Consider the following 48408-nt stretch of genomic DNA (forward strand, 5'->3'; position numbering starts at 1 on the left):
TGTGCATGATTACGAAGAACAACGGGTGGAGTTGACTCAGAAAGTTGCGTCCTTACGAAAAAAACGTGAAGTGCTGAAGGTTAAAAAAGAATCGTATGCGCAAGCTGAACTCTCTCAAGAACAACGATATACCCAGTCAAAAACATTACAGCAACTACGTAATGAAACGAATGGAGAGTTTGAAACAAAGCGAGCGCTCTATGATCATTCGATTTCAACAGTACCGAAAGAATTAAGAGAACTACCGGCCTTGCAGCAGCAAATTCGAATGAAAGAAGCGGCTACTGAACATTTGGAGAATGAGTGGAAAACGATCCAACAGCAACTGCAGGAAGCTAGTACGCTACAAACGAAACTCGATTCACGACACCAGATGGAGAAGCAAGCCGTCTTAGAAATGAAAGAAAAACTAGTGAACAGTGTACAAGCTTTTAAGCAACGCCTGAAAGAACAAGGTTTTAATTCGGAAGAAAGCTATCTACAAGTAAAGTTACCTCATAATCGCAGACAGGAAATTCAGCAACAATTACAAACATATGAACAGCAACTTCATACTGTTAAAGCAACTTTGGATGAATTGAAACGAGTGACAGAAGGTAAGCAACCTGTTGAACTTGAGGTAATAGAGCAACAAGTACAGCAACTGAAAGAACAATATGAGAAGGCATTAGAAACATATAATCAAACACGTACGTGGCAACAGGCTGCTCAGGACTTATGTGAGCAACTAGAAACAAGTAAATCTCGTGTCGTTACATTAGAGGAAACGTACGGTAAAGTGACGAATCTATACGATGTTGTTCGAGGTCAAAATCGACTCAAAATCTCTTTTGAACGATATATTCAAATCGAATACTTGGAACGAATTATTCAAGCTGCTAACATCCGATTACGTGATCTGTCAAACGGCCAATATGAATTAGTCCGTAGTGATCGTCAAGAGATGAGAGGTAAGCAAAGTGGCCTCGGAATAGATGTGAATGATGCATATACGGGACAGACAAGGGACGTTAAAACCTTATCGGGTGGAGAAAAATTCAATGCTTCACTATGCTTGGCACTTGGTATGGCTGATGTAATCCAGAGTTTTCAAGGCGCTGTGCGTATGGAGACGATGTTTATTGATGAAGGATTCGGGGCGCTAGATGAAGAGGCAATCCAAAAAGCGATTGATACATTAATTGCTCTTCAACAATCTGGTAGAATGATTGGCGTTATTTCCCACATAGAGGAGATGAAAGAGGCGATCCCTGCAACATTAGAAGTGACGAAGATGAAAGAAGGATATAGTAAGACGAAATTTGTCTTGAATTAAAAGAATATACAATAGAAGAATCTAGTTGCATACGCAACTAGATTTTTTGAATTGACTCATATTCAAATCCCCATTTAAGAGAAGGAACTTGAAAAGTACGAATGTGAATTGATATGAATGAATAGTCAGTAGGTTAGAAATAAAGCCAATAGTTAAATGATTTATAGACGTATTGATTTTCTAATTAGGTAAGCGTACTATGGGGATACGCAATATATTGCATACATAAAAACCTAGTTATTAGTAGGGGGATTTTGGGTCAAATGGAGAAGAAACTGTCATTTTCATCAAGTCTAGTTATAGGCGTTATGCTGTTCGCTTTATTTTTCGGTGCAGGTAATTTGATCTTCCCCGCAGAATTAGGGCAGCTCGGAGGAACTCATACCTGGAAGGCGATGTTAGGATTTTTGGTAACAGGTGTTGGATTACCCTTTCTAGGTATTTTAGCTATTGGATTTTCAGGAAAGAAAGATTTACAGGACTTAGCTAGTCAAATTCATCCTGTATATGCTGTTTTATTTACAGCAATCTTATATTTAACGATCGGTCCATTTTTTGCTGCACCACGAACAGGAGCAGTAGCTTTTGATATTGGAGTGGCGCCATTTTTAAATAGCTTCCCTGTCGATATAGCTAGGACTTTATTCACAGTGTTTTTCTTTGGTGTTAGCATGTGGTTATCATTGAATCCCGCGAAAATCGTTGATAGGGTCGGTAAATACTTATCACCCTTGATTATCATCCTATTAATCGGTTTAATTGCGATGACGCTTATTCATCCGATAGGGAAGATTCAAGCTCCACAAGAACCATATATAGAGACATCGTTCTTTGCAGGTTTTCTTGATGGATATAATACAATGGACGCGTTGGCTTCACTTGTATTTGGGATTATTGTGATTAACGCTTTACATGCAATGGGTATAAAGAGTAAAAAACAAATTTTGACGTCTACCGCCAAAACAGGATTTGTTGCAGCGGGGTTCTTGGCAATTATTTATTTAGGGATTGCTTATCTTGGCGCAACATCGGTAGAGTTATTTGGCTATTTAGACGGGGGAGGAGCCGTCCTTAGTCAGACCGCGTCACATTTTTTTGGCTCTATTGGACTTGTATTGCTCGGTGTAGTCATCATGCTAGCGTGTTTGACAACAGCAATCGGTTTACTTACAGCGTGTGGTGAATACTTCCATTCCATCATTCCGAGGATTAGTTACAAAGTATTCGTCGTTTTCTTTTCAATGTTTTGTTTATTTGTTGCAAATTTCGGGTTGGATAATATTATTAAGTTCTCACTTCCCGTACTCGTACTGCTTTATCCACTTGCGATGGTATTGATGTTATTGACATTCGCGGGGCCTTTATTCCTTCAATCTAGACTCGTCTATCAGACAGCGACCCTTACAGCATTTCTTGTTAGTTTTGTTGAAGCGCTTGTAAAGTTCTATTCATTGATCGAACAACAGATGCCGAATTGGTTGGCTTTCATTCAAGAATTGTATATAGACTTAATACCGTACTATGAGCAAGGAATTGGTTGGTTAATACCTGTACTACTCGTTACATTCATCACTGCACTTCCATCAGTACTATTCAATAAAAAAACAGGAAACGAATCGATTTGATTCGTTTCCTGTTTTCATGTATTTATTTTTTCTTGTGAATGAAATTCATCAATCGCCCGTAACCAATTCTCACGCATGACTTTCGTTACTTGCTCGCCATCACGTGCACTCATTAAATCGATAATTTGCTCATGTTCTACAATCGATTTTTCCGTCAAAATAATAGAGTTGTGGAAAAAGAGTCTACGTACATGTGCTTGCAGGGAGACGAGCAAAGAAGATATATACGAATTGTTAGCGGTATCCACGATAATTTGATGGAACTGCTCATCAATTTTCAACGCTTGGAAATAGTCTTCTTTTTCAACGGCTTGTGCAAAACGTTTATTTGTATCGCGGAGTTTCTTAAGTATATTATCAGTCAAATTAGGAATAGAAAGTTCTGCTGATAACGCTTGTAATGCAGCTAGCGGAGGCAATAGATCCGAAATGGATTCACGATCCACTTCCGTTACTTGCGTAGCTTTTCCCGGAAACATCTGAACAAAACCTTGAACTTCTAATAACTGAAGAGATTCACGAATTGGTGTTCGGCTAACACCAAGTGCTTCCGCAAGTTCTACATCATTCAATTTCTCGCCAGGCCGAAGTGTTCCATCAATAATCCACTTTTGCAATTGACTAAATGCATTTTCCTTCGCAGTCTTGCGGACAGGTTGTGCATGGTTAGTAGGTATAGGCAAAATATCACACCATCTTTCTCTAGTATAAGTCTATTTTACAAAGCATTTTAACATTAGCCGATATACAATATACTACATCTTTTTACTGTTATTGAACAGTAGTAATAAAAATAACCGAAAAACGAATTGTGATTATTCAGGTTTTTTAAAAATAAATTTATTGAATTTTAAATTGCTCTTGTAACTTTGGCTAGCATTTGTTAGATTTATGTTTGTACCAAGCGAGCTTTACTGCAGTATATAAAATTTTACAAATCTTCAAAAAGAATATTGCAATTATAGTGAACCTTTGGTATTGTTTACTTGTGTACTATAACAAAAGATTATCTCACTCCGCTGTGACATATTATCTATTTAACTCGACGTTGAAAGCGGTTGCAGAAGAAATGGAGGGATTTAGTAGCGGTTACACTAGTTATTTCAAATGGAAAGGGGATAAGTAAATGAGTAATCAAAAAACACGTGGAAAATCCACATTAGACTATGAAAGAATTGTGCAGACTGAAGACTTTAAAGCGCTAGTAAAGAGAAAGCAGACTTTTTCAAGACCTTATGTAGTATTTTTCTTTGCAGCATACTTTGCACTACCACTTTTAACAGGTTATACGAAAGTTCTTGAAGGACCTGCGATTGGTGCAATAAACTGGACTTGGATTTATGCATTTTCTATGTTCGTCATGGTATGGGTATTTACTTCCATTTATATGAATAAAGCAAAGCATTTTGATAAGGACGTAGATAAAATTATAGAGAAAAATGTTCTAAAGTAAAAAGGGGGTTTGGTTAATGAGTGCAATTTCTTACGTAATATTCTTCTCGGTAATCGCGTTAACGCTGTACATTACATACTGGGCAGCAAAGCAGACGACAACAGCAAGTGATTTCTATACAGCTGGTGGATCTTTGACTGGTTGGCAAAACGGTATGGCCATCGCTGGTGACTACTTATCAGCAGCGTCATTCCTAGGGATCGCAGGAGCGATTTCACTAAATGGATTTGATGGTTTCTACTATAGTGTTGGTTGGTTAACAGCCTATCTAGTTGTACTATTCTTAATCGCTGAACCACTACGTAACTTAGGTAAGTTTACGATGGCAGATATGATTGGTGCTCGTTTCGGCGCAAAGAAAGTGCGTGGAGCGGCAGCTTTGAACACAATTACCATCGTTATGTTCTACATGCTTGCACAATTAGTAGGTGCGGGTGCTCTTATTAAATTATTATTCGGTATTGAATATTGGATCGCGGTTCTAATCGTTGGAACGATGATGTTAATCTACGTTCTATTCGGTGGAATGACTGCAACGAGTTGGGTACAAATTATTAAAGCTGTTCTATTGATGGCTGGTACAATCATTATCTCTTTCTTAGTTCTACTAAAATTCAACTTCAACTTCATCGGTATGTTTGATGCAATGAAGACTGCGACTCCACATGGTGAAGCATTCCTTCAATCTGGAGTTGTTTATAAGGACACAGTCGGACTTATTTCAGTTTTGATCGCACTTGTTTTAGGTACTGCTGGTCTTCCACACATCTTAATGCGTTTCTTCACAGTTAAAGATGCGAAAACAGCACGTTCATCAGTAATTTATTCAGTATGGATTATCGGTATCTTCTACGTATTGACTATCTTCCTTGGATTTGGTGCAGCTAAATTCGTTGGTGTAGACGCAATCGTCGCAGAAAACGCGGCTGGAAACATGGCGGCACCTATGCTTGCCGGAGTTCTTGGTGGAGATGCACTTGAATCATTCGTAGCAGCTGTTGCTTTCGCTACAATCCTGGCAGTTGTTGCAGGTCTAGTACTTTCTGGTGCTTCTGCAATCGCTCACGATATTTACGGACAAATCTTCAAAAACGGTAAAGTAACAGAGAAGCAACAAGTAAATGCAGCACGTTGGGCATCTATTTCAATTGGTGTATTCTCTATCCTTCTAGCTTTAGGTTCTGAGAAACTAAACGTAGCGTTCCTAGTATCACTTGCATTCTGTGTTGCTGCATCCGCTAACGTTCCGACAATTCTTTTAACAATCTATTGGAAGAAATTTAACACAACAGGCGCTGTAGCTTCGATGCTTACAGGTTTGATCGTTGCACTAGTACTAGTAGCAATCAGCCCAAGTGTTATGAATCCAGTTGAAGGTGCTACTCTAATCACTGGTAACCCAATTTTCCCTTATGCTAACCCAGCCATAGTTTCCGTACCAGCAGGTTTCCTTGCTGCTTGGATCGGTACACTTGTTGGGGCGAAGCGTCCGGAAAAAGACGAGATTGCGTATGCAGAAGTTCGCTTCAAAGCAGAAACTGGATACAAAGAGCTTGAAAACTAATCTTTTCTAATATTCAACTAACGCTCCCCCTTCTACTAGTTAATTAGAAGAGGGAGTTGTTTTTGTTGAATGAGCCTTTGCGATAATAAAGTATGAAGTACGAGAATGTATCCGTGATTGCGAATATGATTTGCTGAATGTAAAAAAGGAGGTTTTGGAATGCCGCAGACGATAAAAGAACGTGAGTTGTATGAAAGAATCCATAAAAACCCTTTATTCGTTAATACGACAGAAGAAGAGTTCAATACATTATTAACATCCTGTAAATTAAAGTTTTATGACAAGGCTGAGAAGTCTAATTACTTTAAAAAGCCTGAAGAAGGTTTAGTGCTTGTTTTGCAAGGATCAGCAGAAGTGTTAATAGAAGGGCAGGATGGAAGTTCCGTCATGCTTGAAGTGATACAAGAAAATGAATTTATTGGGTTCTCTAACTTTGCTTATTATTTAGGTGAAATGTCTAGACCGCTTGATAAGCATCATATTGATATGGAAGTCGCGGAAAACTCAATCTGTCTCCAAATTCCTTATGAAGTGATTAAAAAGCGAATGGAATATCAAAGTGTACGTGACTTCGTATTGCGCAAAATGTCCTCACGTTTATCAAATGTTTATACATCTTTAGGCGAACAAGTTCGCTTAGCGGATGAATATGGAGAGAGCGAGCCGTATGTTCGACGTGTACAAGACTTTATGAACAGTCCGGTAATCACGATTCACGCAGAGGCGAAGACAAAAGAAATTGCAGAGTTGATGATTGATAGTTCCGTCAGTTCTATCGTTGTGACAGATCAGTCGGGAAAACTAGTTGGTATTGTTACAGAAAAAGATTTAGTGGAACGAGTAATTGCCGGTGGAGGTTCACCTACAACACTACTTGCAAAGGATATAATGACAAAAAATCCGCATACCGCAAAAGTAACAGATTACTATTATGAAGCGTTAACAAAGTTTTATAAGCATGGAATCAAGCATTTACCTGTAGTCAAAGCAGGAAAGCCCGTAGGTATCGTAACGTTTGCTACGTTAATGACGAAACGTGATCGGAATTCCATGAGTATTTTAAAGACGATCGAAGAAGCTTCATTTGAAAAATTGCCTGTTGTTAAAGCAGCAATTTACGATGTGTTGTCTAACTTGATTCAAGATGAAATTTCAACAATTCATACATTAGAAATCATAACGAAGTTCTATGACCGTCTAGCTAAACATTGTGTCATGCTTGCTGTGCAGTCTATGGAAGAAAAGGGGCTAGTGGCACCTGTGCCGTTTGCTTGGTATCAAATGGGAAGTGGCGCTAGAGGTGAGCAGTTTATGCTTACCGATCAAGATCATTTCCTCGTCTATGAAGATGTGCCGGTAGCTCAGGCGAAGGAAGTGGAACGATATTTCAAACTTCTTGGCAATGAGATTGTTGTACATTTGGAGAAAGCAGGGTATACGAGATGTTTAGGTTTTATGATGGCTAGCGAATCTCAGTGGCGAGGCACGATGGTTGAGTGGCAAGAGCGACTTCGTCAATGGGCATTGCAGTCCACGCCTGAACAAATTTTACTTGGCTATAACTTCTTATCCTTCCGTTTCTTATACGGTGAATCGTCGGTTAATGATCAATTTGTTGAAATGGTAAATAGTCAATTACAAAAATCAGCGACATTCATCTATTATATGGCGCAGCAGGAGAAAGAGAAGCCGATTCCACAACTACAGCAAAACTTCTTAACCATCTTTAGAGGCCGCAGTAAAGCAGATGTCATTGATATTAAAAAGCATGCCTTATTCCCGTTGCATCATTGTTTGCAAATATTAGGGGTGAACAGTGGGATCATCAATGCGACTCCTCTAGAAATTATTTCTGCATTACAGAAAAAGAAGAAAATCACAAAAGACTTCGCTGATGAAATACGTCATGCCTATGAAGTTTCATTGAGTATCCGTATTTCTATGTCATGGGAAAAACATTTACGAAATGAATCGATTTCTACAGAAATTGATTTGCGAAAGCTTAGACGTTGGGAATTGAATGAGTTACGTACTACGCTAGATACAGTCCGAGCGCTTCAATCCCATTTGCTATCTAAATTATAAGATAGTATATTCGTAGGTCCCAGTACAAATTTTATGTGTATTCACAGTAGAAAGAGAGGGAGCAATAGCATGTTCTGGAAAAAGAAAAAATTAACTTATGAGCTTCAGCAATCACTTCAGTTGAATACGCCACTGCAAGATATAAGCTTTACTGTTTTTGATACAGAAACTACTGGGTTTGCTATTGGGGCGAATGATCGAATGATTGAAATTGGTGCCGTACAAGTGGAAGGATTCGATGTGACAGATCGTGTATTTCAAACCTTTGTCAATCCTTCAAGAGAGATTCCGCCTGTCATTAGCAAACTGACTACTATAAAGCAATCACAAGTCGATACAGCACCTATGCCTTTGCATGCGATCGAGGAGTATTTTGCATTCATTGAAAAAAACAAAAGCGGGGGCTGGGTAGGGCATCACGTAAGCTTTGATGAAATGGTCATCAAAAAGGAATTAGCGAGGCAGAAATGTACGTTTGAAATGCCGACATCATTTGATACGATGCATTTGATTCGCTATCTAGATCCGACGGGTGAACAGCAAGATTTAGAAGACTATGCAAAGTTGTTTGGTACAGAGGTTTTTGAGCGCCATCGTGCGTTAGGGGATGCTTTAACAACTGCTCATGTGTTTACTGCATTATTAAAGAAGCTCGATCGTCAAGGTGTGAAAACACTGGCAGATTTATTGCGAATTAAAAATGGTGGCGCACATAAATTCGCACCTCTAACCTAATCCATACGAAGCGGCTCGTTATTCAGATGGTCTGAAATAGCGGGCTGTTTTTCTATTATGCTATAGTAGGTGTTGTAGCCGAAGTAACTTGTAAGGGACGTGAATGAATGAATAAACGTCAGACGATTTTGTTGATCATCATTTGTATTGCCATCGCTATTTATTGTTGGATCTTGTTTTTTGAACTACCTGATAAGATAGTGCAAGGTCGATTAGTAGAATACATAGAGGGAGGTAAAATATAGTGGAAGTAGTCATCATCACAGGTGCGTCAAAAGGGATTGGTCAACAACTGTATAAGCAATTCATTGAAGCGGGCGCGGTTGTGTATGGTTTTGCAAGAACCAATCCTGACGAGTTAGAACGCATGGAGAAAGTAGATATTACAGACTATAAACATGCAGCACATACGTTGCAAGAGATTTTAGATCACTATAAAGAAGAAGCGACATCTTTTACATTAATTAATAATGCGGGTGTTATCGATCCAATCAGTTTAGTAGGTGCACTGGATTCGTTAGAAGTTGAACAAGCGATGAAAGTGAATTTGACTGCACCTATTCATCTAATCAATACGTTCATCGAGGCATTAGGATCCTATCGAGGGACGAAGAAGATTTTGAATATCTCGTCAGGTGCAGGTCGTCATCCGTATGAAGGGTGGAGCATTTATTGCACAACAAAAGCAGGGCTCGATCACTTCTCTAGAGTCGTTGCAGAAGAACAAAAAAATGCACAACACCCGGTAGGTATTGTCTCTATTGCACCTGGTATCATTGATACGGGTATGCAAGAGACGATTCGATCAGCTTCAAACAAACAATTCCCACACTTGCAGAAGTTTATCTCCTATAAGAAAGAGGGGCTACTTAGCACGCCCGAAGATACTGCTAGTAACATCCTGCGATTTGTTCGAGAGACGGATTTTATGAAGACAGAGACTATTGCGGATATTCGTCATATAGAGTAAAAGGGAATGCCGCTGAAACTTGTATTGTCAAGTTTCAGCGGCATGTTATGATTCTTCATCGACTTTACGAACTTCTGTAAAATCTTTCATTTTCTCTAGCCCAATCAAAAATGGAGGATTGCGACGCTGATTTAATAATTCATAGCGAATGGCATGTACATCACCTTGATGAAGTGTTCGTACATAGGCGAGCAAGGCATCACGTTCTTCGCTTCCGCCTTCATGTCCATCATAGACGGTTATAGTAATAATGCCGGATTTCTTTAAAAGCCCTAATAACGCATCGAGTGCCGCAATAGTTGAAGAGGGTCTTGTAATGATGCTTTGATCATCACTATATGGCAAATACCCTAGGTTGAACATTGCGCCACCAATTTCTTCCGTTACATATTGCCGGACATTTGCATGACTATCTAAAACTAACGAAGCGCGGTCCGCTAAACTTCCAAGATGTGCATGCGTTGTTTCAAGTGCTTTTTGCTGTATATCGAATGCTACGACACGGCCATTTTCACCAACTAATTCTGCAAGAAAAAGCGTGTCATTTCCATTGCCTGCTGTCGCGTCTACTACTGTTTCGCCAGGCAGCACTCGTTCTGAAATGAGTCGCTTCGCAATCGGTAGAACACGATGCAAGATAATGTTTGTCAATTCATCGTCACCTCTTGTAAATACTTTTTTCCTTGCCAACTATTGCGTCGTTCAAGTTCCATGTCAATGCCGTTTAATACTTCCCATTTCGTTACACTCCACATCGGTCCGATCAATAAATCAATCGGGCCATCTCCTGTAATGCGGTGCACAATCATTTCTGGTGGCATTATTTCTAATTGATCCACGACGAGATGAATATACGCATCTTTCGTTAGGAATTCTAGTTTTCCTTTTTCGTATTGCTTCACCATTGGTGTGCCTTTAAGTAAATGAAGTAAATGAATTTTAATCCCTTGCACATCTAACTTCGCTACAGCTTGTGCGGTTTCCATCATCATCTCTTCTGTTTCACCAGGTAAACCATTGATGATGTGACTGCAAATGCGAATCCCGTGTTTACGTAGTTTGTCGACACCTTCTTTATAACAATCAAAATCATGTGCACGATTGACTAGTTTTGCTGTGGATTCGTGGACAGTTTGTAAACCAAGTTCCACCCATAAATAGGTACGTTCATTAAGCTCAGCTAAATATTCAACAACATCGTCTGGTAAACAATCAGGTCGTGTAGCAATTGATAACGCAACGACACCTTCTTGGGCTAAGGCTGCTTCAAACTTTTCCTTAAGTACAGGAAGAGGGGCATGCGTATTCGTATACGCTTGGAAATAAGCCATGTATTTTGCGTCTTTCCATTTTCTCTGGGAACGTTCTTTGATTTCAGCGAATTGTACTTCGATGGCATCGACTCGGTCACCAGCAAAATCACCAGAACCCGCTACGCTACAAAACGTGCAGCCACCATGTGCAACTGTGCCGTCACGATTCGGACAGTCAAAACCTGCGTCCAGTGCGACTTTCGCTATTTTACAACCGAATGTATCTTTTAAATGACGTGACCATGTATGGTACCGTTTCCCTTCACTCGGAAACGGAAAAATTATTTGTTCCATTATGTACAGCTCCTTTACAACAGACATTGTACCACGGATTATGACAATACATCACCTACCAATCAAGAGTACTTCAGGATTCCGACAAAATGCCACATAAGAAGACTTGTATTCGCTCCGTGTTTCGGGTAAACTGAAGAAAATATTGAAGGCTTTGAATAGGAATAGTACTTCTATCGCTACTTTTAGAGAGCAGACGGTTAGTGCAAGTCTGTAGTAGTGAAGAACGAACTCGCCTAGGAGCCTGTATTAGTGAATGTTTGTAACTAATACCGTGATCCGCGTTAAGGAATCAAGTTGGACGGCGCAATCCGTCAATTTGGGTGGTACCGCGGGAAACTATATTGACTCTCGTCCCTTACAAAGGGACGAGAGTCTTTTTATTTGAATTGGAGGAATTTTCAGATGAGTTATCAACACACGGAAATTGAGAAAAAATGGCAACAGTATTGGGAAAAAAACAACACGTATAAAATGATTGACGATCCATCCAAACCGAAGTTCTATGCACTAGATATGTTCCCGTATCCGTCAGGCGCAGGTTTGCACGTTGGACATCCACTTGGTTATATCGCCACGGATATTTTGAGTGCATTTAAACGTAAACAAGGCTATAACGTTCTTCACCCAATGGGATGGGATGCGTTCGGACTGCCTGCTGAGCAGTATGCAATCGACACAGGTAACGACCCGGCTGAATTCACAGCGAAAAACATCGCTACATTCAAGCGTCAAATGAAAGATCTTGGATTTTCTTATGACTGGGATCGTGAAGTGAATACGACAGATCCGAGCTATTATAAGTGGACACAATGGATATTCATTCAGTTGTATAACAAAGGGCTTGCGTATATTGATGAGGTAGCGGTTAACTGGTGTCCTGCTTTAGGAACTGTACTGGCCAATGAAGAAGTAATCGATGGTTTGTCTGAGCGTGGAAATCACCCTGTAGAACGTCGTCCGATGCGTCAGTGGGTCTTGCGAATTACGGAATATGCGGATCGCTTACTCGAAGACTTAGATGATTTGGATTGGCCAGAAAGTTTAAAAGATATGCAACGTAACTGGATTGGTCGCTCTGAAGGAGCACAATTGAAGTTTGAAATCGCAGATACTGAGTATTCATTTGAAGCGTTCACGACGCGTCCAGACACAATATTTGGTGCAACTTATGCAGTATTGGCACCTGAGCTTAAATTGGTCGACAAGATTACGACAGAAGCGCAGCGTGAAGCCGTAAATGCTTATATCGATGCTGTGAAATCTAAGAGTGATTTAGAGCGTACCGATTTGGCAAAAGATAAAACAGGTGTATTCACTGGTGCGTATGCAATCAACCCTGCCAGTGGCGAGAAAATGCCAATTTGGATTGCGGACTATGTTTTAGCGACTTACGGTACTGGTGCGATCATGGCGGTTCCTGCGCATGATGAGCGTGACTATGAATTCGCGAAGACGTTTGATTTGCCAATTATTGAAGTGGTAGCAGGTGGCAATATTGAAGAAGAAGCTTATGCAGGTGAAGGAGAGCATGTGAACTCCGACTTCTTAAATGGTTTAGGTAAAGAAGAAGCGATTGAAGAACAAGGTTTGGGTGAACGTAAAATTACGTATCGTTTACGTGACTGGTTATTCTCCCGTCAGCGTTATTGGGGTGAGCCGATTCCTGTTATTCATTGGGAAGATGGAACGATGACAACTGTCGATGAATCCGAATTGCCATTGATGCTTCCTGTAACGGATAATATTAAGCCTAGTGGAACAGGTGAGTCACCACTTGCGAATATTACAGAATGGATCAATGTAGTAGATCCAAAAACAGGTATGAAAGGTCGTCGTGAAACGAACACGATGCCACAATGGGCGGGAAGCTGTTGGTATTATATACGCTATATCGATCCAAAAAATGATGAGCAGTTGATAGATCCGGAACTAGCGAAGCGCTGGTTGCCTGTTGATATATATGTTGGAGGAGCGGAACACGCGGTTCTACATTTATTGTATGCACGATTCTGGCATAAAGTATTGTACGATATTGGTGTCGTACAAACGAAAGAGCCATTCCAGAAGTTATTCAACCAAGGAATGATTCTAGGGGAAGGACATGTTAAAATGTCTAAGTCTCTAGGTAATGTTATCAATCCGGACGATATTGTTCATTCGCATGGTGCGGATACATTGCGTATTTATGAAATGTTCATGGGGCCACTTGATGCTTCTAAAGAATGGTCAACAAACGGCTTGGATGGTTCCCGTCGATTCCTAGACCGTGTATGGCGTTTACTAGTCAATGAAGATGATACATTGACAGATAAATTGACGGATGAAACTGGCGGTCCATTGGAGAAAGTTTATAACCAGACAGTGAAGAAGGTTACCGAAGATTTCGAAGCTATGCGTAATAATACAGCGATTTCTCAACTAATGGTGTTCATCAATGAATGCTATAAAGCGGAGAAGTTACCGAAAGCGTATATCGAAGGATTCGTATTATTAATTTCACCAATCACACCTCACTTGTCTGAAGAACTTTGGGAGAAGCTTGGACATAAAGAGACGATTGCTTACGAGCAGTGGCCGACATATGATGAAACGAAATTATTCGATGATACAGTAGAAGTGGCTGTTCAGATCAATGGTAAGATTCGCGCGAAAATCACGGTGGCGAAAGATTGTTCGAAAGAAGAGTTGGAACAAACGGCTCTTGCGAACGAAGATGTGAAGCAGTGGACGGAAGGTAAGGAATTGAAGAAAATTATTGCGATTCCCGGCCGTTTAGTAAACATTGTTGCAGGCTAAATAAAATGAAAGCCGACTAGAGAAAATACATTCTCTGGCCGGCTTCTTTTATGATGTGATGGTTATTCAACTAAACCTGCATTCATTCCAGCTAATCTTCCAGTTACCAATGCTGACGTTATATTATACCCACCTGTATAGCCATGAATGTCAAGGATTTCTCCGCAGAAGAACAAACCATTCTTTTTACGTGATGCCATCGTTTTTGGCTCGATTTCTTTTACGGATACACCGCCACCTGTCACAAAGGCTTTTTCTATAGGTTGCGTACCCGTGACGTGAACAGGGAATGTCTTAAGTAACTGCGCGAGTCTGCGTATCGCTTCACGTGAAATTTCCGCACCGATATCAGTTTCGTTAATCTCTGCTTTCTTCAATAAGAACAATAACCAACGTTCGGGAACGAGACCTTTCAAGGAAGTCTTCACTTGTTTTTTAGACTCATCTTTAAGAATCTTCGCTATCGTTTGTGTTAGCTGTTCCTCGTGCTGATTAGGTATGGAATCGATTTGCATGAGCACAGGTTGTTTACCGTTTTTCATTTGCTCTTTAACGACAAATTGACTGCATCGTAAAATGGCAGGGCCACTCAGACCAAAGTGAGTAAACAACATGTCCATTTGGTGCGTAACAAGTGTTTTCCCTTTTTTATTGAGTACGGAAACTTTTACATCGCGTAAGGCGAGACCTTGTAATTCTTTTGAGACGATAAATGGTTCGCGCGATAACAACGGAACTTCTGTTGGATAGAGTGTTGTCACGGTATGGCCTGCACGTTCTGCCCAAGGGTAACCGTCTCCTGTACTACCCGTCTGAGGGACTGCTTTGCCACCTACCGCTACGACAACGGCATGTGCACGAAATTCTTCACCATCATCCATTCGCACACCTAGAATTTTTTCGTCATCCATTAGTAATTTTTGTACGCGGCTATCTAAACGAATGTCTACACCGAGCATGTCCAGTTGGTGGAGTAGTGCATTGACAACATCTTTCGCGTTGTTTGAAACCGGGAACATTCGTCCATGATCTTCTTCTTTTAATGGAACACCTAAGCCTTCGAAATAGTCGATAATATCTTGATTATTGAAGACGGAAAACGGTCCGTATAGAAATTTACCGTTTCCGGGGATATGCTTAATAATTTCTTCTTGAGAGAGTCTGTTAGTCACATTACAACGACCTCCACCAGAAATTGCTAGTTTATTACCAAGTTTACGTCCTTTTTCAAGCAATAACACGCGCTTGTTTTGTTCGGCTGCGGCAATGGAAGCCATTAAACCAGAAGGTCCTCCACCGATCACGATTACATCATACATGCTAGAACCACGCTTTCATTCGTTTTGATTTTCATTATACCACCAAGTGGCTGGTGGATTCAGTTAAAGATTGTGAAAAGCTGCGTCGAGAGGTAAACTATACAAGTATCTCTATAGAAATGGAAGGAATCAATTATGGCATCGAATCTAATTAAAGGAACAGCCATTTTAACGATTGGTCTGTTTTTATCAAAAGCACTTGGTTTACTTTATGTTATTCCTTTTTATGCGATTGTAGGAGAGAAGAGTGTAGGTCTCTATCAATATGCATACATACCTTATAATTTAGCATTGGCAGTGGCTGTTTCGGGTGCACCGCTAGCAATTTCGAAATTTGTTTCGAAATATAACGCACTCGGAGATTATGCGACCGGTCGGAAATTGATGAAGTCCGGAATGCTTGTCATGTCGTTGACTGGTTTCCTATCATTTCTAGCCTTATTTTTCCTAGCAGACCCGATTGCGGGACTAGTTATTAAAGATGATGAGCAAATCTTTACTGTACAAGATATCGCTACAGTTATACGTTGGGTCAGTTTCGCCTTGTTAGCTGTTCCTTTACTAAGTATCGGACGTGGCTTTTTACAAGGATATCAAAAATTTGAACCGACATCTGTTTCTCAATTAATTGAACAAATTGTACGGATTATCGTTGTATTAGTTGGAGCATATGTCGTAGTTAATGTACTAGATTTATCTCCACGAATTGCCGTTCAATTTGCGGTGTTTGCTGCGTTTATTGGAGCGCTTGCGGGACTTTGGAGTTTGTATTACTACTGGAAGAAGTATCAAGATGAATTTGATTATTTATTATCGAATAGCCCACCTGCAAGTTCGGTGTCACTACGTCAAATGTATACCGAAGTATTTGCTTATGTATTACCGTTTGTTTTAGTCGGTACGATTAATCCGCTTTATCAATTTGTAGATATGGTGACGTTCAATGGTGCGATGAAATCTATCGGCTTGGCTAGTGTGTCAGATTTATATTTGACGAAGTTGAACTTTTTGACACATAAAGTCGTAATGATTCCCGTGATGGTGGCAACTGGTTTTTCAATGGCACTTATTTCGATTATTACGAAAGACTATACGACGAATAACCAAAAGGGTGTTACGCGTTCACTTGATCAGACGTATCAAATTATGCTGTTCTTGACTATACCTATGGTTAGTGGCTTGATCGTTCTAAACACGGAAGTCTATCAATTTTTATATGAATACGATGTAGCGGGAGCTAGTGTCCTGGCATCCTATGCACCGGTTGCTATTTTGTTTGCAATGTTTACGGTAACGGCTGCAATTTTACAAGGCATCGATCATCATAAATGGATCGTCTTCACGTCATTGCTTGGCTTATTAGTTAAAATGGTTATTAACATTCCGCTTATCACAATGTTTGAGACGAATGGTGCCATCTTAGCAACAGCGATTGGTTATTCCGTAGCTGTGTCGATAAACTTACTCGTAATTAAGAAGGCGCTAAACTATAAGTCCGAAATGGTGATCAGACGTTTGTTCATGATTTTGGCTTTCAATGCAGTCATGTTTGCTGGGGTTTGGTTGACGAATAAAGGGCTGAATATGCTGCATATACCAGTCGGTCGTTGGCAGGCATTGCTATATGTTATGCTTGGCGCATTTGTAGGTACGGTTATTTACGGTTTATTAGCTTTCAAATCAGGATTGGCACAACAATTATTCGGAGATCGTCTAACTAGAATTGCACGACGCTTCGGCTTGGGAGGGTAACAAATGAGACTTGATAAATTATTATCCAATACAGGCTACGGTTCACGAAAAGAAGTACGTCAGTTATTGAAAAAAGGAATGATCCGCGTGAATGGTGCAGTGGCGAAAGACCCTGCGCTACACGTCGATCCTGAATCAGATGCAATATCCTTATTGGGCGAAGAAGTCATCTATAGACAATTCATCTATTTAATGATGCATAAACCGCCTGGCGTATTATCCGCAACGGAAGATAATCGGGATCGGACGGTAGTGGATTTGCTTGGAAGTGAAGAGAGACATTTCGAGCCATTTCCAGTCGGTCGATTGGATAAGGATACGGAAGGGTTATTGCTTTTGACGAATGACGGAAAACTAGCACATAATTTATTGTCACCTAAAAAAGAAGTACCAAAAACGTATTTCGCAAAAGTGGCGGGGCGTGTAACGGAAGAAGATGCAGAGGCGTTTTCTCGGGGTGTGATTTTGGATGATGCTTATGAAACGAAGCCTGGTATTTTGAATATTTTACAGTCTGGTGAGATTTCGGAAATCGAATTGACGATTACGGAAGGAAAGTTCCATCAAGTGAAGCGGATGTTTGAAGCGGTAGGCAAGAAAGTGATTTATCTGAAGCGCTTGACGATGGGCCCGCTCGTGTTGGACGAGGATTTGCGTTTAGGAGAGTATCGGGAGCTGACAGAAGAGGAATTGCAAGCGTTATTGAAGCTTGACAGTTCCAAGCAAAAAGGCTGATGCAAAAGCGTCAGCCTTTTTGCTTTAAAAATTTTTCTATAAGAAGCATGATCAGGAAGGTAATTTCACTTTCTTGGAAGTCGTTATCCATTCGCCACGGACTGAGTTCTTAATCAATTCATTGTACTCTAAGACGTTAAGATCACGCTGAGCCGTTCGTGAAGAAATGTTAAATTCCTCCGCCACGTCCTCTGTCGTCACTTTGCCGTTATCTCGAATGAATAGATAGACATCTTTGATACGAATTAACATGCGATCGGTAGCTGGGTTCATCGAAGAAACCACTCCTTCATCTTCATATTTTGACACCAACATTGCAAAAGAAGACTGCTGGGGTATTCTCTGAAATTACCTTTCCTAATCCGCTCCTTTTAAATAAGTTATGCCAGAATAGTGAGTTAATTGTTCTGACAATAGTAGTATAACTTATTTTTTGATAAAGAGCACATATTTTCGCTTTATTCTTCACTATCTGCTAAAAAAATAGTTTTGCTTTATTTTATTGTATAAACATGTGAAAATAGAAATAGAGGAAACTAGCAGTACAAATTGCTAGATGTTTCGTATCAGAAGAGGTGACAGATATATGATCTATTTTAAAAATGGAGAATTTCTAGAAGAACAACAGATGAATCTATCTGTGAACGACCGCGGCTATGCATTTGGCGATGGTGTTTATGAAGTGATAAAAGTGTATGATGGTGTACTTTATACGGCGCAAGAACATTTAGAGCGTTTAATTGAAAGTGCAGAGAAGATTCGTATGCCTTTACCTTATACGATTGAGCAGCTGACAAACATTGCGCAAAAATTATTGACAGAAAACCAGTTGTCAGTCGGTCATATATATCTACAAGTGACACGTGGTGTAGCACCGCGCGCCCATCAATTTCCTGAGAGTGATATACCACCGGTGATAATTGGCTATACAGTAGTTAACCCACGTCCTGTTGAACATCTAAAAATGGGTACAGCGATGAAGTCTGTAGAGGATATGCGTTGGCTTCGCTGTGATATTAAAAGCTTGAATTTATTAGGTAATGTATTAGCGAAACAAGAAGCGATAGAACATTCTTGTCAAGAAGCCTTATTTGTACGTGATGGGTTGGTTCGTGAAGGCTCCGCTTCCAATGTATTTGGCATTAAGGACGGTATACTACATACACATCCCGCGAATAATTTTATTTTAAATGGCATTACGCGTCGTGTCGTTTTGCAAATAGCTAAAGATTTAGCTATTCCAGTAGTGGAAAAAGAATTTACGTTGGCTGAAGCACTAGCTATGGATGAGTTTTTCTTCACCTCTACTAATGCCGAAATTACTCCTGTCATAACAATTGATGGAAAACAGATAGGAGAAGGTGTGCCAGGTCCGCTAACTCGAAAGTTGCAAAGTGCATTTGATGGGCAGATTCCTATGTTGGTTTCGGCTGGTAATGCTAAGGAAAGAGAATCAAATGGCACAGCTAGTTAAGTTAGTCGATTACATCTCTCGTTATGAGAACGACTTAACACGATACCCTACACAATTCATCCGTTTGAAACGTTATCAATGGAAGCGTGTAAAAAACCAGTGGGAGCATGGTTTTGACCTGTATGCGGAGCAAACGACAATGGAGCCAGAGAATCCAAAAGGAAATAGTAAGTGGTTTTCCATGTTATTTACTAAATGGCGTAAATCTAGGCAACAAGACGATGAGGAATTATCAATTGATGATGGGGAAGAACTAGAAGATGATTTAGGTTTTGAGGCGTCACTTACTGGAAGACATGCAAGTGTAGAACAACTGAAAAAAGCGTATACCGATCAATTATTTCAGTTTCAATTAAAGTGGGCGAGTTCAACGTTATATGACCGATCACGCGTCGATGCAAAGTTCTTCACTGACACGCTATTAAAACAGTTCACACTTCGTTTACCAGATAGTTTTTTGCTGTTTTATTATCCAATTGTCAAAGTGAATAAAGCGCCTGTTGAATTAGATATTGTTCTTCTTGCTCCAACTATGTGCTACTGCATTACGGTTCTTGAAGATGAACGGATGGCGGCTTATATCGGAAGTGGCGATAGAATCCGAAGTGAAGGTACTAAATCCAACGATTGCACTGAGTCGGATGGAGAAAGTCGTTAATTCCTTTTTCAAAGCGGCAAAAGTAGATATGCCAATTAAGAAATTAATCATTTCGAGAAATGGCTATATTGATTATCCGGGTACACCATATGAGATTACAACGATTGACAAAAAAAATTATAATGACTGGTTGGAAAAACTTAGCGGTAATCCAAGTCCGATGAAACATACGCAATTTAAGGCAGCACAAGCTATTTTAGACCATACACAAACAACCGCAATGAGTCGATTATTTGATGCGGAAGAGTCTGTAGACGAATAAAATAATTTAAAGATAAAGAGAGAGTGTACTAATATGCGTTTACGAAACAAACCATGGGCAAAGGATTTCATGGCAGAACATCCTGACATGTTAATAGTGAATCCAGAAGATAAAAAAGGTCTATGGGCAAAAGAATTTGGAAATGATGCACCGATCCATATTGAAGTAGGAACAGGTAAAGGTCAATTTGTCATTGGGATGGCGCTTGCTAACCCGTCCGTTAACTACATTGGTATCGAACATTTCGATAATGTTATAGTCTCTGCTTTAGAGAAAGCAATTGAATCGGAAAAGCCAGCTAATCTTCGACTGTTACGTTTTAACGGTGAAAATTTGGAGTCGGTTTTTGCGGAAGAAGAGATTGAACGAGTCTATTTGAACTTCTCTGATCCATGGCCCAAATCGCGTCATGAAAAACGTCGGCTGACACATGCAAGATTTTTAAAAAAGTATGAAGGTATTTTGAAGCCGGGCGGAGAAATTCATTTTAAGACAGATAATCGATCACTTTTCGAATATTCACTTATATCATTGACTAATTATGGCATGAAATTATTGTCGGTTTCGTTAGACTTACATGCGAATATGCCAGAAGATAATGTGTTAACAGAGTATGAAGAAAAGTTCTCAAGCAAAGGACAACCAATTTATCGACTTGAGGCGCAGTATCAAGCGAAGTAAGTATTTTCCTACCAATGAGAATTTTAGTAGACGTGTCTTTAGGTAAAACTCAGGACACGTCTACAAGTCAAATGATTGTAAGCGTTAACAGTTTATGTGTATACTTACTTTTTGTAACATGACTACTATTCGTTTATGTGCTTAATTTATCTAAAACTATTATTTATGATGTGTAGGAACATGAGAAACTAGGAATATAGGGAGGAATTACTTTGGACCAATTAACTTTTCATGGAATGAAATTAACATGGCTTGACGGTGGCGTGAACTATTTGGATGGAGGCGCGATGTTCGGTGTTGTTCCGAAAGCTTTATGGTCAAGACGATATGAAGCAGATGAAAACAACTTGATTGAGCTCCGAACTGACCCGATTCTTATTCAATATCAAGACAAGAATTTATTGATTGATTCAGGAATTGGTAAAGGTAAATTGGATGAGAAAAAGAAACGTAACTTGGGTGTTCGTGCAGAAACACGTGTAGAAGAGAGTTTGGAAGAACTAGGCTTAACTCCAAAAGATATAGATATCGTTTTAATGACCCATTTACATAACGATCATGCGGCAGGCTTGACGCAGTGGGAAGATGATCAACTAGTTTCTGTATTCCCTAATGCTACGATTTACACATCCAAAGTAGAATGGGATGAAATGAGAGAGCCGAATATCCGCTCACGCAACACATACTGGGCAGAGAACTGGGAGCCTATTCAAGAGCAGGTCAAAACGTTCGAAGATGAACTTGAAATCATGCCTGGCGTGAAAATGATCCATACAGGCGGTCATAGTGACGGTCATTGCATCATTACATTAGATCAAGAAGGCGAGACATTGATTCATATGGCGGATATTATGCCAACACATGCCCACACGAATCCGCTTTGGGTACTTGCATACGACGACTACCCAATGGACTCTATTTTTGCAAAAGAGCGCATTATGAAAGAAGCGTTACCAAACAACTACGGCTTTATCTTCTATCATGATGCAGTGTACCGCATGGCGAAGTTTAGTGAAGATGGCAAGGAAATCGTAGACAGCTTAGAGCGAACAAGATAAAAAAACGTTGGACACTTCTTAGCTGGGGTGTCCTTTTAATTATGCGGTTGGAGCGCATCTTTGCTGTGAATCAGAGACCGCTCACTATGGCTACCTTTGTTTCTTTTCTCGTGTGAATAATCAAAAAAGCCACGTCTTTAGCTGACGTGGCTTACTGGATATTTATACTATTGGCGAATTAACTCTACGACCGTACCTGTTTTTGAATCAGCAGCAAATTCGTATTGCTCTAACTTGCCATCTTTCATACGAGATACGCCTCCGCGGTAGACGTCCATAGAAATTACATGGTTTGTGTAAGGTTCTGGCTTCATCACAATCCATGAACCATCAATTGGACCTTCTTCTTTAAAAGCGTCCTTTACTTTTTTCAATACGTGATCCGCAGGTACTTCTTCATTTAATCTGTTAAATACTTCATTCACTACTACTCCTGCAGCAACCCCGGTTAAAATTCCAGCTAAAAATTCTTTTAATCTCATAGTTAATTGCAGCTCCTTCGCAAATCATTTCTTATAGTGTACCATAGATTAAAAGAGCATGGCGATTCATATGTATTCCTAAATGTCTGTAACTCGAAGTTCTGAGGTACACTGGGATTGCAGCTATGTAGTTCGGGGGTAATTAGTTTTCATCTGTTTGGCATCTCGATATAATATAAGAAGACAGTATAAAAAGTGAGGGATTTCTATGAAGAAAGAAACATTGGAATTATTTCGCACGTTGACTGAACTACCGGGAGCACCTGGAAATGAATATCGCGTCCGGGCTTTTATGCGTGAACAACTAGCGCAGAACTCTGATGAAATCATACAAGACGGACTGGGTGGGGTGTTCGGTGTACGACACGGTGAGGAAGATCAACCGAAAATCATGGTTGCCGGTCATATGGATGAAGTTGGATTTATGGTGACGGCTATTACGGATAACGGCATGCTACGCTTTCAACCTTTAGGTGGTTGGTGGAATCAAGTGTTGCTAGCCCAGCGCGTACAGATCATTACAGAAAAAGAAACGATACCGGGTGTAATTGGTTCTATCCCTCCTCATTTATTAAGTGATGCGGAACGCGCGAAACCAATGGACATTAAAAACATGCTTATCGATGTAGGGGCGGATGATAAAGCAGATGCCGAAAGCTTTGGAATCTGTCCTGGACAGCAGATTTTACCGATCTGTCCATTTACCCCAATGGCGAATCCAAAAAAGATAATGGCGAAGGCGTGGGATAATCGCTATGGTTGCGGCTTAGCAATCGAACTATTACAAGAAGTGAAAAACGACACGCTTCCGAATACATTGTATTCAGGTGCAACGGTTATGGAAGAAGTTGGCCTGCGTGGTGCACAAACGGCCGCAAGAATGATTGATCCAGATCTGTTCTTCGCTTTGGATGCTAGCCCTGCAAATGATGCTAGTGGCAATAAACAAGAGTTTGGTCAGTTAGGGCAAGGCACATTGCTTCGCATCATGGACCGTTCGATGGTCACTCATCGCGGCATGCGAGAATTCATTCTCGATATGGCAGAGACGCATAAAGTGCCGTACCAATACTTTGTCTCTCAAGGAGGCACGGATGCTGGCCAAGTGCATGTAGCGAATGAAGGTGTACCGAGTGCAGTCATTGGGATTTGTTCTCGTTATATCCATACAGCAGCATCGATTATTCATACGGATGATTATGCAGCAGCGAAAGAACTAATTGTTCATTTAGTAAAAGCATGCGATAAAACAACAGTTGAAACGATAAAACAAACGAGTTAACTAACATGGAAGAAAAGAGGATGCTGAATGGAATTTGTACTTGGCTCAGAAAATCAGGCAAAACTTCGTGCAGTTGTTCGAACGATTGACCGCTATATGGGAAATAGTACAGTTTCTTCAGCAGCTGTTGCCTCGGGTGTCAATGCTCAGCCGTTAAATGATGAAGAAACGAGACAGGGTGCGATCAACCGTGCAGTTGCAGCTAGCGCCTTGCAACATACATATGGTATCGGACTTGAAGGTGGCGTCCGGATGATTGAAGGAACGATGTATTTATGTAATTGGGGCGCACTTGCTACACCGGAAGGTCAGGTTTTTACAGCAGCAGGAGCACAAATTCCGCTACCAGAACAGTTAGCAGATGAGATTCGTAGCGGTAAGGAACTAGGCGATGCTGTCGATCAATATTTCAAGAAACAAAACATTCGTCTCTCTGAAGGGGCGATAGGTATGCTAACGGCTCAATTAGTTCCTAGAGACGTGTTATTTGAGCATATTATGCAACTATTGATTGGACAATTGCGCTATCATGCGATGTACCGCAGTTGACGATTGCAATAGCGGCGTTGTGCGATTAGAATAGGACTGATAGAAAATTGTACGGAGTAGAGAAGGGGGAACCTATATGTACCGAAAAGGAAAGGTTTTCTTGCTAATGTTGCTAGCTGTCGTGCTTGTTGGCTGTAATACAAAAGTCGAATTTCGCACAGACGATGCTTTCGTAGCGGCGAAAAAAGTATTTGAATCGAATGCCAAAAGCACAAACAATACAGTAGGTGACATCTCTTTTTATAAGCCGCCTACGATGAGAGTGGACAAGGAATCGACTTCACAAACGATTGTATTAACGAAGAAAAGTGATTCGTTTTATTTAACAATCAATCCGAACGAGAAGAAGAATAGTCGTGTTTATTATGATGAACTACTGTCCGATGAACCTGAACAGCTAATCGGCTCACAAACGTTCACAAAAGATGACGCGTTCGGCTTTGTCGTAGTTATTCAAAAAAGTGAGAACATAGTAGAATTAATCGCTGGCGTTGGCGGTGCAAAGATTGCAACAGTGACTGATGAAAAAAACATCACTCCATATTTGGAGAAGATGATGGAAATCGCTCGTTCCGTTCAGCAAGACAATAAGTAATGGTGACAGTTAGCAAGAATGGAAGGGGAGAGATAAATGGAAGCAAAAGATGTAGTAGAAGAACTGAAGAAGCGATTACCTGCTGAGAAGTTTGAATGGCAATTTGATCGTAAAGCGGACAAGCTACGAATAGTCCATCATACGCTCCATAAAGGCATGGAAATTTCATTGCCGGAAATCGTCTCGAAATTTATGCAGAAAAAAGAGTTGGCCATAGACGAAGTAGTGTATACGATTCAAGAGACGTTTCGTGCAATGGAGCAAGAACAAACACAAGGCTTTACTGGTGAAAAGACGATTTATCCTGTCATTCGCTCGACGTCTTTTCCTACTGAAAGCGCGGCAGGTCAACCGTTTTTAACGAAAGATCATACTGCGGAGACACGGATTTTCTATGCGCTAGATCTTGGAACGACTTATCGTTTGATCGATATGGCTATGCTTGCGGAGCTAGGGATGACCGCAACAGAAATACAGGAAATGGCGATGTTCAAAGTGAAGTCACTTCCGGTTTCTTATAAACAAGATGTTGTGTCCGATAATATATTTTATTTTATCAATAATAACGATGGTTACGATGCAAGTAGGTTATTGAATCAGCCATTTATGAAAGAAATGGAACAACAGATTGAAGGACATATGGTCGTATCAGTTCCGCACCAAGACGTTTTGATTATTGGAGATATTCGCAATGATACGGGGTATGATGTGATTGCGCAAATCGCAATGCAGTTTTTCACGACGGGTGCAGTACCAGTTACGTCACTGTCATTTATTTATGAAGATGGCAAGCTAGAACCTATATTTATTATGGCAAAAAATCGATTAGCTAGAAGGGAAAAGAAAAAATGAATCTATTTTATAACGTACAAGGTGTGGGCGACGTATTACTCGCTCAATTAACTACTGAAAGACCTACAGAAATTGTTTGTGAAAGAAAAAATGATGTAGCAGTGCTGAAAGATGAGAAGACTGGAAATGTAGTAGCATTCAATTTATTTAACGCATCAAGCTATTTCGCAATTGAGGCGGAAGGGCAAGTCGAGTTAACGGAAGAACTTGGAGAGCAAGTGAAAAAAGTGCTTGCGGAAAATGAAGTAGAAATCGCGCTTGATTTAGACTTCAGTCCGAAATTCGTTGTTGGCTTTGTAGTAGAAAAAGAAAAGCATCCAAATGCTGATAAATTGAACATTTGTCAAGTAGATGTAGGCAGTGAGACATTGCAAATTGTTTGTGGCGCAGCGAATGTAGAAGCGGGACAAAAAGTTGTGGTAGCAAAAGTTGGTGCTGTTATGCCTTCTGGTATGGTCATTCGTGATGCAGAATTACGTGGCGTAGCTTCATCAGGTATGATCTGTTCAGCAACAGAACTGAATTTGGAAAATGCATCTGACGCAAAAGGTATTCTTGTTCTAGAAGAACAACGTATAGCTGGAGAGCCTTTCGAAGGATAAAAATTAGTAGCTTTTGTGCGAGGCTTCGTCTAGCTCGTAACAAAAGCTTTTTATATTATACATACTATTGGTGAGTAACTATCTTTTTATTCCCTAACGACATAGATCTGTTTGATTTCCACATAGCAAACCTGTTAAAATAGAATGATTGACATGAAAAGAGTGATTTATTTGAGTTGGCTACGAGATATGAAAAGACGTCTTCAGCAATTGGAAGAAGGCAATAAACTATTACATGAACTATTTGACAAACCTAACACTAACAGTAAAGAAGAAAATAACCCACCAAACTTTCAATTTCCGATTGTTTCTGACCATGAGATTTACGGCTGGGAACCACAAAATAATCAGGATGAACTTATAAACGATGAACAACCAACTTCAATGGAAGAAACAAACAGTATAGAAGATGACTATGAAATAGTTCCGCTTCAGCAAAACGAGCGCTGGCCAGGTAGATATGTAAAAGCAGCTAATATTTATCGAGCGGACTCTAGACATGAGACTTCATTACCCTTGCCATCTTTTTCGGATAGCAGAGTGAAGCCGCAAAGAGAGTTAAAGACAACAAGTGAACTAAAGCCAAAAAGAGAACTTAAGTCCATTATGGAATTACAGTCACAACGGGAATTACACTCTCGTAAGGAAGTAGAACCACAGATGGAGACTGTAAAACAAGAACGACCGATAAAAATGAGAAGACCATTTTCACCAACGCATGTACCTTCACCTGTGTATGGCTATAAGAAGAATTCACCAATCGCTGAGGCTCTTGAGGAGATACAGTTAAAGAAAGAACTAAATGAAGAGCAAGAGCAAGCTAACAACGAAGATGCAAGTAAGAAAGTAGAAGAGGCGCCGTTCTTTGCTAGTTCCACAGAGAAGCGTGAATCTGCAGAGAAAGCAGATCGTGTCTATGAAAGCCTAGCGGTTGCTTTTGAAGAACCGACAGAAGAAGCGCAAGTGGAGCAAACTACTTTCGAACAACTAGGGGAAGAAGATCTCCCAGTGGATGAAGTTGAAGGTATAGTTGAAGATGTTGTGGAAGAAGTAGAGCTAGAATCAGAACTGGAGATACACGATGAAACAGATGAAGTAATTGCTCAAGAACCACAAGTAGAAGATATGGAAGTGGTTGACAATGAACAAATAGAACCAGAGCTAGAATCAACGACAGCACAAGTAACTGAAGAGCAGACTGAACAGAAAAGGAAAGAGAAAATTGTTCCTTTCAACGTTATGATGCTTTCATCAGATAAAGAGAAACTAGCTTTGAAAAATAAGCCAGTAGTTGAAGAAACAGTTATTAAATCAGAAATTATACAGGAAAAACCATCAGTAGTTGAAGCTTCTACTATTCAATCGGCCATTGTAGAAGACATGCAGAATGAGGTTGCAGAAGAAGAACCACCTCCACACTATGGCTTTCCATTAATGAGTTATCTAGCACCTCCAGAAGAAGAAGTGATAGATACCGAATGGCTAGAAGCGCAGTCTGCAAAATTAGAAGAAACATTATCTCACTTTGCTATTCAAGCAACTGTTGAAAACGCTGTACAAGGACCTGCAGTTACGATGTTCGAACTGACTGTTGAACAAGGCGTGAAAGTAAGTAAAATCCGTAATTTGACAGACGATTTGAAACTTGCTTTGGCGGCGCGAGACATTCGAATTCAAGCACCGATTCCAGGAACGAGTATGATTGGTATTGAAATTCCAAATCGCCAAACAAGAGCGGTACGAATTTCTGAAGTGATTAATAGTCCATCGTTCAAAAATTCGGAATCACCACTTGAAGCAGTTTTAGGCTTAAGTTTAACTGGTGAGCCACAAACGATTGATTTGCGAAAAATGCCCCACGGAATGATCGCGGGAGCCACCGGTTCTGGTAAATCTGTATGTATCAATTCGATATTGATCAGTTTGTTATATAAAGCTTCTTACCATGATTTAAAATTATTGTTAATCGATCCGAAGATGGTGGAACTTGCTCCTTACAATGGCATTCCACATTTATTAAGCCCAGTGATTACAGACGTCAAAGCTGCGACTGCTGCATTGAAATGGGCGGTTCAAGAAATGGAACGTCGATATGAATTATTTGCACATTCTGGTGTACGTAATATCGAACGTTACAATGAAATGGTCATGGAATCTCGTCGATTCTCTTTAAAGATGCCTTATATACTAGTAGTTATTGATGAATTGGCTGATTTGATGATGATGGCGCCAGCGGACGTAGAGGTTTCAATTAGCCGAATTACACAGAAAGCGAGAGCTTGTGGAATTCACCTAATCATTGCGACGCAAAGACCTTCTGTTGATGTCATTACAGGAACGATTAAAGCGAACATCCCTACACGTATTGCATTCGCGGTATCTTCCCAAGTGGACTCAAGAACAATTTTGGATTCCGTCGGTGCTGATCGTTTACTTGGTAAAGGTGACATGCTGTATTTAGGTAATGGTCAATCTGCGCCGGTACGTCTACAAGGGACATTTGTCACGGATGATGAAATCGAGCGTATAATAGAACATGCTCGTAATGAAGCGGATCCGGATTACTTGTTTGGTCAAGACGATTTACTGGCAGCAGCTGTGCAAGAAGAGGAAACTGATCCATTATTCGAGCAAGCTTGTAGCTTTATCATCGAGCAGGGGAGTGCGTCGACCTCCGCATTGCAGCGACAATTTAGCATAGGCTATAATCGTGCAGCCAAATTAATTGACCGTATGGAAGCAAACCAGTTTATTTCTGAACAACGAGGAAGTCGACCAAGAGATGTCTTTTTAACTGAGCAAACTTTTGAGAACTTTATGAAATAACTAATCATTCGTTTGCGCTTAATATATTCCTTGCAGACATGTTATACTATGACAAGATATCATTTTCTGACGTAGTCTTCGTCGACTGAAGAGAAAAAGAGGGATGAAAGAATTCCCAGGAGGTTTCAATATGACATTGTTTCACTTTACAGGCATAAAAGGATCAGGAATGAGTTCTCTTGCCCAGCTGCTACACGATTCTTCCTATACAATTCAAGGTTCTGATGTGGAGAAGTACTTTTTTACAGAAGATCCTTTACATGAAAGAAATATAAAAGTTCTTCCATTTAACGAAGAGAATATCCAGCCAGACATGAAGATTATTGCAGGAAATGCTTTCAAAGACGATCATCCTGAATTGAAAAGAGCGGAAGAATTAGGTTTAGAAGTTACGCGCTATCATGATTTTCTAGGATCTTACATGGAGAAATTCATATCTATCGGCGTAACAGGTACACATGGTAAGACTTCTACAACAGGCTTGCTTTCGCATGTGCTAAGTGGCTTTGCACCGACCTCTTATTTAATTGGTGATGGTACAGGTAAAGGTGTAGAGGACACGGAATATTTTGTTTTTGAAGCATGTGAATACAAGCGTCACTTTTTGGCATACCATCCAGACTATGCAATCATGACGAATATTGATTTTGACCATCCAGATTATTTTACAAGTCTAGACGATATTTTAGATGCCTTTGGACAAATGGCTAACCAAGTAAAGAAGGCATTGATTGCTTGCGGTGATGATGAAAACCTTCAGCGCCTACAAAGTAAAGTACCTATCGTCTATTATGGACTGGATCCGTCCAATGATTTCTACGCAACAAATATTGAAAAAAATCGAGTAGGTTGTTCGTTTGATGTGTTTATCCGCAATGAATTCTATCATCGCTTCACTATTCCGTTGACAGGCGATCACGCGATAAAAAATGCGCTAGGTGTTATTGCGCTATGTCATTATGAAGGTGTTCCAGCAACAAGTGTGAATGAACGCTTTGCTACTTTTACAGGCGTGAAGAGACGTTTCTCTGTATCGGAATTTGAAGGCAGAGTGATTGTTGATGATTATGCACATCACCCAACTGAAATCCGCGCGACATTGGATTCAGCGCGTCAAAAATACCCAGATCGTGATGTCATTGCTATATTCCAGCCACACACATTCACGCGTACGGCAGCTCTCTTAGATCAATTTGCAGAAAGTCTTGCTGGTGCTGATCAAGTCTACCTTTGTGATATCTTTGGCTCCGCTAGAGAACAAGCGGGGAATTTAACTATAGTCGATTTAATCGACAAAGTACCCAATTCTCACTATTTGAAAATGGATGATATGTCTGATTTAGCGAGTCATCAAAACGCAGTATTATTATTTATGGGCGCGGGAGATATCCAACAATATTTAAAACAATTTAAATCAACTATCACGAACGAAGAAACAGCCTAACCCTTATGAGGGAAGGCTGTTTTTTCCTTATAGACAAAAGAGCAGGTGTGGAAAAGTTGCCGTTCTGCTGCGCTTCAGGTGGATGTGTTCTGGAGACCCCATGGTGAGACGACTTTAACGATCGATGTTCTAGTCGAAACTTCAGGAATGTGTCTACCTCTGAAGCCTTAATTCCGGATCATTAACTAACTATTAACCTTACATAATCACTTTCTACATATTCTTTTATCTTTTTAAAAAAGAAACAATTGGAATTTTAAAAGGAAATCGCCTAGTTATGTCGAACAGGAGTAGTAGAACGAAAAGTTTAGCCACTCCAAAAGAGGGGTAAAGTTTTCGTAAGAATATGCTCTAGGAGGACAACGTCAGTGGTCAATTTACTTTACATCGCAGCAGTCGTAGCTGCGATAGCATTTCTTATCCTTTGTATTAGTCTTGCCATGACGCTCGGGTCGTTAAAGTCCAGTTTACAAAGCGTCACACATACGGTAGATGACTTAACAAAGCAATTGGAAGGAGTTACTACAGAAAGTACACAACTTCTTCACAAAACAAATCAACTAGCAGAAGACTTGCAAAACAAGGCTGAAAAGTTGAACACTGTAGTGGATGCGGTAAAAGGAGTAGGCGATTCAGTGAATAACTTAAATCAGTCAGTTCATCGAATCTCTAACTCTGTTACTACACAAGCTGAACAAAACAGTGATAAAATTGCGCAAGTATTACAATGGGGGACTGTAGCACTTGGTCTTTACGACCAAGTGAAAGAACGTCAACCTGAAAAGTCCAGTGGCTGGACAGTGTATAAAGCGCGCTCCTAGTACTAGCATTTCCTAAGTATCATACAAAACATTCAATTTACAGGAGGAAGAAAACATGACAGAAAACAAACCGAACTATAATGAAAACCAAGGGAACTACGCAAATACTTACGGGCAGCCTCAATACCCGGCTAATTACAACTATCGTTCAACTAACGATCTTTATGAAGAGGATCATAGTGGAGCAAGTAGTTTCATTGCAGGTGCAATTGTAGGTGGAATTATCGGAGCGGCTACAGCATTGTTCCTAGCGCCGAAAACGGGTCGTGAAATGCGTGAAGATTTTACATTACAAGCATCGCAGTTAAAAGATAAGAGTATCGAACTTAGCTCAACAGCTAAAGACAAGGCAGTAGAATTATCTAGTACTGCAAAAGAAAAAGCTGTAGAACTATCAAGTGCTGCAAAAGATAAAACGGCAGATTTTACAGATTCTGCAAAGGAAAAGACAGCTGCATTCACAGCTGCTGCGAAAGATAAAACGTCTGAGTTTACTCAAACAATCCAAGAGCAATCAGGACAATTAGTCGATAAAGTGAAATCAGCTACATCAAAAACAAATATCCCGATGGATGATGGTACGGTATCGTCTGAAGGGGAAGAGGCTACTGATTATAAGAGTACAAAAGAAAATAATGAACAATCAGGAGAGCTTTCTAAAGAAAAAGAAACAACAGCAAAGGAAGAAGATCATCCTGCTAAAGTAGTAGAGGCGGCTAGCAAGAAAGATGCTAAAGCAACTTCAAAATAATGAAAAGGCCTTCCGAAATGGAAGGTCTTTTTCATTGTTCTATTTATTCAAAACGGATTTCTAGTCTATCTCCGCCGAATATTGGTTCGTTAAAACGAATGGATTCTCCGTTACGCACTAAACGATAAGCTGAAGCGGAATTACTAGGCAAAGAGAAGTTTGTAAATGCAAAGATATCACTAAAGATGATAGGTGCATTTGAAACGGATGTAAATTCTATTTGATCAGTTGGATGAACTTGATGAGCGGGATTTTCTAGTTGTCCATTTACAAAAACTGCGGTACGTTGTTTCTTAATAGTGACGGGTTTATTATTGAATGTGATATCTGCACGTACTTCTAAGATGATGTCTAGTTCATCAGCAATCTCTTGTAGAGTAGTTGCAGGAGGCTGTTGTGTCACTATATGATCTCCATCTTGTATCATGTAGTCTTCCTGTACTTCTTTGTCCCCAACAAAATAGGCAATAGAACGGGGATTCAGTAGACGTTGCAATCCATTATGTGTTACAGAAAGTGGTTCTGGCGCATGCATTTGCGATTGTTTAATAGCTGTCGCCAATGTGTTGGAAGTTCCTACTGTCAATTCATCGCGGTCAGCTAAAAAGGTATCTAAAGAGGCTCTGTGGCCGTTTACTAGGATTTCATTGGTAATGGTCATAGGTACTCCATCCAATTGGAAATGGATAGTGTCTGGGGCTTGTATTACATCCTCGACCGTAGCCACTGCATCTTTCCCGTCTTTACCAAATTGTAGTTCAATCACATCTTTGTCGCGGATTAAATCTTTTGTACTTGCTTCTTGTCCATTCAATAAAATGGTCGTGGATGAGCCATGTTCACCAAGTAGTGTAATCCATTCACCATTCACTTTCACTGTCAATGCAAGTCCAGGCTTACCATATAATTTTCGAGCGGATACGTTTGCAGCAAGTAGCGCATCTCCGACTGTCATTTCTTTTAATTCAAATAATCGTATCGTCTGCTCATCCACTGTGAGTGACATATAGTGAATAGGAGCTCTATGAGCAGCAATCGCAATTCCGATCGGTGTAACTAGCGCAGGTGACGCTTCGATGCTATCGGCAAGCGTAACGCCAGTCAATGCATCTAAACTACGAATCGCTACTCTGTTCTCAGGTAATTCTAATTCAGTGCTCAATTCCTTAGATAAAGTCGGAGTCAAACTACCGCCACCTACAATCATCACAGCTTGAGGAGAGCTGTTACTATTCAATCGTTTAATCTCTTGTGCAATGGAGGCTGCTAATCGTTTAACCGCTGGACTAATCACATCTACTGCTTCTTCAGCGGGAACTTGCTGCTCAAATCCTAAAATATCTTGAATCGTTAATAGTTCTTGTGAAGAAATTTGTCGTTTCATTTGTTCGGCTAAAGGGAAATCGAGCAGATAATGATTGCTTACTGTCTCGGTAATTTCGTCGCCTGCAACAGGTACCATGCCATATGCAATTACGGTATTGTCTTTGACGATGGCAATATCAGATGTACCTGCTCCAATATCGACTAAGGCGATATTCAATCTTCTCATGGAAGGAGGGACGAGTACATTAATTGCAGCAATTGGTTCAAGTGTTAAAGCTTCCATTTCTAAATCTGCCCGTTTTAGTGCAGCTAATAATGATTCTACGACTACACGTGGCAAGAATGTTGCAATGACTTCAATCGTCGCTTGATTTCCCGTTTGATCAATCAAATTACCAATCTTTTCACCATTTAATTTGTAATGTAATACGGAATAACCAACACAGTAATAGTGATCATCCTCTTTCAACTCATTCGATGATAGCAAAGTTTGCTGAGCATTCTGAACAGCTGATAGTTCCAAGCGATTAATATCTTCGGTAGAAATTAATGTTTGTTCTGAAATATCAACAGTGACAGTACCTTCCGAAGTCTTCAATGAACGACCTGCTGCAGCGACACTGACACGCTTTAGCTTCCCATGATGCTGTTCTAGTTGGTGTTTAATATCTTGAATAATAGATGCGACGCTTAAAACATTATGTATTTGTCCATCAATCATAGAACGTTCTTTATGTTCTTTAGAAATTAGATCCACAATATGAAATAAATCGTCTTGTTGTTCGAGCACAATTCCAACAACGGAGCGTGTTCCTATGTCTAATGCAAATAAATTTTCCCCCAGAATGTCCAACCTCTTTTCAAACTGTATTCTATGTGAAAATAGTGAAAATGTATTAATTCGGTGAAATTGCGTGACTTTTCAAAGATAAGTCATTATACTTGTTCTAGTATATAAAAATGTACCATAGATTCCAGCGTTAGAAAAGGATGATATGTGCGGGGAGGAGACAGAATGATGAGACAGCAAGACTTAGGTGAGTTAAGAGGACGCATTGATGAATTGAATATTGATATTCTAAAATTGATCAATGAGCGTACAAGTATTGTTCAAGAAATTGGTAACGTAAAAGAAAAGCAAGGTGTAAATAGATATGATCCAATCCGCGAACGGGAGATGTTGAATGTCTTAAAGAACGCTAACAACGGTCCTTTACCAGACGGTATCTTGGAACAAGTTTTCAAATCTATTTTTATGTCTGCACTTGAAATACAACAGGACAAGCAAAAGAATGCATTGCTCGTATCCCGTACAAAAAAAGCAGAGGATACGATCGTAGACGTAAACGGTCAGAAAATTGGGGGCGGAGAACCAACTTTCATTTTCGGACCTTGTGCAGTAGAATCTTACGAGCAAGTATTGGCAGTTGCGCAATCAATCAAAGCAAAAGGTTTGACGATGATCCGCGGAGGGGCTTACAAGCCGCGTACATCTCCATATGACTTCCAAGGCTTAGGTCTTGAAGGACTAAAAATTCTAAAACGTGTTGCGGATGAAACTGGCCTTTCTATTGTCACAGAAATCATTACACCTACGCACTTGGAAGAAGCGCTCGAGTATATCGACGTAATCCAAATCGGTGCTCGTAATATGCAGAACTTTGAATTGCTGAAAGAGGCAGGAATGGTTGATAAACCAGTACTTCTAAAGCGTGGAATGTCTGCTACGATTTCTGAGTTCGTTAACGCAGCTGAATATATTATTTCTAAAGGAAATACGCAAATTATGTTATGTGAGCGCGGTATTCGAACGTACGAACCAGCTACACGAAATACGTTAGACATCTCTGCTGTTCCAATCTTGAAGCAAGAAACGCACTTACCGGTATTTGTAGACGTAACTCACTCTACTGGTCGTAAGGACTTGTTGCTTCCAACAGCGAAAGCTGCGATTGCAGTAGGAGCGGACGGCGTTATGGCAGAAGTTCATCCGGATCCAGCAGTAGCATTATCGGATTCAGCACAACAAATGGACATACCGCAGTTTGATACATTCTACGAAGAGATGAAACACTTCATGAAAACGCACCAAACGATCTAACATTCTAGCACCGATCCTTTAAATTAGAGGATCGGTGCTTTCTACATAAAGAGAAATATTTTCAATACAGAAAAAATCCTATATGTCGTGAAAACACGGTATACTAGTAATGAAGAAGGATAGGAGGAACAAATATGGCCATCACCATTTACGATGTAGCAAGAGAAGCGAACGTATCTATGGCAACGGTTTCAAGGGTAGTGAATGGCAATCAGAATGTTAAGCCTGCTACTCGCAAAAAGGTATTGGACTGTATCGAACGTTTAGGATATAGACCGAACGCCGTTGCTCGAGGGTTAGCTAGTAAACGGACAACGACTATTGGTGTCATCGTTCCGGATATGTCAAAGAGCTATTATGCAGAACTTTCCAGAGGGATCGCAGACGTTGCGACAATGTACGAGTACAATATCATCATCTCTAACTCAGACAAGAGTACTTCACGAGAAGTAGAGTTATTCGAAGATCATTTAGGCAAACAAGTGGATGGTTTAATTTTCATGAGTGACTCTATTTCGCCAGAAGTACGAACAGAAATGAAAACAGCGAATGTTCCAATCGTCTTGGCAGGGACTTTGGATTTTGAAACAAACTTACCGTCTGTCAATATTGACCATGAACAAGCGGCTTACGACGTAGTAAAAAAGCTGATAGACAATGGTCATAAGCGAATCGCATTTGTTTCAGGTCCTTTCACACGCGATATAAACCGTGTGTGTAAACGAGTAGGGTATATTCGTGCGTTAGAAGAGGCTGGACTTGCGGTTGATGAAGAGTTAATCGTGGAGACGGATAATACCTATGATGAAGCTTACGAGAGTTGGGGCATTTTAGGTAAACTGTCGGATCGACCGACAGCAGTTATGGCGAGCAGTGATGAAATTGCTGTAGGAATTATGAATGGTGTACGGGATGTTGATCTTCGTATTCCGGAAGACTTAGAAATCATCTGTTTCCAGCACTCTATTCTCGCGCGTATTGTCCGCCCGCAACTATCTGCAATTGTTGTCCCGTTATACGATCTAGGGGCTGTGTCGATGAGATTATTAACTAAGCTTATGAGTGAAGAAGAGGTAGAAGAAACAGAAGTTGTCTTACCGTATCATTTAGAAGAGCGCCAATCTGTAAGATGAAAAAAGCAACTTATCATTTGATAAGTTGCTTTTTTATATATGGATTATCCCTTACGAATTACGTGTAGTGCCCTTGACAACATTTGTTCATTCTTTTCCTCGATGTCTTTTTTTCGTGGCACGGGCTCGTACAAGTTAGGTGGATCTTGCCATGTTTCGATGAGGGAGACGGGAGATTCAGGTTGCCATTTCTTCAGCCAGGCTTCTGGTAAGCGGCCGGTTGGTGTTGGGATAGATTTCATTGTCAACCATAGATGAGACCATGCACGCGGTACGACGCGCCAAATATCATAACCCCCACCGCCAATGGCGATCCAACGACCATCGCAGAATTCCTCTGCAATTTCCTTTGCAAGTTTTGGAATCTCCTCATAAATTTTCATCGTGCTATATAGATGTGTTAGTGGATCCAAGTAATGTGCATCGGCACCGTTTTGTGTCAAAATGACATCAGGCTTGAAGTATTCCGCTACTTCTCGTAAAGCGTTGCGATAGATGTGCAAGAATGATTCATCTTCTGTAAATGCATCGACAGGGAAGTTGAATGACGTACCATAACCTTTGCCATTCCCGCGTTCAGTCACGTTGCCGGTGCCGGGGAATAAGTAGCGCCCGGTTTCGTGGATTGAAAATGTACAAACGTCTGGATCATCGTAAAACGTCCATTGCACACCGTCACCATGGTGCGCATCCGTATCTACATAAAGTACACGTGCGCCATACTTCTGTTGTAAGTATTTAATCGCAACAGAACTATCATTATAAATACAAAAACCTGAAGCTTTTCCTTGGAAACCGTGATGCAGGCCACCACCTAGATTCAATGCGTAGCGCGAGCGGCCTTCCATTACTTCTTCAATGGCGGAAAGTGTACCGCCAACGAGCAACGCGCTTGCATCGTGCATGCCGGTGAAGAAGGGAGTATCTTCTGTACCGATTCCATAAATGCTACCGATACTTTCGCTTATTACACCTGTACTTGCCTTTTTTACAATTTCAATATATTTTTCATCATGCGCTAGGAGCAATTCTTCATCTGTTGCGGTTCTAGGCACAACGATTTCATCGGGATCAATGGAATGTATCTCATTCAACAAATCCATCGTTAACATAATTCGCTTTTGATTGAAAGGGTGCGTATCCGAAAACTCATAATTTAACTGCTCAGGTGAAAAGATAAAACTCGCTGTTTTTTTCATAAGCCCATCTCCGGTTCACTAGGCCAAAGAACGTCAAAACCTTCCGCTTTCAAATCTGCAATGATTGATAGGGGATTCATTCGTTTGATTCGGACGGCTAGAACTTTACTATCTTCATCATCCAGATAAGGATGCACTAAGACACTTAGTACATTGGTATTATGTTTATTAAATACTTTTGATACTTCATAAAGAATACCTGCACGATTCGGAACGCGGATTTGAATATGCGAGCTCGGCTGGTTCGCGCCAGTTAACTCAATATAATTATAAAGTAAATCTGTTTTCGTTAAAATACCAACGAGCTGATAATTAGAAACGATAGGTAAACAGCCGATCTCATAGGTATAAAATAGCAAAGCTGCTTCTTCAACGAAATCTCTCGGGTGACCAATCAACAAATCTGTTTTCATGATTTTATCAAGCGTTGTTTCGTATAGTGAAGGTTCTAATGTCTCGGAAATACTAGAAGGGGAAGCCTCTTTCACATCACGATCGGTTACTAATCCTATTAAACGTTCATTTTCAATAATTGGTATATGTCTAATTTTTTTCTGCTTCATCAATTGAACAGCGTCCGCAATTGTGTGCGTGGAATTCAATGTAATCACATCTGATTTCATAATGTCCTGTACGAGCATGATCATTCCTCACTTTCAGTGGTTAACACGATTTTTGAATCGGACGCGATCAAACTGCTTAACGGAAGCCTGATCTACACGTTTTCCGATTCGTGCCATTAAACAATTTGCAGGATGGGAGCATACTTCGGGGTCGTCTGTTGAGAAAAACTCCATGCCACCTGCGCGCATCATTTTCTCCATCACTTTACGGTAATCCCAAACGGTTAAGCCGGTTCCTTTTAAGTCCCAATGCCAGTAATACTCTGTCGTAATAATGATATAATCTTCCATCGCATCATCCAACATCGATAATTTCAGTAAGGATTTACCTATCTGGGAACCGCGGTAAGGAGCAGCTACTTCAATTGCTCCTAATTCTATTAAATTAGGCAATTCAGCTTCATACCAACGCTCCAATGGATCTGGATAAAGGTATGTTACGTATCCTACAATTAAATTTCCGATTCTGGCGATATTAATTCGCCCTTCTGGAAATGAAGCGATTTTCACTAATGCCTCTTGTTGTTGTTTAGGTGGACGAAATGCTTTTAGTCCTTCGTGGAAATCAAACGCAGCTAGCTGTTCAGATGAAACAGGTCCTTCAATGACTAATTCACCTTCATCATGCGGATAGGTCCTTGAAAAATACGTTTTTATATGGTCCACGCAGCTCACTCCTTCCATTTATCTGTACCCTTAAAAAAGGTAAGTAATCGTTGTCAGTACTGTTTGTGCTTCTCTAATTTAAGTATACATTTTATCCTACAGAAATGTATATTGTTTTCAGAAGATCGTGGAATTATTAGAATTTTTCTATAAAAAAGCCAGATTACAATAGGTATATTGTAATCTGGTTCACTATTTAGTCTTTCTTTGGAGCATCAGCCTCAGGTGTAGTTTCAGGCTTAGCTTCAGGCTTAGCTTCAGGCTTAGCTTCAGGTTTGGTTTCTGGTGTAGTCTCAGGTTGTTTATCAGTTGCAGCTCCCGTTTCTTTATCCGCTTTTGTTTCCGATTCCGGTTTTTCTTCTGGCTTTGGTTTTGGAGGTGCAACATTCGATACGGTATTGGATGCTTCTGATTGTAAACCTGTAATATCAACCGCACGTACATAATATGAGCCATAGCCGATATTGTATGAACGGGATGCGCCATCTCTAACTGTCCCAATACGAACACCATTTTGATAAATATAATAACCAATAACATCATTGGATGGTGAGGCAGTCCACGTCAGAGTAGATCCGTTTTTAGCTGTTTGCACTGGAGCCGGTGGCATATTGTTTGCTGGGAATCTAGCACTTGATACAACATTGCTTGAATATCCGCCTCGACCTGCTAATAATTTAGAACCATCTCCGCCCAATCTACCCATCATCCGTTTAACGAATTGAGAGTTCACACCTACACCACCTGAAGAAACGAATTCACGAGGTGTAGAAGGGAGTGCTTGGTAAAGTCTCCCGTTTACTCGAACCGAAGCAGTATTAATAATGCTGTCATCCACTTTCGAAGGAACCATTACTTTGGAGTTAAATAAATCTGACCTGACAAGTCCAGCAGCCGAACATGCTGCTGAAGGAGCCATGCCTGAAACTCCACAGAACGAGCGAGTCACTACGCCGTTTGGACGTTTAAATCTTTCTGCTGCTTTAATAACGTCCGGACGTACGCTGTTTGCCGTATTCATCAACTGTCCGAATAATCTAGCCGTTCGTTCAGAAGGGTGCATTTGACTGCTACGATATCCGCTGTACAAAGGTGTATCTTGGTTCTTATATCCTATCCAGACACCGAGTGAAACATTTGGATTATAGCCCATAAGCCAAGCATTTCCGTAATGTTGGGAAGTACCTGTTTTTACCGCCAAGTCTGGGCGGAAGTTCATGAAACCTGGTAAACGCGCTGCTGTACCAGGTGGTCTAAGCACGTCACGCATCATATCCGTAATGATATAGGCTGTTTCAGGACTGAATACATCGACTGGTTCGATTTTATATTCATAAATTACATTGCCTTTCATATCTTCAATGCGATCAATCATATGGGATTTGATGAATTGACCTCCATTAGCAAATGTTGCATACGCATTGGTGTTTTCTTCAACAGAAACTCCTACATCCATACTACCGAGTGCAGTCGTTAGGTATCCTCCATCGGCTTCTGTTAATTTAGAGAAGTTCATTTTCTTTAGGAATTCGATAGGTTTTCTATCAATAATTTGATCGTATAGTCGTAGTGTTGATAAGTTTTGCGAACGGGCTAATGATTCACGAGCGGATAAAATCCCAAGCTCCCGATCAAAATAGTTCCCCGGTGCGTAACTTCCTCGTCTAAATTTCACGTCAACTACCGGGCTACCCGCGCCAATTACGCCATACTCTATGGCTGGTGCGTAGACTAGTAAAGGTTTCATAGACGATCCGTTATGTCTAAAGGCTTGAGTTGAATGATTTAACGCTTCGAGTTCATGATCGCGTCCACCGACAAAGGAAAGAATTTTACCTGTATGGTTTTCAATCATCATAGCCCCGACTTGAACAGGATCTTCAACAATGGTCTTTTTACCGGATTCTTTGTCAACTTTTTCAGAAGTATAAGTAAAGCCGTAATATTTAAAGTTCTTAGCTACCTCATTCATTTGGTCGTATAGTTCTTTATCAATCGTAGAGAAAATTCGGTAACCGTCTGTACGCATAGAACGGTCTGCCATAATTTTATATTTTTCCTTCACTTTTGAATCTTCATCAAATCGACTAGCGTCCAGTCCGTCTTTTTCAGCTAGTACTTTTGCTAAGATCTCTACTGTTTCATTTTGAATTTCTTGCGTAACGTAAGGATAACGTTCAGTTGCACGTCTAGAAGGTTGTCTAAAATCCTTAACGATATCATAAGCAATTGCTTCCTGATACTCTTCTTCTGTTATATATCCAGTATCTCTCATACGGAATAAAACAGTCTTCATACGATTAATACCAGCCTGAAGTTTTTCAGGCTCTTTTAGTCCTTGGTTTTTACTATAGAAAGGGGTATACGTGTAAGGCGCTTGAGGAATACCAGCTATATAAGCAGACTGAGGTAAGTTCAATTCAATCGCTTTAATACCGAAAAGACCTCTAGCTGCTGTTTCTATACCGGCAATATTTTGCCCTACAACATCACGACCGTATGGAATGATATTCAAGTACGCTTCTAGAATTTCATCTTTTGTCATGAAATGTTCTAAACGCATTGCTAACAAAATTTCCTTTGCTTTCCTTTCGTAAGACACTTCGTTTGTCAAAATTTGGTTTTTGACTAATTGCTGAGTCAATGTAGAACCACCTGTTTGACTATCTGAGTTTGTCACGTCTTGGAACACACCACGGAAAATGGCTTTTGGTACAATTCCTTTGTGCTCTTTAAAGTATTCATCTTCTGTAGCTAACACTGCATCTAGTGCATATTGAGAAACTTTGTCTAGCGTGATTTGTCGCCGCTCAATATCAGAGTTGACCTTACCTAAGTAGATACGATCTGCGAAGAACATTTCTGATGTTTCCTCGTAAGTAAACACCGCATTACGGAGTTCTTCTTTAGTGCGTAAAGGCTCTTTCGCAACGAGTGAAGCAAAGTATCCTGCACCAACAGACGTGGCGAATACAGCGGCAATCACACCGAAGATGAGCATCAATATGAATAAGTTCCATAGTACGCCAGAGCTAATTCGAATCTTTTTCGCCCAAGGCTCTTTTTTCGCCTCCTCGAATTTGTTTTCTAATTGTTGGATCTTATTATTTTTCAATTTACTCAAAGTTTTCTCCCCCTAAAATCTTAATTATTATAGCATAGATTACGGATTAATTAAGCAATTATTGTTGACTTTCATTGGAACTTGGTTAAAATTAAAGATATATGAAATTACATGTCGAAAAAACCGAAGTAATGATAGCGAGTTCCGTCATAGAGAGACAGCGGTTGGTGCAAGCTGTTCGGTACGCTAATCATGAATTACAGTTTTGGAATGTACGTTTTGCGCAACGTTATCAGCGCCTTAAAGCCGGAGAGTTTATTCTCTCAAGCCGGGTGGTACCGCGTTAATTATTAATCAACTAACGTCCCTGCATGATCATTTACTGATCGTGTAGGGACTTTTTGGGTTGGTTTTAGGAGGAAAGGGAAAATGTCAAACGAATTAATGGATGATTTACGCTGGAGAGGACTGCTATACCAGCAGACGAATGAAGAAGGATTAGAAAAATTACTTACAGACGAAAAGATTTCTTTATACTGTGGTGTCGATCCAACTGCAGACAGTATGCATATTGGACATATCGTACCGTTGCTAACGCTACGCCGCTTTCAAATGCATGGTCATCAGCCGATCTTATTAATCGGTGGAGCAACAGGCATGATAGGGGATCCGTCGGGCCGCTCTGAAGAACGTCAATTACAAACGACAGAACAAGTGGAGGATAATGTACGTGGCATCAAAAAACAATTAGAAATGATCTTCGACTTCCAATCAGACAATGGTGCAAAATTAGTGAACAACAATGACTGGATCGGTTCTATGTCATTGATTGAATTTTTGCGTGACTACGGAAAACTATTGAGTGTAAACTATATGCTAGCAAAAGACAATGTAGCATCTCGTTTAGATCAAGGGATTTCATACACGGAATTTTCTTATATGTTGATGCAAGGTGCAGACTTCAATCATTTATTCGACCATCATAACTGCCGTGTGCAAATTGGTGGATCAGATCAGTGGGGGAATATCACAACAGGTCTAGAAGTCATCCGTAAAATGCATGACGAAGAAGTAAAAGCATACGGCTTCACGATTCCGCTCGTCACAAAAGCAGACGGAACAAAATTCGGAAAATCTGCTGGCGGGGCAGTATGGCTTGATGCGAAGAAGACTTCCCCATACGAGTTCTACCAATTCTGGATCAATGCAGCAGACGCTGACGTAGTGAAATACTTGAAAATCTTCACATTCCTTAGTCGAGAAGAAATCGAAGCACTTGAAACAGCGGTACAAGAAGAACCGCATTTGCGCAAAGCACAAAAAACATTAGCAGAAGAAATGACACGCCTAATCCACGGGGAAGCTGCTCTTGAGCAAGCAATCCGCATCTCAGCAGCCTTATTTAGCGGAGACTTGAAGACATTAACAGCTTCTGAAATGAAAGATGCATTCAAAGACGTACCAACTGTAGAGATGGAAAAAGCGGATCAGAACATCGTAGACTTCATCGTTCAGGCAGGTGTGTCTCCATCGAAACGTCAAGCACGTGAAGATGTGACGAATGGTGCAATTTCGTTTAATGGTGAACGTATTACGGATACTGCGTTTACAGTAGGGGCGGATCAGCGTTTGGAGGATGCGTTTACAATTGTTAGACGTGGCAAGAAGAAGTATAGCATGGTGAAGTTTGTGTAATTGTATGAAGAGAACCCCTGGAATTCTTGGCGAATTTCAGGGGCTTTTTGTTTATTGGATTAGCATTTTTTTAATCATGCGGATGTCGATGTCGTGATCGTTTACTTGATGGTGGATCGTGCGCATACTGGCTAGTTGGTCTGTGTTGTGTGAGACTGTTTCCGTTAGTAAGTCGATTTTTCCTTCAGTAGTAATAGTACGATCACCGATTTCAAACATAGCTTGTTTTATAAATTTTTGTTCTTCTTTAAGTGAAGAAACATCGGTTTTAAGTGTAGAAACATCAGTTTTAAGTGTAGAAACATCGGTTTTAAGTGAAGAAACATCGGTTTTAAGTGAAGAAACATCAGTTTTAAGTGAAGAAACATCGGTTTTAAGTGAAGAAACATCGGTTTTAAGAGTAAGAATATCACCTTCCATATTTATTACTTTGTCAGCGATGAGTTGGAGAAGTTCTCGATCCGTCATAATATGCCTCCTTGTCTATTCTTTTTGTATATTTTGCGTTGGATGTATTGAAAATGCTTATTTGCTGTATATGTGAATCTAATTGTATCATCTTTTTAATTATATGTACAGAACATACCTTCGTACGAGGAGGGTTATTTAATTCAAATTAGATATCAAAAAACCCCGCTAGCTGAGATAATCTCATCCATCGGGGTTTTACTGTCATTAACGTGAGTAGAATTCTACGATCAATGCTTCGTTGATCTCAGCAGCTAATTCGCTACGCTCTGGAAGGCGAACGAAAGTACCTTTTTTAGATTCTTTATCGAATGTTACGTAGTCAGGAACAAAGCTGTTCACTTCTAACGCTTCTTCGATAGCAGTCAAGTTTTGAGATTTCTCACGAAGAGAGATTTCAGAACCTGGCTTCACTGCGAATGAAGGGATATCAACGCGCTTGCCGTCAACTAGTACGTGACCGTGGTTGACTAACTGGCGAGCTGCACGACGAGTACGTGCAAGACCCATACGGTAAACAACGTTATCAAGGCGAGCTTCAAGTAAGATCATGAAGTTTTCACCGTGAATACCTTGCATTTTACCTGCTTTGTTGAAAAGCGTGCGGAATTGACGTTCGTTTACGCCGTACATAAAGCGTAGTTTTTGTTTTTCTTGCAATTGCATTCCGTATTCGGAAAGTTTTTTACGTTGGTTTGGACCGTGTTGTCCTGGTGCGTATGGACGCTTTTCAATTTCTTTACCAGTGCCTGTTAGTGAGATACCTAAACGGCGTGACAATTTCCAAGATGGACCTGTATATCGAGCCATGAGAGACTCCTCCTCTGTTGGTTTTATTTTGTTGTAAAATAAGACCAGATATGTTCAATCCATCTGCCATTCTATAATCTTGCAACTTCGCCCCTGCAGCCTCGAGGTTACGTGGTGCACCTTTTAAAAAAAAGGAATAGACTGGACAAAACAGAACACATAACTGCTGCAACTATTTTACACAAAGAATAGCATACCAATTTATCATCTTCTGGTCAAGCATATTCATTCGGCTGAAAGAATAAAGCTACAACACTTTTGTTTTGGATAAAATCACGGTACACTAAAACTAAGGATAATAAAGCGCTTTCATATACTGTTTTGAATAATATGATAGAAGGAGGAATTAAAATGCACAAGAATAACAACTGGCATAAAGAAACAGCAATGATTCATGAAGGATACGACAGCAAAGAACATCAAGGGAGTCTTGCTGTGCCACTGTATCAAACCGCAACATATGTATTTGATTCAGCTGAACAAGGAGAAAAACGATTCGCTGGAGAAGAAGCGGGGAATATTTATTCTCGTTTAGGAAATCCAACTGTTAGCGTATTAGAAGAACGTATTGCACGAATGGAAGAAGGGCAAGCGGGTCTGGCATTTGCGTCAGGAATGGCTGCGGTTAGTGCCGTATTAGTTCATGTTACAAAAGCGAATGACCATATAGTATGTTCACGGGGAATTTACGGTTGTACATTTGGGTTTTTGAAAATATTAGAAGAAAAATATGCGATTACACATGATTTAATCTCTATGGGAACAGAAGAAGAAATTGAAAAAGCGGTAAAACCTGAAACGACATGTATATATGTAGAAACACCAATCAATCCGACGATGGAATTGGTCGATTTGCAAGCGGTTGTGAATGTAGCCAAGCGACACAATTTAAAAGTCATTGTGGATAATACATTCTGTTCACCGTATATTCAAACACCATTGACATTTGGTGTTGATTTCGTTTTGCATAGTGCGACGAAATACTTGAATGGCCACGGTGACGTTATCGCAGGATTACTAGTAGGGAACGATAAGGAAGAAATGGCGAAGTTGCGTGGAACTGTCCAAAAAGATTTCGGTGGAGTGATTTCACCTTTTGACGCATGGTTATTGCTACGTGGTATCAAAACGTTGCCTGTGCGAATGGATCGACATGCAGCGAACGCGAAAATCCTTTTTGATTATTTGAAAAATCACTCTCGAATAGAAGAAGTATTTTATCCATTTGATGATCAGCACCCGCAATACGAAATTGCAAAGAAGCAAATGAAAACGGGTGGCGGCTTAATTTCATTTACAATTAAAGGGGGAAAAGAAGAGGCTCAGAAGCTGATGAACCACTTATCGCTTGTAAAATTAGCAGTTAGTCTTGGAGATGCGGAAACATTAATTCAACATCCAGCGACAATGACGCATTCTGCAGTACCTAAAGAAGAACGTGAAAAAATGGGCGTGATGGATTCCTTGTTGCGACTGTCTGTAGGGCTAGAACACATGGATGATATCATCGCTGACTTAGAGCAAGCGTTTCAATTTATCTGAAAAAACGAGCGATCCTTTGTCAAGGATCGCTCGTTTTATTCTATAGAATTGTGGAAGGACTGCCGCATTGGGCAGTCCTTACTTTTGATAACTTACTATAATAATGTTGGTTTTATATATCGTGTAGAATCTGAATGTACCGTATTTGCCGCGGTCGTGTTCTACTGGTTGTTTTACTTAAGCAACGCAAACCCTACCTACTTTTGCGTCCTTGCGACCCTATAGTCGCGCCAGTGATGAATAAGTGTTCCGAAAAACATCTGCAGAACGCCATTTCTTTGTGTCAGACTAGTTATCAATCCCAATCACATACTATACATTATAACTTTTCGTTTGTCAATATATATTTATTTATGATGTCTTATAAGAAGAGTATATGCCAGTCGAAACTAGTGTTATAGTTATTTTTCGGATGATAAAAAGGCTAGGACAAAACATAATAAAAATTAAAAGTCGTATGAAGTCAGGTTATAACCATCGTTTCATGCGACTTTAATATTTTTTTGGCACATACACAAGATTTTTTCTTGTATGCCTACATCTTATCTGTTAATTTTCTTCTAACAAAAGATCTTTCGCAGCTGTTAATGCATTTTGTACACGCGGGAAACCAACGTATGGAATTAGTTGCATAATACATTCTACAACTTCTGTTTTTGTCAGACCGACTGTGAGTGCGCGTTTTACATGTGTTTGAATTTGAGTCGTTGCGCCCTGTGTTACAAGTGAAGCGAGTGTTACCAATTGACGTTGCTTACTGTCTAGTCCAGGTCTTGAATAGATCTCGCCATATGCAAATTCTACTATGTACTTACGTAGGTCAGGCGCTAATTCTTTCAGTGCGTCTGCTGTCATCATACGATTTGCTTCCTCTTCGCTGACATACTCTTTGATTTTCGTTAAACCTGCTTCGATTCGTTCTGTGGACATATGTAGTGCCTCCTTAATATTTTTATTATTCTGTAGATTGAGTATAACATAACTTGTCTATCTACACGTCTAGTGACAAAAAATGCTTTTACGGGGATTGGGCAATGACAATAGTATAAAGGGTTCTACTTTAGATAAAAACGTTTAAGAAGTAGTGTAGCTAGGTATAGTTGAATAGAGCAAGAAAACAACAACTTTGGAGGTAATACAAATGGAGAAGTTTTTCTTGGAAAATGCAGTACAAGCTAAAAAGAAGATTGAAGAATTGGTAGCACAAGGCTATACGCATGAAGAGATTTATGTTTTCGCACATAGTGAGGATCGTGAGGATAGGATTGCGGATGCTCTAGATTCTGAAAAAGTCGGTATGAGTGAAATGGGCTTCCTAGATAAGATGAAGAATATGTTTACATCTCGAGGCGATACATTGAGAGCGGAGATGCAAGCGGTTGGGCTTACTGAGGCAGAAGCTGAAGAAGGGGAAAGCGAGTTAGATAAAGGGCGATTGGTACTCGTTGCAAAACGATAATATGATGAATGATCGATAAAGGGGCT

The 48408-nt window shown here is 40.2% G+C and carries 44 protein-coding genes and 1 other annotated feature (1 of these 45 cut by a window edge); of the genes, 30 read left to right on the forward strand and 14 right to left on the reverse strand.

Annotated elements, in window-relative coordinates; all coding sequences use genetic code 11:
• Together ORD22_RS04330 and brnQ are read left to right on the forward strand one after the other, a co-directional pair.
• Window positions 1-1315: the 3' end of an SMC family ATPase gene (locus ORD22_RS04330; RefSeq protein ID WP_317644660.1), read on the forward strand. The gene continues 1745 nt to the left of window position 1, outside the view; only the last 1315 of its 3060 coding nucleotides appear in the window; its start codon lies beyond the left edge, outside the window; it ends in the stop codon at window positions 1313-1315.
• A 263-nt stretch (window positions 1316-1578) separates the two neighbouring features.
• Entirely contained in the window at window positions 1579-2940 is a 1362-nt protein-coding gene (brnQ, locus tag ORD22_RS04335; protein WP_317644661.1) for a branched-chain amino acid transport system II carrier protein, read from the forward strand.
• 14 nt (window positions 2941-2954) lie between these two features.
• On the opposite strand, the gene ORD22_RS04340 is transcribed toward brnQ, so the two are convergent.
• Window positions 2955-3623, reverse strand: coding sequence for a GntR family transcriptional regulator (locus ORD22_RS04340; protein WP_317644662.1), 669 nt, complete (start codon window positions 3621-3623; stop codon window positions 2955-2957).
• A 443-nt stretch (window positions 3624-4066) separates the two neighbouring features.
• On the opposite strand from ORD22_RS04340, the gene ORD22_RS04345 reads away from it, so the two are divergent.
• The 6 genes from ORD22_RS04345 (at window position 4067) to ORD22_RS04370 (ending at window position 9747) form a co-directional block, all read left to right on the forward strand.
• Window positions 4067-4393, forward strand: coding sequence for a DUF485 domain-containing protein (locus ORD22_RS04345; protein WP_317644663.1), 327 nt, complete (start codon window positions 4067-4069; stop codon window positions 4391-4393).
• Window positions 4394-4409: 16 nt separating this feature from the next.
• On the forward strand, window positions 4410-5957 hold the full coding sequence (locus tag ORD22_RS04350; protein WP_317644664.1) for a solute symporter family protein: 1548 nt from the start codon (window positions 4410-4412) through the stop codon (window positions 5955-5957).
• 159 nt (window positions 5958-6116) lie between these two features.
• On the forward strand, window positions 6117-8042 hold the full coding sequence (locus tag ORD22_RS04355; protein WP_317644665.1) for a DUF294 nucleotidyltransferase-like domain-containing protein: 1926 nt from the start codon (window positions 6117-6119) through the stop codon (window positions 8040-8042).
• A 69-nt stretch (window positions 8043-8111) separates the two neighbouring features.
• Complete coding sequence (locus ORD22_RS04360; protein ID WP_317644666.1) at window positions 8112-8777, forward strand: 3'-5' exonuclease; 666 nt, start codon at window positions 8112-8114, stop codon at window positions 8775-8777.
• A gap of 107 nt (window positions 8778-8884) precedes the next feature.
• Window positions 8885-9022 (forward strand): hypothetical protein, encoded by a 138-nt coding sequence (locus ORD22_RS04365; RefSeq protein ID WP_317644667.1) that lies wholly within the window; start codon window positions 8885-8887, stop codon window positions 9020-9022.
• Window positions 9022-9747 carry an SDR family NAD(P)-dependent oxidoreductase gene (locus ORD22_RS04370; protein WP_317644668.1) on the forward strand — a complete coding sequence of 242 codons (726 nt, stop codon included), beginning with the start codon at window positions 9022-9024 and terminating at the stop codon, window positions 9745-9747. Before ORD22_RS04365 ends, ORD22_RS04370 begins: the two co-directional genes overlap by 1 nt.
• Before the next feature lie 45 nt (window positions 9748-9792).
• Here the strand turns inward: ORD22_RS04370 and mnmM are convergent, their stop codons facing one another.
• Window positions 9793-10398 carry a tRNA 5-(aminomethyl)-2-thiouridylate-methyltransferase MnmM gene (gene mnmM, locus ORD22_RS04375; RefSeq protein WP_317644669.1) on the reverse strand — a complete coding sequence of 202 codons (606 nt, stop codon included), beginning with the start codon at window positions 10396-10398 and terminating at the stop codon, window positions 9793-9795.
• A complete protein-coding gene (gene mnmL, locus ORD22_RS04380) occupies window positions 10395-11354 on the reverse strand; it encodes a tRNA modification radical SAM protein MnmL/YtqA (RefSeq protein ID WP_317644670.1) in 960 nt (319 codons plus the stop codon). The genes mnmM and mnmL overlap by 4 nt, the downstream gene beginning before the upstream one ends.
• A gap of 145 nt (window positions 11355-11499) precedes the next feature.
• Window positions 11500-11716 (forward strand) — a binding site (T-box leader).
• Between the two features lie 43 nt (window positions 11717-11759).
• On the opposite strand from mnmL, the gene leuS reads away from it, so the two are divergent.
• Complete coding sequence (gene leuS, locus ORD22_RS04385) at window positions 11760-14153, forward strand: leucine--tRNA ligase (protein WP_317644672.1); 2394 nt, start codon at window positions 11760-11762, stop codon at window positions 14151-14153.
• A 62-nt stretch (window positions 14154-14215) separates the two neighbouring features.
• On the opposite strand, the gene ORD22_RS04390 is transcribed toward leuS, so the two are convergent.
• Window positions 14216-15472, reverse strand: a complete 1257-nt coding sequence (locus tag ORD22_RS04390; protein ID WP_317644673.1) for a BaiN/RdsA family NAD(P)/FAD-dependent oxidoreductase — start codon at window positions 15470-15472, stop codon at window positions 14216-14218.
• 135 nt (window positions 15473-15607) lie between these two features.
• On the opposite strand from ORD22_RS04390, the gene ORD22_RS04395 reads away from it, so the two are divergent.
• Both ORD22_RS04395 and ORD22_RS04400 read left to right on the forward strand, forming a co-directional pair.
• Complete coding sequence (locus ORD22_RS04395) at window positions 15608-17224, forward strand: putative polysaccharide biosynthesis protein (RefSeq protein WP_317644674.1); 1617 nt, start codon at window positions 15608-15610, stop codon at window positions 17222-17224.
• 3 nt (window positions 17225-17227) lie between these two features.
• Complete coding sequence (locus ORD22_RS04400) at window positions 17228-17959, forward strand: pseudouridine synthase (RefSeq protein ID WP_317644675.1); 732 nt, start codon at window positions 17228-17230, stop codon at window positions 17957-17959.
• Window positions 17960-18010: 51 nt separating this feature from the next.
• On the opposite strand, the gene ORD22_RS04405 is transcribed toward ORD22_RS04400, so the two are convergent.
• Window positions 18011-18232 (reverse strand): DeoR family transcriptional regulator, encoded by a 222-nt coding sequence (locus ORD22_RS04405; protein WP_317644755.1) that lies wholly within the window; start codon window positions 18230-18232, stop codon window positions 18011-18013.
• Between the two features lie 313 nt (window positions 18233-18545).
• On the opposite strand from ORD22_RS04405, the gene dat reads away from it, so the two are divergent.
• From dat to ORD22_RS04430, 5 genes are all read left to right on the forward strand, one after another.
• Window positions 18546-19433 carry a D-amino-acid transaminase gene (dat, locus tag ORD22_RS04410; protein WP_317644676.1) on the forward strand — a complete coding sequence of 296 codons (888 nt, stop codon included), beginning with the start codon at window positions 18546-18548 and terminating at the stop codon, window positions 19431-19433.
• Window positions 19417-20091: a hypothetical protein gene (locus ORD22_RS04415; RefSeq protein ID WP_317644677.1), complete on the forward strand. Its 675-nt coding sequence runs from the start codon at window positions 19417-19419 to the stop codon at window positions 20089-20091. Before dat ends, ORD22_RS04415 begins: the two co-directional genes overlap by 17 nt.
• Entirely contained in the window at window positions 20075-20353 is a 279-nt protein-coding gene (locus ORD22_RS04420; RefSeq protein WP_317644678.1) for a hypothetical protein, read from the forward strand. Before ORD22_RS04415 ends, ORD22_RS04420 begins: the two co-directional genes overlap by 17 nt.
• A 33-nt stretch (window positions 20354-20386) precedes the next feature.
• A complete protein-coding gene (trmB, locus tag ORD22_RS04425) occupies window positions 20387-21034 on the forward strand; it encodes a tRNA (guanosine(46)-N7)-methyltransferase TrmB (RefSeq protein WP_317644679.1) in 648 nt (215 codons plus the stop codon).
• Window positions 21035-21246: 212 nt separating this feature from the next.
• Window positions 21247-22092: a YtnP family quorum-quenching lactonase gene (locus tag ORD22_RS04430; protein WP_317644680.1), complete on the forward strand. Its 846-nt coding sequence runs from the start codon at window positions 21247-21249 to the stop codon at window positions 22090-22092.
• A 167-nt stretch (window positions 22093-22259) separates the two neighbouring features.
• On the opposite strand, the gene ORD22_RS04435 is transcribed toward ORD22_RS04430, so the two are convergent.
• On the reverse strand, window positions 22260-22574 hold the full coding sequence (locus ORD22_RS04435; protein WP_317644681.1) for a hypothetical protein: 315 nt from the start codon (window positions 22572-22574) through the stop codon (window positions 22260-22262).
• Between the two features lie 208 nt (window positions 22575-22782).
• On the opposite strand from ORD22_RS04435, the gene ORD22_RS04440 reads away from it, so the two are divergent.
• The 9 genes from ORD22_RS04440 to ORD22_RS04480 all read left to right on the forward strand — a co-directional run bounded on the left by ORD22_RS04440 (window position 22783) and on the right by ORD22_RS04480 (window position 32296).
• Window positions 22783-23856: a M42 family metallopeptidase gene (locus ORD22_RS04440; RefSeq protein WP_317644682.1), complete on the forward strand. Its 1074-nt coding sequence runs from the start codon at window positions 22783-22785 to the stop codon at window positions 23854-23856.
• 27 nt (window positions 23857-23883) lie between these two features.
• Window positions 23884-24405 carry a DUF84 family protein gene (locus ORD22_RS04445; protein ID WP_317644683.1) on the forward strand — a complete coding sequence of 174 codons (522 nt, stop codon included), beginning with the start codon at window positions 23884-23886 and terminating at the stop codon, window positions 24403-24405.
• A 76-nt stretch (window positions 24406-24481) separates the two neighbouring features.
• A complete protein-coding gene (locus tag ORD22_RS04450; RefSeq protein WP_317644684.1) occupies window positions 24482-25000 on the forward strand; it encodes a hypothetical protein in 519 nt (172 codons plus the stop codon).
• A gap of 36 nt (window positions 25001-25036) precedes the next feature.
• Window positions 25037-25852: a DUF1444 family protein gene (locus tag ORD22_RS04455; RefSeq protein WP_317644685.1), complete on the forward strand. Its 816-nt coding sequence runs from the start codon at window positions 25037-25039 to the stop codon at window positions 25850-25852.
• Window positions 25849-26454, forward strand: a complete 606-nt coding sequence (gene ytpR / locus ORD22_RS04460) for a YtpR family tRNA-binding protein (protein ID WP_317644686.1) — start codon at window positions 25849-25851, stop codon at window positions 26452-26454. Before ORD22_RS04455 ends, ytpR begins: the two co-directional genes overlap by 4 nt.
• Window positions 26455-26625: 171 nt before the next feature.
• A complete protein-coding gene (locus ORD22_RS04465; protein WP_317644687.1) occupies window positions 26626-29280 on the forward strand; it encodes a DNA translocase FtsK in 2655 nt (884 codons plus the stop codon).
• A gap of 130 nt (window positions 29281-29410) precedes the next feature.
• A complete protein-coding gene (murC, locus tag ORD22_RS04470) occupies window positions 29411-30724 on the forward strand; it encodes a UDP-N-acetylmuramate--L-alanine ligase (protein ID WP_317644688.1) in 1314 nt (437 codons plus the stop codon).
• Between the two features lie 368 nt (window positions 30725-31092).
• Window positions 31093-31545 carry a DUF948 domain-containing protein gene (locus ORD22_RS04475; protein WP_317644689.1) on the forward strand — a complete coding sequence of 151 codons (453 nt, stop codon included), beginning with the start codon at window positions 31093-31095 and terminating at the stop codon, window positions 31543-31545.
• 55 nt (window positions 31546-31600) lie between these two features.
• Complete coding sequence (locus tag ORD22_RS04480; RefSeq protein WP_317644690.1) at window positions 31601-32296, forward strand: YtxH domain-containing protein; 696 nt, start codon at window positions 31601-31603, stop codon at window positions 32294-32296.
• A gap of 43 nt (window positions 32297-32339) precedes the next feature.
• Here the strand turns inward: ORD22_RS04480 and ORD22_RS04485 are convergent, their stop codons facing one another.
• The gene (locus ORD22_RS04485) at window positions 32340-34466 is read right to left on the reverse strand and encodes a cell division protein FtsA (RefSeq protein ID WP_411567616.1); all 2127 of its coding nucleotides are present in this window, start codon (window positions 34464-34466) and stop codon (window positions 32340-32342) included.
• A 174-nt stretch (window positions 34467-34640) separates the two neighbouring features.
• Here ORD22_RS04485 and ORD22_RS04490 point away from each other — a divergent pair, with 174 nt between their 5' ends.
• Window positions 34641-35723 (forward strand): bifunctional 3-deoxy-7-phosphoheptulonate synthase/chorismate mutase, encoded by a 1083-nt coding sequence (locus tag ORD22_RS04490; protein ID WP_317644692.1) that lies wholly within the window; start codon window positions 34641-34643, stop codon window positions 35721-35723.
• 134 nt (window positions 35724-35857) lie between these two features.
• Complete coding sequence (gene ccpA, locus ORD22_RS04495; RefSeq protein ID WP_317644693.1) at window positions 35858-36856, forward strand: catabolite control protein A; 999 nt, start codon at window positions 35858-35860, stop codon at window positions 36854-36856.
• A gap of 44 nt (window positions 36857-36900) precedes the next feature.
• On the opposite strand, the gene ORD22_RS04500 is transcribed toward ccpA, so the two are convergent.
• The 4 genes from ORD22_RS04500 to ORD22_RS04515 all read right to left on the reverse strand — a co-directional run bounded on the left by ORD22_RS04500 (window position 36901) and on the right by ORD22_RS04515 (window position 42468).
• Window positions 36901-38055 (reverse strand): acetoin utilization protein AcuC, encoded by a 1155-nt coding sequence (locus tag ORD22_RS04500; protein ID WP_317644694.1) that lies wholly within the window; start codon window positions 38053-38055, stop codon window positions 36901-36903.
• The gene (locus ORD22_RS04505) at window positions 38052-38696 is read right to left on the reverse strand and encodes an acetoin utilization AcuB family protein (RefSeq protein WP_317644757.1); all 645 of its coding nucleotides are present in this window, start codon (window positions 38694-38696) and stop codon (window positions 38052-38054) included. The genes ORD22_RS04500 and ORD22_RS04505 overlap by 4 nt, the downstream gene beginning before the upstream one ends.
• A gap of 15 nt (window positions 38697-38711) precedes the next feature.
• Entirely contained in the window at window positions 38712-39344 is a 633-nt protein-coding gene (locus ORD22_RS04510) for a GNAT family N-acetyltransferase (RefSeq protein ID WP_317644695.1), read from the reverse strand.
• A gap of 196 nt (window positions 39345-39540) precedes the next feature.
• Window positions 39541-42468 carry a transglycosylase domain-containing protein gene (locus ORD22_RS04515; protein ID WP_317644696.1) on the reverse strand — a complete coding sequence of 976 codons (2928 nt, stop codon included), beginning with the start codon at window positions 42466-42468 and terminating at the stop codon, window positions 39541-39543.
• A gap of 369 nt (window positions 42469-42837) precedes the next feature.
• Between ORD22_RS04515 and tyrS the strand changes: the two genes are divergently transcribed.
• Window positions 42838-44103 (forward strand): tyrosine--tRNA ligase, encoded by a 1266-nt coding sequence (gene tyrS / locus ORD22_RS04520; protein ID WP_317644698.1) that lies wholly within the window; start codon window positions 42838-42840, stop codon window positions 44101-44103.
• 51 nt (window positions 44104-44154) lie between these two features.
• Here the strand turns inward: tyrS and ORD22_RS04525 are convergent, their stop codons facing one another.
• Together ORD22_RS04525 and rpsD are read right to left on the reverse strand one after the other, a co-directional pair.
• Window positions 44155-44571, reverse strand: a complete 417-nt coding sequence (locus tag ORD22_RS04525) for a hypothetical protein (protein WP_317644700.1) — start codon at window positions 44569-44571, stop codon at window positions 44155-44157.
• A gap of 207 nt (window positions 44572-44778) precedes the next feature.
• Window positions 44779-45381 (reverse strand): 30S ribosomal protein S4, encoded by a 603-nt coding sequence (rpsD, locus tag ORD22_RS04530; protein WP_317644701.1) that lies wholly within the window; start codon window positions 45379-45381, stop codon window positions 44779-44781.
• Window positions 45382-45732: 351 nt separating this feature from the next.
• Between rpsD and megL the strand changes: the two genes are divergently transcribed.
• A complete protein-coding gene (gene megL / locus ORD22_RS04535; protein ID WP_317644702.1) occupies window positions 45733-46923 on the forward strand; it encodes a methionine gamma-lyase in 1191 nt (396 codons plus the stop codon).
• Between the two features lie 549 nt (window positions 46924-47472).
• On the opposite strand, the gene ORD22_RS04540 is transcribed toward megL, so the two are convergent.
• Window positions 47473-47853, reverse strand: coding sequence for a carboxymuconolactone decarboxylase family protein (locus tag ORD22_RS04540; RefSeq protein ID WP_317644703.1), 381 nt, complete (start codon window positions 47851-47853; stop codon window positions 47473-47475).
• 211 nt (window positions 47854-48064) lie between these two features.
• On the opposite strand from ORD22_RS04540, the gene ORD22_RS04545 reads away from it, so the two are divergent.
• On the forward strand, window positions 48065-48382 hold the full coding sequence (locus ORD22_RS04545) for a YflT domain-containing protein (RefSeq protein WP_317644704.1): 318 nt from the start codon (window positions 48065-48067) through the stop codon (window positions 48380-48382).
• Window positions 48383-48408 lie beyond the last annotated feature (26 nt).

This window comes from Sporosarcina sp. GW1-11, from assembly GCF_033088395.1.
Lineage (GTDB): Bacteria > Bacillota > Bacilli > Bacillales_A > Planococcaceae > Sporosarcina.

What these genes read in the sequence shown, in the direction of transcription:
- ORD22_RS04480 (WP_317644690.1), top strand. Translation starts at nt 31,601, where the DNA reads ATGACAGAAAACAAACCGAACTATAATGAAAACCAAGGGAACTACGCA.
- ORD22_RS04445 (WP_317644683.1), top strand. Translation starts at nt 23,884, where the DNA reads ATGGAATTTGTACTTGGCTCAGAAAATCAGGCAAAACTTCGTGCAGTT.
- ORD22_RS04345 (WP_317644663.1), top strand. Translation starts at nt 4,067, where the DNA reads ATGAGTAATCAAAAAACACGTGGAAAATCCACATTAGACTATGAAAGA.
- dat (WP_317644676.1), top strand. Translation starts at nt 18,546, where the DNA reads ATGATCTATTTTAAAAATGGAGAATTTCTAGAAGAACAACAGATGAAT.
- ORD22_RS04390 (WP_317644673.1), bottom strand. Translation starts at nt 15,472, where the DNA reads ATGTATGATGTAATCGTGATCGGTGGAGGACCTTCTGGTTTAATGGCT.
- ORD22_RS04450 (WP_317644684.1), top strand. Translation starts at nt 24,482, where the DNA reads ATGTACCGAAAAGGAAAGGTTTTCTTGCTAATGTTGCTAGCTGTCGTG.
- ORD22_RS04440 (WP_317644682.1), top strand. Translation starts at nt 22,783, where the DNA reads ATGAAGAAAGAAACATTGGAATTATTTCGCACGTTGACTGAACTACCG.
- megL (WP_317644702.1), top strand. Translation starts at nt 45,733, where the DNA reads ATGCACAAGAATAACAACTGGCATAAAGAAACAGCAATGATTCATGAA.
- ORD22_RS04365 (WP_317644667.1), top strand. Translation starts at nt 8,885, where the DNA reads ATGAATAAACGTCAGACGATTTTGTTGATCATCATTTGTATTGCCATC.
- ORD22_RS04525 (WP_317644700.1), bottom strand. Translation starts at nt 44,571, where the DNA reads ATGACGGATCGAGAACTTCTCCAACTCATCGCTGACAAAGTAATAAAT.
- ORD22_RS04435 (WP_317644681.1), bottom strand. Translation starts at nt 22,574, where the DNA reads ATGAGATTAAAAGAATTTTTAGCTGGAATTTTAACCGGGGTTGCTGCA.
- ORD22_RS04405 (WP_317644755.1), bottom strand. Translation starts at nt 18,232, where the DNA reads ATGAACCCAGCTACCGATCGCATGTTAATTCGTATCAAAGATGTCTAT.
- ORD22_RS04455 (WP_317644685.1), top strand. Translation starts at nt 25,037, where the DNA reads ATGGAAGCAAAAGATGTAGTAGAAGAACTGAAGAAGCGATTACCTGCT.
- brnQ (WP_317644661.1), top strand. Translation starts at nt 1,579, where the DNA reads ATGGAGAAGAAACTGTCATTTTCATCAAGTCTAGTTATAGGCGTTATG.
- rpsD (WP_317644701.1), bottom strand. Translation starts at nt 45,381, where the DNA reads ATGGCTCGATATACAGGTCCATCTTGGAAATTGTCACGCCGTTTAGGT.
- mnmL (WP_317644670.1), bottom strand. Translation starts at nt 11,354, where the DNA reads ATGGAACAAATAATTTTTCCGTTTCCGAGTGAAGGGAAACGGTACCAT.
- trmB (WP_317644679.1), top strand. Translation starts at nt 20,387, where the DNA reads ATGCGTTTACGAAACAAACCATGGGCAAAGGATTTCATGGCAGAACAT.
- ORD22_RS04540 (WP_317644703.1), bottom strand. Translation starts at nt 47,853, where the DNA reads ATGTCCACAGAACGAATCGAAGCAGGTTTAACGAAAATCAAAGAGTAT.
- ORD22_RS04420 (WP_317644678.1), top strand. Translation starts at nt 20,075, where the DNA reads ATGGAGAAAGTCGTTAATTCCTTTTTCAAAGCGGCAAAAGTAGATATG.
- ORD22_RS04395 (WP_317644674.1), top strand. Translation starts at nt 15,608, where the DNA reads ATGGCATCGAATCTAATTAAAGGAACAGCCATTTTAACGATTGGTCTG.
- leuS (WP_317644672.1), top strand. Translation starts at nt 11,760, where the DNA reads ATGAGTTATCAACACACGGAAATTGAGAAAAAATGGCAACAGTATTGG.
- ORD22_RS04355 (WP_317644665.1), top strand. Translation starts at nt 6,117, where the DNA reads ATGCCGCAGACGATAAAAGAACGTGAGTTGTATGAAAGAATCCATAAA.
- ORD22_RS04415 (WP_317644677.1), top strand. Translation starts at nt 19,417, where the DNA reads ATGGCACAGCTAGTTAAGTTAGTCGATTACATCTCTCGTTATGAGAAC.
- ORD22_RS04545 (WP_317644704.1), top strand. Translation starts at nt 48,065, where the DNA reads ATGGAGAAGTTTTTCTTGGAAAATGCAGTACAAGCTAAAAAGAAGATT.
- tyrS (WP_317644698.1), top strand. Translation starts at nt 42,838, where the DNA reads ATGTCAAACGAATTAATGGATGATTTACGCTGGAGAGGACTGCTATAC.
- murC (WP_317644688.1), top strand. Translation starts at nt 29,411, where the DNA reads ATGACATTGTTTCACTTTACAGGCATAAAAGGATCAGGAATGAGTTCT.
- ORD22_RS04505 (WP_317644757.1), bottom strand. Translation starts at nt 38,696, where the DNA reads ATGCTCGTACAGGACATTATGAAATCAGATGTGATTACATTGAATTCC.
- ORD22_RS04400 (WP_317644675.1), top strand. Translation starts at nt 17,228, where the DNA reads ATGAGACTTGATAAATTATTATCCAATACAGGCTACGGTTCACGAAAA.
- ORD22_RS04500 (WP_317644694.1), bottom strand. Translation starts at nt 38,055, where the DNA reads ATGAAAAAAACAGCGAGTTTTATCTTTTCACCTGAGCAGTTAAATTAT.
- ORD22_RS04350 (WP_317644664.1), top strand. Translation starts at nt 4,410, where the DNA reads ATGAGTGCAATTTCTTACGTAATATTCTTCTCGGTAATCGCGTTAACG.
- ccpA (WP_317644693.1), top strand. Translation starts at nt 35,858, where the DNA reads ATGGCCATCACCATTTACGATGTAGCAAGAGAAGCGAACGTATCTATG.
- ytpR (WP_317644686.1), top strand. Translation starts at nt 25,849, where the DNA reads ATGAATCTATTTTATAACGTACAAGGTGTGGGCGACGTATTACTCGCT.
- ORD22_RS04490 (WP_317644692.1), top strand. Translation starts at nt 34,641, where the DNA reads ATGAGACAGCAAGACTTAGGTGAGTTAAGAGGACGCATTGATGAATTG.
- ORD22_RS04360 (WP_317644666.1), top strand. Translation starts at nt 8,112, where the DNA reads ATGTTCTGGAAAAAGAAAAAATTAACTTATGAGCTTCAGCAATCACTT.